The sequence below is a fragment of the Capnocytophaga canis genome (assembly GCF_000827555.1).
Classification (GTDB): Bacteria; Bacteroidota; Bacteroidia; order Flavobacteriales; family Flavobacteriaceae; genus Capnocytophaga; species Capnocytophaga canis.
The window spans coordinates 1-41,906 of record NZ_CDOI01000140.1 but is presented as its reverse complement, the minus strand read 5'-3'; the positions used below and the strand labels follow the sequence as shown (position 1 = coordinate 41,906).

General features: G+C 35.7%; 32 protein-coding genes. 20 read left to right on the top strand and 12 right to left on the bottom strand.

Annotated elements, in window-relative coordinates:
• Together CCAND38_RS05030 and CCAND38_RS05025 are read left to right on the top strand one after the other, a co-directional pair.
• On the top strand, positions 1–1,042 hold a 1,042-nt coding region (locus CCAND38_RS05030; protein WP_042348576.1), incomplete at its 5' end, for a DUF5689 domain-containing protein.
• Between the two features lie 85 nt (positions 1,043–1,127).
• Complete coding sequence (locus tag CCAND38_RS05025; RefSeq protein WP_042007285.1) at positions 1,128–1,718, top strand: DUF502 domain-containing protein; 591 nt, start codon at positions 1,128–1,130, stop codon at positions 1,716–1,718.
• 8 nt (positions 1,719–1,726) lie between these two features.
• Here the strand turns inward: CCAND38_RS05025 and CCAND38_RS05020 are convergent, their stop codons facing one another.
• Both CCAND38_RS05020 and CCAND38_RS05015 read right to left on the bottom strand, forming a co-directional pair.
• Positions 1,727–2,467, bottom strand: coding sequence for a hypothetical protein (locus CCAND38_RS05020; protein WP_156129767.1), 741 nt, complete (start codon positions 2,465–2,467; stop codon positions 1,727–1,729).
• 54 nt (positions 2,468–2,521) lie between these two features.
• The gene (locus CCAND38_RS05015; RefSeq protein WP_042344146.1) at positions 2,522–3,262 is read right to left on the bottom strand and encodes a hypothetical protein; all 741 of its coding nucleotides are present in this window, start codon (positions 3,260–3,262) and stop codon (positions 2,522–2,524) included.
• A 501-nt stretch (positions 3,263–3,763) separates the two neighbouring features.
• Here CCAND38_RS05015 and CCAND38_RS05010 point away from each other — a divergent pair.
• The 10 genes from CCAND38_RS05010 (at position 3,764) to gyrB (ending at position 15,264) form a co-directional block, all read left to right on the top strand.
• On the top strand, positions 3,764–4,942 hold the full coding sequence (locus tag CCAND38_RS05010; RefSeq protein WP_156129766.1) for a hypothetical protein: 1,179 nt from the start codon (positions 3,764–3,766) through the stop codon (positions 4,940–4,942).
• 15 nt (positions 4,943–4,957) lie between these two features.
• A complete protein-coding gene (locus CCAND38_RS05005; RefSeq protein WP_042007294.1) occupies positions 4,958–6,028 on the top strand; it encodes a trypsin-like peptidase domain-containing protein in 1,071 nt (356 codons plus the stop codon).
• Between the two features lie 64 nt (positions 6,029–6,092).
• Positions 6,093–7,964 (top strand): sodium:solute symporter family protein, encoded by a 1,872-nt coding sequence (locus tag CCAND38_RS05000; RefSeq protein WP_042344142.1) that lies wholly within the window; start codon positions 6,093–6,095, stop codon positions 7,962–7,964.
• Complete coding sequence (gene murG / locus CCAND38_RS04995) at positions 7,964–9,052, top strand: undecaprenyldiphospho-muramoylpentapeptide beta-N-acetylglucosaminyltransferase (protein WP_042344141.1); 1,089 nt, start codon at positions 7,964–7,966, stop codon at positions 9,050–9,052. The genes CCAND38_RS05000 and murG overlap by 1 nt, the downstream gene beginning before the upstream one ends.
• A gap of 35 nt (positions 9,053–9,087) precedes the next feature.
• A complete protein-coding gene (locus tag CCAND38_RS04990; protein ID WP_042007301.1) occupies positions 9,088–9,540 on the top strand; it encodes a GNAT family N-acetyltransferase in 453 nt (150 codons plus the stop codon).
• Between the two features lie 45 nt (positions 9,541–9,585).
• A complete protein-coding gene (locus CCAND38_RS04985) occupies positions 9,586–10,020 on the top strand; it encodes an HI0074 family nucleotidyltransferase substrate-binding subunit (protein ID WP_042007304.1) in 435 nt (144 codons plus the stop codon).
• Positions 10,017–10,334 (top strand): nucleotidyltransferase domain-containing protein, encoded by a 318-nt coding sequence (locus tag CCAND38_RS04980; protein WP_042007307.1) that lies wholly within the window; start codon positions 10,017–10,019, stop codon positions 10,332–10,334. The genes CCAND38_RS04985 and CCAND38_RS04980 overlap by 4 nt, the downstream gene beginning before the upstream one ends.
• A gap of 44 nt (positions 10,335–10,378) precedes the next feature.
• Complete coding sequence (gene murC / locus CCAND38_RS04975; protein ID WP_042344140.1) at positions 10,379–11,731, top strand: UDP-N-acetylmuramate--L-alanine ligase; 1,353 nt, start codon at positions 10,379–10,381, stop codon at positions 11,729–11,731.
• A gap of 295 nt (positions 11,732–12,026) precedes the next feature.
• Positions 12,027–13,124: an OmpA family protein gene (locus CCAND38_RS04970; protein WP_042007312.1), complete on the top strand. Its 1,098-nt coding sequence runs from the start codon at positions 12,027–12,029 to the stop codon at positions 13,122–13,124.
• 181 nt (positions 13,125–13,305) lie between these two features.
• Positions 13,306–15,264 carry a DNA topoisomerase (ATP-hydrolyzing) subunit B gene (gene gyrB / locus CCAND38_RS04965; protein ID WP_042007316.1) on the top strand — a complete coding sequence of 653 codons (1,959 nt, stop codon included), beginning with the start codon at positions 13,306–13,308 and terminating at the stop codon, positions 15,262–15,264.
• Between the two features lie 79 nt (positions 15,265–15,343).
• Here gyrB and CCAND38_RS04960 read toward each other — a convergent pair whose 3' ends face one another.
• The gene (locus CCAND38_RS04960; protein WP_042007332.1) at positions 15,344–15,892 is read right to left on the bottom strand and encodes a hypothetical protein; all 549 of its coding nucleotides are present in this window, start codon (positions 15,890–15,892) and stop codon (positions 15,344–15,346) included.
• A gap of 130 nt (positions 15,893–16,022) precedes the next feature.
• Between CCAND38_RS04960 and CCAND38_RS04955 the strand changes: the two genes are divergently transcribed.
• Together CCAND38_RS04955 and lipB are read left to right on the top strand one after the other, a co-directional pair.
• Positions 16,023–19,163 (top strand): cytochrome c biogenesis protein CcsA, encoded by a 3,141-nt coding sequence (locus tag CCAND38_RS04955; RefSeq protein WP_042344138.1) that lies wholly within the window; start codon positions 16,023–16,025, stop codon positions 19,161–19,163.
• 106 nt (positions 19,164–19,269) lie between these two features.
• Positions 19,270–19,968 carry a lipoyl(octanoyl) transferase LipB gene (gene lipB / locus CCAND38_RS04950; protein ID WP_042007320.1) on the top strand — a complete coding sequence of 233 codons (699 nt, stop codon included), beginning with the start codon at positions 19,270–19,272 and terminating at the stop codon, positions 19,966–19,968.
• Positions 19,969–20,013: 45 nt separating this feature from the next.
• On the opposite strand, the gene CCAND38_RS04945 is transcribed toward lipB, so the two are convergent.
• Positions 20,014–21,036, bottom strand: coding sequence for an endonuclease/exonuclease/phosphatase family protein (locus CCAND38_RS04945; RefSeq protein WP_042007323.1), 1,023 nt, complete (start codon positions 21,034–21,036; stop codon positions 20,014–20,016).
• Between the two features lie 217 nt (positions 21,037–21,253).
• Between CCAND38_RS04945 and CCAND38_RS04940 the strand changes: the two genes are divergently transcribed.
• The 3 genes from CCAND38_RS04940 to rsmA are packed head-to-tail and all read left to right on the top strand — an operon-like array spanning position 21,254 to position 24,253.
• Positions 21,254–22,735 carry a DUF5687 family protein gene (locus tag CCAND38_RS04940; RefSeq protein ID WP_042344136.1) on the top strand — a complete coding sequence of 494 codons (1,482 nt, stop codon included), beginning with the start codon at positions 21,254–21,256 and terminating at the stop codon, positions 22,733–22,735.
• A 6-nt stretch (positions 22,736–22,741) separates the two neighbouring features.
• Positions 22,742–23,440, top strand: a complete 699-nt coding sequence (locus CCAND38_RS04935; protein WP_042344135.1) for an ABC transporter ATP-binding protein — start codon at positions 22,742–22,744, stop codon at positions 23,438–23,440.
• 45 nt (positions 23,441–23,485) lie between these two features.
• On the top strand, positions 23,486–24,253 hold the full coding sequence (gene rsmA / locus CCAND38_RS04930) for a 16S rRNA (adenine(1518)-N(6)/adenine(1519)-N(6))-dimethyltransferase RsmA (protein WP_042344134.1): 768 nt from the start codon (positions 23,486–23,488) through the stop codon (positions 24,251–24,253).
• Between the two features lie 300 nt (positions 24,254–24,553).
• On the opposite strand, the gene infB is transcribed toward rsmA, so the two are convergent.
• From infB to CCAND38_RS04910, 4 genes are all read right to left on the bottom strand, one after another.
• The gene (infB, locus tag CCAND38_RS04925; protein WP_042344133.1) at positions 24,554–27,448 is read right to left on the bottom strand and encodes a translation initiation factor IF-2; all 2,895 of its coding nucleotides are present in this window, start codon (positions 27,446–27,448) and stop codon (positions 24,554–24,556) included.
• A 123-nt stretch (positions 27,449–27,571) separates the two neighbouring features.
• Complete coding sequence (gene nusA, locus CCAND38_RS04920) at positions 27,572–28,807, bottom strand: transcription termination factor NusA (protein WP_042344132.1); 1,236 nt, start codon at positions 28,805–28,807, stop codon at positions 27,572–27,574.
• 11 nt (positions 28,808–28,818) lie between these two features.
• Complete coding sequence (rimP, locus tag CCAND38_RS04915) at positions 28,819–29,286, bottom strand: ribosome assembly cofactor RimP (RefSeq protein WP_042344131.1); 468 nt, start codon at positions 29,284–29,286, stop codon at positions 28,819–28,821.
• 196 nt (positions 29,287–29,482) lie between these two features.
• Entirely contained in the window at positions 29,483–31,312 is a 1,830-nt protein-coding gene (locus CCAND38_RS04910) for an SLC13 family permease (RefSeq protein WP_042344130.1), read from the bottom strand.
• Positions 31,313–31,507: 195 nt separating this feature from the next.
• On the opposite strand from CCAND38_RS04910, the gene CCAND38_RS04905 reads away from it, so the two are divergent.
• Entirely contained in the window at positions 31,508–32,167 is a 660-nt protein-coding gene (locus CCAND38_RS04905; RefSeq protein ID WP_042005426.1) for a DUF4294 domain-containing protein, read from the top strand.
• 74 nt (positions 32,168–32,241) lie between these two features.
• On the opposite strand, the gene CCAND38_RS04900 is transcribed toward CCAND38_RS04905, so the two are convergent.
• Positions 32,242–33,858, bottom strand: coding sequence for a S8 family peptidase (locus CCAND38_RS04900; protein ID WP_042344129.1), 1,617 nt, complete (start codon positions 33,856–33,858; stop codon positions 32,242–32,244).
• A gap of 315 nt (positions 33,859–34,173) precedes the next feature.
• Here CCAND38_RS04900 and CCAND38_RS04895 point away from each other — a divergent pair, with 315 nt between their 5' ends.
• A complete protein-coding gene (locus CCAND38_RS04895) occupies positions 34,174–34,989 on the top strand; it encodes a helix-turn-helix domain-containing protein (RefSeq protein ID WP_042344151.1) in 816 nt (271 codons plus the stop codon).
• A 91-nt stretch (positions 34,990–35,080) separates the two neighbouring features.
• A complete protein-coding gene (locus tag CCAND38_RS04890; RefSeq protein ID WP_042005431.1) occupies positions 35,081–35,689 on the top strand; it encodes a DUF417 family protein in 609 nt (202 codons plus the stop codon).
• Between the two features lie 72 nt (positions 35,690–35,761).
• Here CCAND38_RS04890 and uvrA read toward each other — a convergent pair whose 3' ends face one another.
• The 3 genes from uvrA to CCAND38_RS04875 all read right to left on the bottom strand — a co-directional run bounded on the left by uvrA (position 35,762) and on the right by CCAND38_RS04875 (position 41,333).
• Positions 35,762–38,521 (bottom strand): excinuclease ABC subunit UvrA, encoded by a 2,760-nt coding sequence (uvrA, locus tag CCAND38_RS04885; protein WP_042344128.1) that lies wholly within the window; start codon positions 38,519–38,521, stop codon positions 35,762–35,764.
• 119 nt (positions 38,522–38,640) lie between these two features.
• On the bottom strand, positions 38,641–40,821 hold the full coding sequence (locus tag CCAND38_RS04880) for a S9 family peptidase (protein ID WP_052458131.1): 2,181 nt from the start codon (positions 40,819–40,821) through the stop codon (positions 38,641–38,643).
• A gap of 155 nt (positions 40,822–40,976) precedes the next feature.
• Positions 40,977–41,333, bottom strand: a complete 357-nt coding sequence (locus CCAND38_RS04875; protein ID WP_042344127.1) for a DUF6787 family protein — start codon at positions 41,331–41,333, stop codon at positions 40,977–40,979.
• Between the last annotated feature and the right edge of the window lie 573 nt (positions 41,334–41,906).

Genomic DNA, 41,906 nt, shown 5'->3' with positions numbered 1-41,906 from the left:
AAGCGAAATACGAGCGATGCACACTTCAGCAAATGTAGATATTACAGAAGACTTCAAAATCAAAGTGATTGTTACCTCTGACAAGGATGCAGGAAATGTAGGGGGGGCTAACGCTTTTGCTCAGGACAACACAGCGGGTATTGCTTTGCGGTTTACTTCAGATCATTCCTATGCATTGGGTACTGAGTTAGAATTAAACCTAAAAGGTACTAAACTGAAAAAATACAGTGGATTATTACAAATTGAAAGTCTCGAAGTTAGCAACGTTATCAATACAAATACCAGCGCGGTAGCTCCTACTCCGAAAACGATCACTATTGCAGATGCTTTGACGGGAAACTACGAAAGCCAATTGGTGCGTATTGAAAATGCTCAGTTTAAAGTTACTTCGACAACTTACAAAGGAACACAGGTTATCACTACGAATTGTGACAATGCGTTGAAAGTTTATACCAGAAATAAAGCAGTCTTTGCAAATGAAACTGTAAGTGATAAAAGAGGAACAATTACTGGAGTAATGACAGTATACTCTTCTGATATTCAGCTTATAATAAGAAATTTAGGGGATGTTAATTTTACGGAAGCTTACCAAGTATGTACCGTAACACCTCCCGCAAATAAGTTTGATTTTGAAAATGTTACAACCAATTCAACAAGTTATGGGTCAACGGCTACTCTCACTGTCAATAATGCCAAATTGGAATACAAAGCACGTACAAATTTAGGAGATTATGCCATTTCAGGAAAAGGATTGATGTTGCATAATTCATCGGCATCACCTTACATCAAAATTACATTCTCTAATGGAGTTAAGAAATTGAAATTCAGTTATAAAGGAGCTTTAACAGGAGGTACGAATAGAAGATTCGTGGTGTTGAATGGAGATGAAAACAGTACAACTGCATTCGGTCCAGAAGACGATTTTTCCAAAGATGCAGGTGGTACCAAAGAAATAGATGTTAATCTATCTGGAAATGTGGTCATTACCATAAAATCCACTTTGGGACAAATTGTTTTTGACGACATTGAATGGGAAGAATAACTCATATCCAATGAAAAAAATCTAAAAAATCACTACGGAAAACATATCCGTAGTGATTTTTATTTTATTTTTGCTACAAAAAAAGATGAAACACAATCATTTCGCTACGCTCATTCGCTATTTCCTACAAGGAATTTTAATTTTGGGGCCTTTGAGTGCTACCATATGGATCATATGGTCTATTTTTTCGAGCATAGACAATCTAATACCTGATATATCAAAAAAATACCCTGGACTGGTATTCTTTATGATTACTATTGGGACTACCTTGGTAGGATTTATAGGCAATAAGTTTTTGTTAGGACGGATACTTGTCAATAGTTTAGATTATCTATTGGAGCATACCCCAGGTATCAAGTTTATCTATTCCTCTATCAAAGATGTACTGACTTCATTTGTAGGTGATAAACGGAAATTCAATAATCCTGTGTGGGTTAAAGTACAAGAAAAACCCGAAACTTGGCGTATTGGCTTTTTAACACAAAAAAACATGGACTTGGCAAATATGCCTGATATGGTTAGCGTTTACCTACCCCATTCCTATGCGATTTCGGGTTGGGTGATTGTCACCAATGCTAACAATATAAAACCAGCTGAAGGCTTTTCCGCTCATAAGGCTATGGAATTTGCCCTCAGTGGAGGGATGAGTGGCATGACAAATACAAAAAACCACTAAAAGGATTTTTAGATTTTCCCTTCAATCATTTCAAAGTTTTCATCTATTAAAGTAGAGCGAATACCGTGATGCCAATGGGCTCTTCCAAAAATTAAAATCACCTTTTTGTCCTTTACGGTTTTTATAAAGTTTTCAAGATGTTCATCGCGGAATGTATGAGAGTATCTATAAAGCAAATTTGTTGGGTGTACCCCTTTTATTTGCTCACATTTGTAAGGAGTATTCAAAGGTGTGGTAAAATCACATTCATTCAGCGGAATTTCTCCATATTTAGCCTCATATGCCTCAATGACTTCTTCTGTAGTCATGTCAATATTCACGTCTGTTCCATAAATGATTCCCGTGTTTTCCATCGTTTGCCCAACATATTTTTTGTAACATTTTGGCAGCGAATGATTGTTTTTGTCGCTATAGGAAGGTGTGAGGTGAAATCCCATAAGTTTTCTTCTTTTCAATAGTAAAGTATCTTCCCGCTGTTGGCTTATGGTATCTCTACTTAGATACATTCCTTCGTAATAAATTGTATAGCCTTCTGAACGTTTTATTTCTAAATAGGCTTTGACTTCATCATAATACTGCTGGCGACCCAAATGATTCATCGGAATATAAATAAAACTTTGATCTCCTCGTACAAATACTTTTTTATGTTTGAGAGCTGACCTTTGTACGTTAAATAACTTAATCAAAGTACATTGACATGACGATAACAAAAATGACAATCCGAGAATTAGTAAAAAACGTGTTTTCATAAATAATATATACGTTGTGAGTATCCCATAATATACTTTTTGGGGGAATGTCGCTTAAATTTTCCCTTCAATAAGCTCAAAACCTTCATCTCTTAGAGTAGGGTAAACCCCCATAATCCAATGTTTTTTTCCAAAAACGATGACCACCTTTTTGTCTTTTGTTGTTTTAAGAAGCTCTGCCAAATGAGAATCACGTAGCAAGTGAGTGTATGTAAAATTTATATTTGAGAATTCTCTCCTACTCATTCCTTTATTACACTCGTACGGGGCTTTCAGTGGAGTAGTAAAATCACATTCGTTTAATAAAATTTTACCATATTTAGTCTCAAATCTTTCTATAAGTTCTTCGGTGCTTAAATCAGCATTCGTATCTATTTCGGGAATGATTCCTGTGTTTGTCAATGTTTGCCCCACGTATTTTTTCACACATCGAGGCAACGATTGGTTGTCTTTATCATTATATACCGTAAGGTGAAATCCTAATATTTTTCGTTGTTTTCGTTCTAAAGTATCTTTTTTTTCATCACTGATAGAATCACGACTTATCCCAACACCTTCATAATAGATTTTATATCCCTCCGAGCGTTTTTTTGTTATATATTCCTTAACTTCGTCATAGTACTGTTGCTTACCCAAATGAACCATGGGAATAAAAATAAATTCCTGATCACCCTTTATGAGTACTCTTTTATGTTTAACAGCAGATTTTTTAACAAATAATAATCGTACCAAAGCACATTGACACGACGATAACAAAAATGACAATCCGATGATTAGTAAAAAACGTTTTTTCATAAAATATATGTTGTTAAGAGTTTATTAAAATAAAAGCTGTTTTAAATTCAATAAAAATCTACTTGTAACATCCTAAATGCTTACCAAACTTGAAGGCAGTTATTGGATTTTTATGGTCTTCAATTAATAATACGTTACCTAATTAAATGTTATTGATTATGCATATTCAACGGTACGAAAGTATAATTAACATTTGAAATAACAAAATATTTTTATATTTTTTTTATAATTATTCAAACGATAAGAAAATAATCACACAAATAAAACAATGAAAACAAAACAATTTTATTAATATGATATTTTTTTAACATTGTAATTATGTGGTTCAAATTTTTATTGTTAAAATACAGATAAAAAGATTTTTTTTGATTTTTTTCTCATTTGATGTATTTTCCTCAATGCCCATACTCAGTAAACGAAATATTTTCTGAAAATCGTGGGTGCATAATTTTTGCAAAACCTAAAAAAATAGTACTTTTGTTGCTTCGAAAACATATATATATGAGAAATAGAATCCCGAAGTATCACAGGCCTATAAAAAACATCAATGACCCTATCGCTCAAGTGGATAGTTGGTATGCTGCGGTCGATACTTTTGAAGAAAAACGTTATTCAGAATCTTTACGAAAGTTATTGGACTACATCAATCCAGAGGTAGCAAAGCAAGTACCTGCCTCGGGCGATTTTTCTGTTGAGTATCCACAAGGGTCTTCTCGTGTTACCTTTGGTGTGCGAAACGATTATTTTTATATCGAATCACCTTTCGTTAAAATTACAGAAAAATCAAACAAAATCGCTTTACTTCGTGAAGTTAATGAACTGAATTTTACGCACTTGACCATCCCTCAGATTCATCTCGAAAACCAAATGCTGTGGTTTAAATTCGAAGCTCCACTCTATGTGTGTCAGCCCAATAAAATCTATGAAGCATTGCGTGAAATTTGTGAAACCGCTGATGATTTTGATGATGAATTTATCGAAAAATACAATGTAGAATATGTGCAATCTCCTGTTATTGAACATCTTAATGAAGAAGAAAAACAACAAGCGTGGGAGAAAATCCAAAGTATTTTAGATGAATACAAACTCTTCATGGACTATTTTCAAGAGAAACGCTGGTCGGAAAGTCAGTGGGATATTTTGATGATTAGTCTGCTACAATTAGGAAATATGCCGTGTATACAAGGAGTTCTGCGTGTTGATTTACAGGAATATATACAAAATATAAGCAATAATCGAATCGACTTTCATTACCGCATTGACCGAGGAAGAAATTTCTTTAAAAAATTGATGGAGAAATCGCAAGAAGATCTTATGAAGGACATCTATTACACAAAAGCCTTGATGGGACTCAAATGGCGATCTTCTTCAAAAATCATCCAAGAATATGTAACCGACTTCGAAGAGCAGATACGCAAGTATAAAAATTCGAACGATCACTTCAACGTAGCTTATTACCTGAATTACATCTACTTACGATTGATGTATTTCTATAATTTAGATCAAAATTACAAGGACTTTATTATCGGAACACTTGAACGTGCCTCGGGTGAAGCCTACGAAAAGGCAGCCTCTATTTACTTGGAAACTTTTGATCATTTGCTCAATGAAACCTTACCGAAAAACATCAAAAACGGAACAACAACCAAAAAAGGCTTTTTAGCTCGGTTGTTTGGATAAAATCAAGAATTGAACATGGAACAACATAAAAAATATATCTTTAAAATCATTACCTCAGGAGGAACAGGTAGTGGTTTTGCAGTTAAGGGTTATGATTTTTTAATTACAAACTATCACGTGGTGGAAGGAGCAAAAACGTTGGCTGTAGAAGACCAAGAGCGAAATCGTTACTTTGCACGTGTGGTAATGGCAAACCCTGAATTAGATCTAGCTTTTTTGCACGTTGAGGGAATTTCATTAGCAGATACTTCAATCACCATAAACCCTGATTTACAAATACATAATACGCAGAAAGTGTTTATCAATGGATTTCCTTTCGGAATGCCTTTTACCATCACGGAAGGAATTATTTCGTCCACAAATCAGCCGATGAACAATCGCCATTACGTGCAAACGGATGCTGCCGTAAATCCTGGTAATTCAGGAGGTCCAATGCTGAATCAAGACGGAACGTTGGTAGGGGTTACAACTTCAAAATTTACAGAGGCGGACAATGTAGGGTTTGCTATTCACTTCAATGAAGTAATCAAGGAATTACGTGATTTCACCTTTTCGGATAATGTTTTTAGGGTGAAGTGTAATTCATGTGATCATTTTATTGAAACAGAAACCAAATTTTGCCCACAGTGTGGAAATAAAGTGAATGCTTCTGTTTTTGAGGAATTTGAACTGTCCAATTTTGCCACATTCATTGAGTCGGCAATCGCTGACATGGGAGCAAATCCTATTTTGTGTCGTGCTGGACGTGATGTATGGGAGTTTCATCAGGGTAGTGCATTGATACGGATGTTTATTTTCAGAAGTAACTACTTGATTGTCACTTCGCCATTAGTGAAGCTACCAAAACAGAATTTAGCTCCGTTATACGAGTATATGCTTTCACATCCTTACAGCCCTTACCATTTTGGGATTTCCGAAAACATTATTTATTTATCTTATCGCGTACATCTTTCCGACTTATTCTCGGAAGATAGTGAAAAAATTAAAAATCATGTACGCGACATCCCAAAATTAGCGGATGATTTGGACAATATTTTAGTTGAACAATATCACTGTGAGTATTCAATCGATTCGAAACTAGCATAAAAGAGTACAGATAGGGAATTTGTGCTTGTAATGAGTTAAAATTTAAAATAAAAACATTGGTATTATGAGTATTATTGACGTTTTAATCGTTGTTTTGTACATTCTTTTAACCATTGGGGTGGGTGTTTGGATTTCAAAACGAGCATCAAAAGGATTGGATTCCTATTTTTTAGGCGGAAATTCCATAAAATGGTATTATTTAGGGCTGAGTAACGGTTCTGGGATGTTTGATGTGGCAGGAACAGCCTGGATGGTAGGGATTTTATTTCTCTATGGTGTGAAAAGTTTTATGTTTATGTGGATTTGGCCAATATGGAATCAAATTTTTGTAATGGTTTTCTTAGCAGCTTGGATTCGCAGATCAAATATTATGACAGGTTCCGAATGGATTTTAACTCGATTTGGTAATGATAAAGCAGGACGAGCCTCGCATTTGATTATCGCTATTTTTGCTATCATTACTTCGGTTGGGTTCATAGCCTATTTTTTTGAAGGGGTAGGAAAGTTTATGTCCATCATCCTTCCATGGGATATGACTCTCGCTTTTGGAAATTCGGTACTCCTGACTTCAGAACAGAGCTATTCTTTGTTAATCATCTTTCTTACAACTATTTACACCATTAAAGGAGGTATGTTTTCTGTGGTTGCTACTGAAGTTCTACAATACGGAATTATGGTATTAGCAGGAATCTTGGTCGCAGGATACGCTTTCTTTACTATTTCGGATGCGCAAATCACAGCCATTATTCCCGAAGAATGGAAAAATATTTTCTTCGGCACAGAGCTCACACCATTTTGGGATTCGAAGTATCAAGCATTCAATGATTTTATTGATACTCAAGGGTATAAAATGTTTGGAGCTTTTATAGGGATGTCCTTATTAAAAGGATTTTTTGCTAGTGTAGCAGGGCCTACGCCGAGCTACGATATGCAGCGAATCCTTTCAACACGCAATGTGAAAGAGGCTTCCTACATGAGTGGATTTACGAATATTATTTTATTCATACCGAGATATTTACTTATCGGAGGAATTGTAGTGATTGCATTGGTACATATTGCTCCTCAAATGTTAACAAGTATTACCAACAACGATTTAGAAACTATATTACCAAAAGTAGTGAATTTCCACGTACCTGTAGGAATCAAAGGGTTGTTGTTGGCTGGGTTGTTGGCGGCGTTTATGTCTACCTTTTCAGCGTTCGTAAATTCAGGTCCTGCATATATCGTAAATGATATTTACAAAAAATATTTCAAACCTGAAGCCTCGATGAAACATTACATTCATGCTTCTTATTGGGCGTCATTTGCGATTGTGATTCTTGGAGTAATTATGGGCTTTTTTGCCGATTCGATAAACGGTATAACCCTATGGATTACAAGTGCTTTGTATGGAGGGTATGTAGCTGCTAACTTTCTCAAATGGGTGTGGTGGCGTTTCAATGGTTGGGGCTATTTCTGGGGTATGTTAGCTGGTTTACTCATCGCTACTGCTCAATTCATTTTAGATATCAATAAGGCCAATTTCACAGAAGGAACTTGGTTATATAGCTTAGCACATATTCCTCCTATTTATTTATTTCCTATTTTCTTTGTATTTTCGTTATTAGGCTGTTTTTTAGGCACTTATCTATCAAAACCAACAGAGATGAGTGTATTGGTAAATTTTTACAAAAACATTCGTCCGTGGGGCTTGTGGCATCCCGTGTATGTGCAGTTAAAGCAAGAGGATAGCACAGCTGTCAAAAATACTGACTTTTGGAAAGATATGGGCAATTGTGTTATTGGAATAGTGTGGCAATCGAGCCAAATTTTGATTCCTATTTTCCTGTTAATCAGAGATTATCCCAAAATGTGGTGGTCAATTGCGGTTTTTGCCTTAACCACAGCTATATTGAAATTTACATGGTTAGATGTCGTAAAAAAATATAAAGATTAATGAAACCTAAATTCATCATATCAGGCGGCGGTACAGGCGGACATATTTATCCTGCCATTGCTATTGCAAATGAAATAAAACATCGTTTGCCTGATGCCGAAATTCTGTTTGTGGGAGCTGAAAACCGAATGGAAATGCAAAAAGTGCCTCAGTCGGGGTATCTCATCGAAGGATTGTGGATTTCGGGTTTACAACGCAAACTAACGCTTGACAACTTGATGTTTCCGCTGAAACTTGCCAGCAGTTTATGGAAGGCTCGGAAAATCATCAAGAAGTTTCGTCCTGATGTGGTTATTGGAACAGGCGGATATGCTTCTGCCCCAACCCTTAAAGCGGCTCAATGGCTCGGCATTCCTACGATAATTCAAGAGCAAAATTCCTATGCCGGAGTGACCAACAAATGGGTATGCCAAAAAGCGGAAAAAATATGCGTGGCTTATGATGATATGAAAAATTTCTTTCCGAAAGAAAAAATCGTGAAAACGGGAAATCCTGTTCGGGCAGATTTGCTCAACATTTCCGAAAAAAGAGAGGAAGCTCAAACTTTTTTTTCTCTGAATCCAAATAAAAAAACGCTTTTGGTTTTGGGCGGAAGTTTAGGAGCAAGACGTATCAATCAGCTTATTGAAAGCAATTTACCTCTTTTTGAAAAACTTGATATCCAAGTACTTTGGCAGTGTGGGAAACTCTATTTTGAAGAATATAAAAAGTACGACTCTGAAAACATTAAAGTATTGCAATTCATTGACCGAATGGATTTTGCGTACGCCTCAGCAGATGTGATTATTTCCCGAGCAGGAGCAAGTTCCGTAAGTGAACTTTGCATTGTGGGCAAACCTGTGATTTTCATTCCGTCACCCAACGTAGCGGAAGACCATCAGACTAAAAATGCACAAGCAATAGCAAAAAAGCAAGGTAGTATTTTAATCCGTGAAAGCGAGTTAGATAGCCAATTTAAAACAATATTTTCACAGCTAATTCTTAACGAAAATCAGCAAAAAAATCTCTCTGAAAACATCAAAAAATTAGCTCAACCCAACGCAACTAAAGACATCGTAGATATTATTTTTAAATTATTCAAAGATTAAATGATTAAAATATTGAAAAAATCAAAAAAAATGAAATGAAAGAGGTAATCATTAAGAAATTAAATTCGGAAAATTTGATAGCAAAAGGCTTGAGATTATCCTTAGAAGTCTTTACCAAATGCAACAAAATGGACTATAACGATGAGGGCTATCGCCATTTTAATAGTTATATTGAAAATAAGGAACAAGTCTCTTTATTATCAATGTACGGAGCATTTATCAATGAAAACCTTGTGGGGATTATCGGAGTTAAAGAAAATGGTCAGCACATTTCCTTATTTTTTGTAGATAAAAAATATCAAGGCTTGAAGATTGGACGTAAATTGTTTGCATTTGCCCAAAACGACACAAAAGCAAATCACATCATCGTTAATTCATCAACAAGTGCAGTTGAAGTGTACAAAAAATTAGGATTTAACATTATAAGAGAACAAGTTACAAAAAATGGATTAACCTCTGTTTTAATGGAATACAAAAACAATAACTAATCATTTAATTTTTTAGTCTTTTTAATTTTTCAAATTGTTAACGAAATGGAGCTTGACATCAGATATAAACAGCGATTTGCCAATTACACTAAGGCTTTGGAACAACTCAAAAAAGCCCTATACTATTTTGAGGAAAACGCAAAAAATGAGAAGAATGATTTTTTGGAAATAATCGGAATATCGGTAATCAAATCGTTCGAATTTTCTTTTGAGTTAGCGTGGAATTTAATGAAAGACTACGCGATATATCAAGGAATTACAAACGTGGCAGGTTCACGCGATGCCATTCGTGAAGCTTTTGCAATGGGGTTAATCAATGAAAAAAATCAGATGGTTTGGCGAGAGATGATTATCAGTCGTAATCAAAGTAGCCATACCTACAACCAAAGTACAGCAACAGATATTTTGAAAAAAATCAAAGAAGATTATCTATTTGCCTTTCAAGATTTTGAAGAAAAAATGAAACTACTTTCACAATGAAAACGAAACAATTTGGATTAGAAGCTGCCGTTTTAACATCGCTCCAAAATATTTTTGAAAAATTTGAAAATATTGAAAAAGTGATTGTATATGGGTCAAGAGCGAAAGGAAATTTTAGATACAATTCGGATATTGATTTAAGCATCATCGGAGAAATTTCGTACGATGATTTACTTAAAATAGAACTTTTGATTGACGAATTACTACTACCATACAAAGTAGATTTATCGGTTTTTAACAATATAAATAATAGTGAATTGAAAGCTCATATTGAGCGAGTTGGAATAGTTTTATACAAGAAAAACAACAAATAGTTTTTTTAATCTTTTAATCTTTTAAAACCTTAAACAAAAACGCAATGAAAGTCAATTTCAATAACATACAAAACGTATATTTCATCGGGATTGGTGGAATCGGGATGTCGGCATTGGCTCGTTATTTCAAAGCCATCGGGAAGAATGTCTGCGGATACGACCGAACACCAACAGAAATTACCGATACACTTGAAAACGAAGGAATTAAAGTCCACTTTACGGAAGATGAAGCAAATATCCCATCAGATTTCAAGAACATAGAAAATACTCTTGTAGTGTACACACCTGCCGTCCCGAAAATGCACGTTGAACTTGTTTTCTTTCAAAATAATGGTTATCAAGTTTTTAAGCGTTCCGAAATTTTGGGAATGATTACCGAAAATAGTTTTTGTTTGGCGGTAGCAGGAACGCACGGAAAAACCACAACATCAAGCATTTTAGCTCATATTTTAGTGGAAAGTGGAGCTTCGGTAAGTGTCTTTTTAGGTGGAATTGCAGAAAATTTCAACAGTAATTTGGTTCTTAATGGAAGTAAATTTACCGTTGTTGAAGCTGACGAATTCGACCGCTCTTTTTTAAGGTTATCTCCTGATATTGCGTGTATTACCTCAATGGATGCTGACCATTTGGACATCTACGGAAATAAGGAAGAATTTGAAAAAGGGTTTCGTGATTTTGCCGACAAAATTAAATCTGATGAAAATCGAATTATATGTAACGGACTGAAAATAAACGGAAAAACATACGGATTGGAAGATAATTCTGATTTCAGCTTTCAAAATATTCGTATTGAAAATGGTTTGTATCACTTTGATTTCCATTATGCAAACAACGTTCTTAAAAATTATGTGTTTCCAAAACCGGGCAGACACAATTTGTCGAACGCTTTGGCGGCGGTGGCGATGGGTATACAAGCGGGGTTTCCTGCTGAAAAATTATTGTCGGCATTGGCAACTTTTAAAGGAGTAAAACGTCGATTTTCATACATCATCAAAGAAAAGGATTTCGTTTTCATTGACGACTATGCACATCACCCATCGGAAATCAACGCACTTTTCCAAGCGGTGGACGAAATGTATCCAAAAATTGAAAAAACCATTGTTTTTCAGCCTCATTTGTTTACTCGAACTCGCGATTTTATGGACGAATTCGCAGAGAGTTTATCCAAATTTGACGATGTCGTGTTGTTGGATATTTATCCTGCAAGAGAATTGCCCATTGAAGGAATCACGTCAGAAGTGTTGTTAGAAAAAATTCAAAGCAAACAGAAAGTTTTGGTCTCAAAATCGGATTTAATTCCGTTACTGACCAAAAAACAGCCCAAGTTATTGCTTACTGTTGGAGCAGGTGACATCGGAGCTGAAGTTGAGAGAATTAAAAACAGTTTCAAGATGTAGAGCAAGATATCAATATCTACTCAAGACATATATTAAATCAAGTATTAAATAAAATTAAACGATTGAAAAACAACAAATAAGCTTTTTTTAACAATTGGTGTTATAAGATTAGTGTTGATTTTAGGTGTTTAAATACGAAACACAATATGTAAGTAATTTATTAGTATACTTTTAAATAGTAAGTAATAGTATAGTTTTCGTTGAAAAGCATAAAGTCCTGTTAATTTTTTTTTTAATACGATTTTAATCCCGAAATTTGCCACAGATTTTAAACAAAATAATTTATATTTAGAGTATGAAAAAAACAACTTTAAGTTTAGTTGCACTTTCATTTGTGGGCTATGTGTCTGCACAAGATTTACCAGCAAATCCAGCTCCAGGTAAGTGTTATGTAAAATGTATCACGAAAGATGAATTTCGTGAAGAGACAGAGAGAATCCAGATTGCACCCGCTTACAGCAAACTGGAGGTAATTCCTGGTACGTTCAAAACGATTGAAGAGCGTGTTTTAGTAAAAGAAGCAAGTAAAAAATTGGTGTACGTACCAGCTGTTTATGAGACGGTTCAAGTTCCTTATGAGAAAAAAGAAGCTGGTAATATATTAACTGTAGTTCCTGCTGCTTTTGGTAAAGATGTTAAAACTTTGGAAGTGTATCCTAAAACTTCAGGTTGGGAGTACAAACATCTAGACAACTGTCCTTCAATCAATAAAGATGCCTGTGTTACTGCATGTTTTGTTGAAAGACCTGCTCGTTTCGAGAGCGTAGATGTTGTTACTTTGGTGAAAGACGCTCATACTACAGAAAGAGAAATTCCAAGCATTGAGGCTACTTTCAAACGTCAGGTTGTTAAAACCCCTGCTCGTGTTGAGGAAATTGAAATCCCTGCTGAATATGCTACCATCAAGCGTGAAGTAGTTGATAGAGAGGCAACAACTCGTAAAGTGGAAGTTCCTGCTGAGTACAAAACTATTACCAGACAAGTATTGGTAAAAAAAGGAGGAGTTACCGTTTGGGAAGAAGTTGATTGTAAATTATTAGAGCCTACAATGTTGCCTATTTTATACGAATACAATAGTGCTAAATTAACAAAAGCCTCTGAAAAAATCATTGATGAGATGTTATTCCCTCTATTGAATGGCAAAAACACAAGTGTTGAAATCATGTCTCACACTGACTCAAGAGGAAACGACGATTACAACATGTCGTTATCTCAGCAAAGAGCTAATGCGGTTGTTAACTACTTGGCTTCTAAAGGTATACAACGTTCAAGAATGATTGCAAAAGGATACGGAGAGACTCGTTTGATCAACAGATGTGCTAACGGAGTTCAGTGTTCAGAGCAAGAACATCATAAAAACCGTCGTACAGAATTCAGAATTTTAGGAGAATAGTTCTCCATATGGTCGTAAATAATAAAAACTGCTTGAAACTTTTCAGGCAGTTTTTTTGTTATTATATTCTTTTTTTCGACTCACATCTCTTAGGGTTACATTTTTGAGAACGTATTGTCTAATTTCGAAAAAAGTTGTACCTTTGTAGACTATTATTACTTATAGAATACAAAAATAACTTATGAGCGAAGAACTAAACAAAAGTCAATATTCGGCGGATAATATTCAGTCTTTGGAAGGAATGGAACACGTGCGTATGCGTCCTTCGATGTATATTGGAGACGTGGGTACACGGGGTTTGCACCATTTGGTATATGAGGTTTTGGATAACTCTATCGACGAGGCATTAGCAGGACACTGCGATAGAATCACAGTATCTATTAATGAGGATAATTCCATTACTGTTGAAGATAATGGTCGCGGGATTCCTGTGGATATTCATAAAAAAGAGGGTGTTTCCGCTTTACAAGTGGTTATGACTAAAATTGGAGCCGGAGGTAAATTTGACAAAGGCTCATACAAAGTTTCAGGAGGTTTACACGGCGTGGGAGTTTCGTGTGTGAATGCACTTTCTACGCATCTGATAGCAACTGTTTTCCGTGATGGAAAAGTTTGGGAACAGGAATACTCAAGAGGGAAAGCGCTCTTTCCCGTCAAACAGATAGGCAATACGGACAAACGAGGGACACGTGTAACGTTTCATCCCGATGAGGAAATTTTCCAACAAACAACGGAATATAAATACGACACCTTAGCTACTCGTATTCGTGAATTGTCATATTTAAACAAAGGTATTACCATTACCTTAACGGATTTCCGCAATAAGGATGAAAAAGGAGAATATATCTCTGAGACCTTTCATTCCGAAAATGGATTATCTGAGTTTATTAAATATTTGGACGGAAACAGGGTTTCTATCATCAATCGCGTAATCTCTATGGAAGGAGAAAAAAATGAGATTCCTGTGGAAGTAGCGATGATTTATAACGATTCGTTCAACGAGAATTTACACTCTTATGTAAACAATATCAATACTACTGAAGGAGGAACTCACTTACAAGGATTCCGTATGGGATTAACACGTACGCTTAAAAACTATGCGGATAAATCAGGTTTGTTGGAAAAAGCAAGTAAAGATAAAAAGAATCCTATTGAAATTGTAGGAGATGATTTCCGTGAAGGCTTAACAGCGATCATTTCGGTGAAAGTAGCTGAACCTCAGTTTGAAGGGCAAACAAAAACTAAGTTAGGGAACCGCGAAGTTACATCGGCTGTTTCACAAGCGGTATCCGATATGCTGGAATCTTATTTAGAGGAAAATCCGAACGATGCTAAAACCATTGTTGAGAAAGTAATTTTAGCTGCACAAGCACGTCAGGCAGCAAAGAAGGCTCGTGAAATGGTGCAACGTAAAACCGCGATGAGTGGTGGTGGACTTCCAGGAAAGTTGTCCGATTGCTCAGAACAAGATCCTGAAAAGTGTGAGATATTCTTGGTGGAGGGAGACTCCGCAGGGGGAACAGCTAAGTTAGGACGTGACAGAAACTATCAAGCGATTCTTCCTCTAAAAGGTAAGATATTGAATGTAGAAAAAACAATGCAGCATAAAATTTTTGATAATGATGAAATCAAAAATATATACACAGCATTGGGTGTAACCATTGGCACAGAAGAAGATGCTAAAGCCTTGAATTTACAGAAGTTACGTTATCACAAAGTGGTTATCATGTGTGATGCCGATGTCGATGGGTCACATATTACAACTCTGATTTTGACATTTTTCTTCCGCTATATGCGTGAGTTAATTGAAAAAGGGTATGTTTATATTGCTACACCTCCACTTTATTCATTGAAAAAGGGCAAGAAAGAAGTTTACGCATGGAACGAGAAAGAGCGTGACCGTGTGAGTGAGGAACTTGGAGGAGGGGCTCACATTACTCGATACAAAGGTTTGGGAGAGATGGATGCTCCACAACTGTGGGAAACAACTATGAATCCTGCTCAGCGAACGCTCCGTCAAGTAACTATCGACAACGCTAGTGAGGCTGATCGAATTTTCTCTATGTTAATGGGAGATGAAGTACCTCCCCGCAGAGAGTTTATTGAGAAGAATGCAAAATATGCAAAAATCGATGCTTAGTCATAAAAGTGTACTTATAAAAAAGGCTGTTCAGTAATTTACTAAACAGCCTTTTTTACTTTTATTAAAGGGAATGATCCTAAAATTTATACCCTATCTTGATACCTGCGTTTGGTTCAATAGCCCAAAAATACTTGTTTTCAACAATTTTTTTACCGAAATTACGTCCTATGTTTACGTATGGAGCCACAACAAACGTATCATTATAATTCCAAATATACCCAATTCCGATTCCAAAAATAAAACTGTCCAGCTTAGTCGTTTCTACAACCTCCTTTTTGTCAGCATTCAATACAGTTTCTTTAAAACTACCAAAACGCTGCTTGATAAACGGATTGATATAGGGGCCTGATAAGTTATCTAAATCAAAATAGTAGTTATATCCTACTTTGATACTCGTTGCACTGTATTTTCTGTTATCTCCTTTTGGAAAGTAGGAAAAACGGTCGTTAAAAAACATTTCAACTTCAATTGACTGATTGAAGTCGACATAGCGTTCATAACCCAACTCAACCGAAGCGATAGCAATAGCGTTTAAGGCATTCAAGTTTATTTGATTCTTTGGGTAATCCTGTGAAAATGCTTTCCCTGAAAAAAGAGCCAAACATACAATAATAAGTCTTTTCATGTCTATGATAATTTTAATTGAAAGGCAAAAGTAATAATATTTTTTAGAACTGGAAATATTTTCTGTATTTTCCTGCTTTTTATGGTTTAAAATCGTATCTTTGCACGAAACACTACTTATCAATAAATTTATGTTAAAATCATTCGTAAACTTCGTTTTTTCAACTCGTTTGATGGCGATTCTTTTCATCGTATTTGGGATTGCTTTAGGGTTAGGGACATTTATTGAGAACGACTATGGTATCGACACGGCTCGTATCTGGATATACAACGCGTGGTGGTTCGAATTAATCATGCTTATTTTTGCAATTAACTTCATTGGTAATATCAAACGCTACAATCTTTTGAAAAGAGAAAACTGGGCGGTATTGGTATTGCACCTTTCATGGGTCTTTATTATTGTTGGCGCAGGTATTACCCGCTATATGAGTGACGAGGGATTGATGTCAATACGTGAAGGGGATACAGCCAATTTTTATGTATCTGATCGAACTTACATATCTGTATTTGTCGATGGACAACATGATGGACAACCCCTCCGTAAAAGCAACCAAACTGAAGTTCTTTTTTCACCCTATACTCGGAATTCATATCATTGGAATGATGATTTCAAAGGAAAAAGATTTGATGTTAAATACAAAAAATTTATCCGTGGAGCTAAGGAAGGATTCGTAGAATCACCTGAAGGGGCGCTATACCTAAAGTTAGTGGAATCTTCAGGAGGAACACGTCACGAACATTTTTTGAAAGATGGTGAAGTAACTAATGTTCACAACATACTTTTTGCATTAAATCGACCGACCGAAGGAGCTATAAATCTCACCATTAACGATAAACAACAATTGATTCGCACTCCTTTTGAAGGGAAATATATGACAATGTCTACTCAAGAGTTTACCCCTGTTGCTAAGGACAGTTTGCAACCTTTCATGATGCGCTCACTCTATTCACTGGAAGGTATTCAATTTGTAGTTCCAGAGTTTATGGTAAGAGGCTATGAAGGTGTGGTTGCCTTGGATGAAAAAGAAATTACTAAAGAAAGTTCGAATGCGGTAGTACTCGAAATCAATTCGGGGGACGAAAGCAAAGAAGTTACTGTCATGGGAAGCAAAGGAATTATACATCCACCAAAAAGCATCAGTGTAAATGGATTAGACTTCCATCTAAGCTATGGCTCACGTCGTGTAGAGGTTCCTTTTTCGGTAAAACTTGATGACTTTATTGCAGATAAGTATCCAGGAACAGAAAATAGCTATGCCGCTTTCAAAAGTAAAGTTACGGTAACCAATGGAAACGAAAGATTTAACTACGATATTTTCATGAATAACATTCTGAATTATAAAGGATACCGATTATTCCAAGCACAATTTCACCCCGATGAGAAAGGTACCGTATTGTCTGTTAACCACGATTATTGGGGTACACTGATTACTTACATAGGCTATTTTTTACTCTACGGAGGGTTAATTGCTTTTATGTTTGTAGGTAAATCACGATTCATAAAATTAGCAAAACAACTTAGAGATGTGCAATTGAAACGACAAAAATTAAGTGTTCTATTATTTCTTTTAGGAAGTTCTGTAATGTTTGGGCAACATTCCGTAAGGCCATCGGATGCTGAAATTGATTCGATTTTGAAAGCTACGACCGTAAGCAAAGAACACGCTGAAAAGTTCGGTGAGTTGGTAATCCAAGATTCAGGGCGTATGAAACCCGTACATACTTTCGCTTCGGAGTTAATGCGTAAGATGACCAAATTTGATGATTTTAGGGGGATGAATCCTAACCAAGCCCTGCTATCTATGATGTTGCACCCTGGAGTTTGGACACAGGTCGATTTTATTTTCGTAAAGAAACAAAATGACAGTTTACACTCATTTTTAGGTGTAGAAAAAGGTACAAAGTACGTTCGTTTTGCAGATTTCTTTGACGAAAATATGAGCTATAAATTAAGTCCCTATTTACATGAAATTTATTCAACGAACACTCCAAATCAGTTTCAAAAAGATTTTAAGAACGCTGATCAACGCATAGGTTTGATAAATAGAGCTTTATCGGGTGAAATGTTAAAAATATTTCCCTTGTTGAACGACCCTAATAACCGTTGGGTTTCAGGTGTTGAATTTCGTAGTGACAGAAGTTTGGAAAAAGATTCATTGTACGCCAATTTTATAAGCAATGCAGTGCCGATGTATTTGAGTATGCTTCGTGAATCCATTCAAACGGGAGATTATTCAAATCCTGATAAATTGTTAGAAGCTCTTAAGAAAAACCAACAAAATCACGGAGCGGAGGTACTTCCATCGGAAAGTAAGATAAAAGCCGAGATTCTCTATAATAAAATAGATGTTTTTAACCTATTGTTTCAGTGGTACTTATACGTAGGAGGAGTGATGTTCATTCTCTTAGTTGTGGATATATTTTCAAAAAAACCTTTCTTGAATATCGCGGTTCGTATATGTAAATACTTGATTTTAATTTTATTCTTACTTCATACGCTTGGTTTGATATGTCGTTGGTATATTTCAGGACATGCACCTTGGAGTGATGCTTATGAAAGTATGATCTACGTAGCTTGGGCAACTATGGGTATGGGATTACTATTTGCCAAACGTTCACTGTTGTCATTAGCTGCCACTGCTTTCGTTACATCGATGATTCTGATGATCGCACATTGGAATTGGATGGATCCTTCTATAGGCACGTTGCAACCTGTGTTGAACAGCTATTGGCTAATGATTCACGTGGCAATCATTGTCGGAAGTTACGGGCCTTTTGTATTGGGAGCTATTCTGGGAATTATTTCCATGTACCTGATGATATTTACGACCGATAAAAATAAAGAACGTATGTCATTAGCCACTCAGGAGTTAGTGATTGTAAATGAACTATCACTAACCGTAGGATTAGTCATGCTTACTATCGGAAACTTTTTAGGAGGCATGTGGGCAAATGAGAGCTGGGGACGTTACTGGGGCTGGGATCCAAAAGAAACATGGGCTTTGGTAAGCATCATGGTATATGCCTTTGTAATCCATATGCGTTTGGTTCCAGGACTTCGTGGGCGTTGGGCGTTCAGTTTTGCAAGCACGATAGCTCTTTTTAGTATTCTTATGACTTATTTCGGGGTTAATTTTTACCTTTCAGGACTGCATAGTTATGCAAGTGGAGACAAAATCATTACGCCTTCCTTTGTTTACTATTCGGTAGCATTTGTACTGATTTCAGGGGCGATTTCATTTTGGAAATACCGACAATATTATAAAAAATAACACTTTTTGTATTTCAAGCAACATATGTAAGTGTCTGAAATAATTAGGGTTGAAATGAAATCCTGCTGTATTTTAGATTATATGTTTGAATATAAACGCATTAAAAATGAATAAACAAATCATATTCGAAGACTTAGGAACGAAAGATTATAAGGAAACTTGGGATTATCAAGAGTCTCTTTTTGAATCTATCATTGAAAAGAAACGGAAAAACAGAGCAAATAATACCAATGAACCTACATCGAATTACTTCCTTTTTGTAGAGCATCCGCATGTGTACACTTTAGGAAAAAGTGGAGATATTTCAAACTTACTAATTGATGAGGCTACGCTCAAAAAAAAGGGAGCTACCTTTTATAAAATTAATCGTGGTGGAGACATTACCTATCATGGACCTGGGCAAATTGTAGGTTATCCTATTTTAGATTTAGATAATTTTTTTACAGATATTCACAAGTACCTACGTTTGTTAGAGGAAACCATCATCTTAGTTCTGAAAGACTATGGCATTAAAGGAACTCGGAGCGAAGGTGAAACGGGAGTTTGGATAGATGTAGGTACGCCTTTTGCTCGTAAGATATGTGCTATGGGAGTTCGCAGTTCACGCTGGGTAACTATGCATGGATTTGCATTTAATGTAAATGCAGATTTGGGCTATTTCGATAATATTATCCCTTGTGGAATACGTGGTAAGGCAGTGACCTCGCTCAACTTGGAATTAGGTCAAAAAGAAGTAGCTATAGAAGAGGTTAAAGAAAAGATTATCAAATATTTCCAAGAGCTTTTTGAAGCAGAAATGATTTAAAATATCATCGTAAAGACGCAAAATTTTGCGTCTTTACGCCTTTTATTACTCCATAGAAAATTTCACTAACATTGGACGGTGGTCTGATAACACTTCGCTAAATGTGTTAAAATCTTGAATATTCAATGATTTATCTAACAAAATATAGTCAATCCGAAAAGGGAAAAAGTTAAAATTAAACGATTTTCCAAATCCCACACCTTTCTCTTCAAAAGCGTCATTTAGGTTTTCGCCTCTGATATTTCGATAAATATAAGAATAAGCAGTGTTGTTAAAATCTCCACAAACGATGGTTTTGTAGGGAGATGTGTTCTGATGGGTTTTGAAAAGTTCCATTTGCTCCTGCTGCAGTACAAACCTACGACTAATATTTTTGATAAGACGTTCTTTATCTTGATTAATCAGCTCATTTTCAGGTTTTATATGTAGCGATTCTAAATGTAAGCTATAAATACGTAGAGTGTCTTTTTGTACCCTGATGTCCACAAAAACACCATTATTGCTCGTGTTCGGAAAGTTCAATGATCCTGCATTGATTATTGGAAACCGGCTAAAGATAGCGTGACCAATATTATCTTTTGGAGTTTTAGTAATGATTTTTTTATGTGGATATCCTGCGATGTCATATTTTTTATGGTTATAAAACTCTTGAAAAACAATTATATCAGCCGATTGTTTTTGAACAAATTCAATTATTTTATCTTTTAGATTTCGGTCGGGATGCCAACGATAGTGGTTGAATAATCGTACATTGAACGACATTAAAGAAAGACCATTTCCTGCCTCGGTTGAAGTGTTGAATATCTGAAATAATCGTATGAGAGACTCGTAACCAAACAACAAAATTACGGTTGAAAGAAGAAATATTTTCTTTCTTCTTACTAACCAATATATAGAAAATAAAACGTTTACAATCAACACAATAGGAGTTAACAAGGCTAATACTGAAATGATTGAAAATCGCTTTGGAGGCAGATACGGAATGAGGTATGACACCAAAAGCCATAGCACAAAAAATACGTTGGTTAAAAAAAGTATTTTCTCAAAAAAGTTTAGTTTTTTGTACATTTCCGTATTTTATAAGCATCCCACAAAGATACCAAAATATTTGTAAAAGAATTGATTTTGTTAGAGAAAAAAACTACTTTTGCCGAAAAGTAGTCTATTTTTCAGAATCCAACCGAATTTTTTAAAGTCCTAAAAGTTTAATTTATAAGCATAAAAATAGTGCTTTAATGAAATACCAATACACGAATAATAACCTTTACACCTTTACATTTAAAATATGTTTAAACGTTTTTTATTTCTCGAATGGAAATCATTTTTGCGTTCAGCTAGTTTCAGTAAAAACTTGGCAGTAAAGATTTTATTGGCTTTTTCAGCTATTTATTTTATTATCATATTTTTTTCCTTAGGAATAGGACTGTATCCACTCTTGAAAGAAGCATTTCCTGAACAAAAACCGATGCTAATTGTCAATATGTTCGTAGTTTATTGGTTCTTAGCAGAATTTTTCGTTAGGTTCATGTGGCAATCACTTCCTATTATAAACGTTAAACCATTATTGATCAATAATATAAATAAAAAAAGAATCATTCGATTTTTACTGACAAAAACTCTCTTTTCACCATTTAATTTTTTTACTCCTTTGTTAATATTCCCTTTTGGGGTGTGGAACATTTATGTAGGAGATTATTCTTTGGTCAGCATCTTGTGCTGGTGGATAGCCATTTTGTCATTGATGTTTAGTGCTAATTTTCTGAACTTTCTGTTGAATAGATATTTCTCTGACAATATCAAAAAATTGTTCCCATACGTTGCAATTGTCCTAATTCTAGTAGGATTAGAGCGTTTTGATATATTTAAAACATCTCATTTTATAGGAAATTTAATGGATATATTGCTAGAACAATTTTATTTTGTTGTTATTCCAATAGCCTTATGTTTTCTTACATACAAATTAATTTTCAATCACTTACGTAAAAGTTTTTACTTAGATAACGTATTAAAATCAAAGAACAAAACCGTAAGTACTGCCGATTTCGGTTGGGTGAGACTTTTTGGGGATATAGCTCCGTTTTTACAGCTTGATTTGAAGCTTATTTGGCGGAATAAGCGTAGTAAATCTGTTATTTGGACGATGCTGTTTTTCGTTTTTTACGGACTTCTTTTTTATCCAAATCCTGAGATAGGTAAGTCTTTTTTGTTTTCAATTTTTATTGGAATTTTCTTATCAGGAGTCTTCTTAATCAATTTCGGGCAGTTTATTCCTGCATGGGACAGTACTTATTATTCAATGCTGATGGCTCAGAATATTTCTATGAAACAGTATGTTAAGTCCAAAGCATACTTGATTTATGGCTCTATATTGTTGCTCACACTACTTACTATTCCCTACGTATATTTTGGAAAACATATTCTGCTGGTGAATTTAGCTACAGCCTTGTACAACCTTGGTGTAAACGTGCCCATACTACTTTACATGGGTGCATTTAACAAAAAACGAATTGATTTGGACAAATCTACCATGATGAACTACCAAGGAATGGGAATCGTTCAATGGTTGTTAGCGATTCCTTTTCTCGTCTTTCCTTTATTGATAGGTTGGCTATGTAAATCAATCTTCGATGAAACATGGGCAATCATGATTCTTGCAGGATTAGGATTCATAGGTTTCTTATGTAGAGAATACTTTTTTGAATTTATTGCAAACAAGTACAAATCAAGAAAATACATTACCATTAACGGATTTAAACAACAAGCATAAACCTTTATGATACAAGTACATAACCTCAGCAAAACGTATAACGGAATAACTGTTTTGAATATTCCCGAACTGACTATTAACAAAGGAGAAAGTTTCGGGCTTGTAGGTAACAACGGAGCAGGAAAAACTACTTTTTTTAATCTACTACTCGATCTTATTGAACCTTCGACGGGAAGTATCACTAATCGTGGTATTCAAGTAAATCTTAATGAAGAATGGAAACCGTTTACTACTGCTTTCATTGATGAGAGTTTTCTTATCGGATATTTGACCCCTGAGGAGTATTTCTATTTTGTTGGAGAACTTCGCGGACAAAACAAAGCTGACGTTAATGATTTTTTGACGCAATATAAAGAGTTTTTCAATGATGAGATTTTAGGTTCACGAAAATATTTACGCGACCTTTCCAAGGGAAATCAGAAAAAAGTAGGTATTATTGCTGCACTTATCGGCAATCCTGAAGTTGTGATCCTTGATGAACCATTTGCTAATCTTGACCCAACAACTCAAATACGCCTCAAACGTATTATTAAAGAACTATCTGAAAATAACAATATTACAATACTTATTTCAAGCCATGATTTGCTTCATACGGTTGAAGTAACTTCTCGTATTGTAGCTCTAAACAAAGGAATAGTAGTTAAAGATATACAAACCTCTGACCAAACCTTGAAAGAATTAGAAAACTTCTTTGGAGTAGAGTGATTTAAAAGTAATCTTCGTATTTTATTACCAGAAAGACAAAAATATATGGATACCGTTAAGGCAAAAAAACACTTTGGACAGCACTTTTTAAAGGATTTAAATATCGCTCAAAAAATAGCAGATACCTTATCCCTTTCGGGGTACGAAAAGGTACTGGAAATAGGAGCAGGTATGGGAGTTTTAACTCAATTTCTATTGCAAAAAAACATTGATACACACGTGGTAGAAATCGACCGTGAATCGGTAGCTTACCTTCAAAAACATTTCCCCGAATTGGAGAATAAAATTATCGCTGCTGACTTTTTAAGCTATGATATTGCTTCTTATTTCAATCATAAGCCTTTTGCCATTATAGGAAATTTTCCATATAATATTTCTTCACAAATTGTCTTTAAAACATTAGAATTAAGAGAGTTAATACCCGAATTTAGTGGAATGTTTCAAAAGGAAGTTGCTGAACGTATTTGCGAAAAGGCGGGAACAAAAACCTACGGTATTTTGTCAGTACTTGTACAAGCCTTTTACGAAGCCGAATATTTATTCACGGTGTCAGAGCAGGTTTTCAATCCTCCCCCAAAAGTAAAAAGTGGGGTACTGCGATTAGTTCGCAAACAAAAATTTCATTTGGATTGCGATGAGAAGTTATTTTTTACTATTGTTAAGACAGGATTTCAACAACGGCGTAAAACGCTTCGCAATAGCCTTAAATCCTTTCTCAGAGATGAATCAATAAAAAATAATCCTATTTTTGATAAACGTCCAGAACAGTTGTCATGGGAAGATTTCGTATATATAACCCAAATATTAACGTAAAAAAGGATATTTAATATGTTATCTTTAATGTTAAAAAACTTAAAGATAGAAGTGTATCCTGTATTAAAAATGACATTTTTTAGATAAGTTCTGTATTCATACGGAAGAATCAAAATTCCGTTAGAACCAATTTGTAACAGATTCTACATAAAGGAATTGAAGAGAAGTAATCTCTAATTATGAATATATCAATAATGTAAAGATTACTTCATCATAGTTTTATACTCCATACTTTTCTATTCGTGAGAATAAAGACATCTTTCAAATGTCTTGGAAAGTCTTTTTTTGGTTACAAAAATCTTACAATTTCTTTTTCACAGCGACTTCTTGGAATGCTTCTAATACATCGTTTTCTTTGATGTCATTATAGTTTTTCACTTGTAACCCGCAATCATATCCTTTAGAAACCTCTTTCACATCATCTTTGAAACGTTTTAACGAAGACAGTTCTCCCGTGTAAATAACCACACCTTCGCGGATAATACGTATTTTTGAATTGCGATAGATTTTTCCATCGGTAACCATACATCCTGCAATAGTTCCAACTTTTGAAATCTTGAATAACTCACGAATCTCGACCGTACCGGTAACTTCCTCTTTGAATACAGGCGAAAGCATTCCTTCCATAGCATCTTTGAGGTCATTAATTGCATCATATATAATTGAGTAAGTGCGGATATCTATTTCTTCTTTGTCAGCTAATGCACGAGCGTTCGCCATTGGTCGGACATTAAATCCGATAATAATCGCATCCGAAGCTGATGCTAATAATACATCTGATTCGGTAATTGCTCCTACTCCTTTATGAATAATTGACACTTGAATTTCTTCTGTTGAAAGTTTTTGGAACGAATCCGTCAAGGCTTCTACCGAACCGTCTACGTCTCCTTTTAAGATGATATTCAACTGCTTGAAATCTCCCAAAGCAATACGTCTGCCAATCTCGTCTAAAGTGATATGACGTTGTGTACGTACTGATTGTTCGCGCTGTAATTGAGCTCGTTTAGCTACGATTTGTTTTGCTTCACGCTCATCTTCAAACACATAGAATTTATCTCCTGCCTGTGGGGCACCATCTAAACCTAAAACCGAAATCGGAGTTGAAGGACCTGCAGTTTTTACTTTTTTACCGCGTTCGTCGTGCATCGCTCTGATTTTTCCAGAGTTTGTTCCTGCCAATACATAATCTCCAACCCGTAGAGTTCCTGTTTCAACTAATACTGTCGAAACATATCCACGACCTTTGTCCAATGATGCTTCTACAACAGTTCCTAAAGCTCGTTTGTTTGGATTGGCTTTTAACTCCAGTAATTCAGCTTCAAGTAGTACTTTTTCTAATAGTTCTTGAACGCCAATTCCTTGCTTAGCAGAAATGTCTTGCGATTGAATTTTTCCTCCCCAATCTTCCACCAAGAGATTCATTCCAGCCAAACGTTCTTTAATCTTCTCAGGATTTGCTGTAGGTTTATCTATCTTATTGATAGCGAATATAATAGGAACTCCCGCTGCTTGTGCGTGGCTGATAGCTTCTTTGGTTTGTGGCATTACATCATCGTCGGCAGCTACTACGATAATAGCAATGTCCGTAACTTTTGTTCCACGGGCACGCATCGCTGTAAAGGCTTCGTGTCCCGGGGTATCCAAGAACGTAATTCTTTCCCCACTTTCAAGTTTTACGCTGTAAGCACCAATGTGCTGCGTAATCCCCCCACTTTCTCCTGCAATCACGTTTTCCTTACGAATGTAGTCCAAAAGTGATGTTTTTCCGTGATCCACGTGTCCCATAACAGTTACGATTGGAGCTCTTGGAATCAAATCCGTTTCCTCATCTTCTTCCACAGGGATAGATTCCTCAATATCAGCGGTTACAAATTCAACCTCATAGCCAAATTCATCTGCTACAATGGTCAACGTTTCAGCATCCAAACGCTGGTTCATCGTTACCATAATTCCCAGTGACATACACGCTCCAATAACCTTATTGATAGGTACGTTCATCATCGTAGCTATCTCATTTACAGTAACAAATTCTGTTACTTTTAAGATTTTTTCTTCTTGTTCTAATTGAGCTAACTCACTTTCGGTTTTCTGACGGTGTAAGTCGCGTTTTTCTTTTCGGTATTTAGCTCCTTTCGACTTAGTAGCTTTTCCTTGTAATTTTTCTAAAGTTTCACGTACTTGTTTTTGTACTTCCTCTTCGGTAGGTTCTACTTTTGCAAAAGTTTTCTGCTTTTTATCCTTTCCTTTACCGTCTTTTTTGTCTTTGTGAGGTGATGATGAGGCTACATCATCTTTTTTGATACGCTTACGTTTGCGTTTTTTGTCGCCACTTTCATCCTCTTTAGGAGCATCTGTATTGACTTTTTCCTTGTCTTTACTACCTTTGTCTTTTTTCTTTTTCTTCTTTTTCTTATCGAATTGACTTAGGTCGATTTTTTCTCCTACAACCTTCGGCCCTGTCAATTTTTGATATTGTGTTTCGATTACACCTACTTCAGGCTCTTCCTTTTCCTGATTTTTGGCAGTATCGTTTTGGGGTTTTGAATCTTTTATAATATGTTGATTAAGTGATTGATACTTATCGTTTTGAGTGTTTTGGGATTTGTTTTTTTGAGGGAATTCTTTTTTGCTATCTTGTTTATTTTTGTTTTTTTCAAACGTAACTAACTCTTTTTCAGTAACTTCTACAACAGTTTCCTCTTGAGTAGCTACTATTTCTTGAGGCTTTTCTTCTTTTTTCTCAACAGGTTGAGGTGTATTTTCTGTCTGTGCAACAGTTTCTTTTTCAGTAGATTGTTTGATTTTATCAACAACTTTTTCGGATGATTTATTTTCTTTTTTAGGCTCTAAATCAATCTTTCCTACCGTTTTGATTCCCACAACTGTACCTCGGGCTTTGATAACCTCTTGTTCTTGTTGTTTGCGTTTTTCCTCATGTTCTTTTTCTTGCTCAATTCGGATAGCTTCCCTTTCTTTTCGTTGGTCTTGAACGATTTCTTTGGAAGCCTCGCGCTTATTTTTATCAGCGTTGAACTTGTCAGAAAGCATTTTGTATGCGTCTTCCGAAATCTTTGTATTCGGATTCGACTCCACTTCAATTCCCTTATCCTTTTTAAGATAATCCACAGCTGTCTCTAAAGAAATATTAAATTCCCTTAGAACCTTACTTAATCGTATATTTTTTCCCTCACTCATATATTATATTTATTTGCTTTACGCTATAAGCGATAGGCTTAGGATTTGAACCTATGGCTTACTTTTAATTTTATGTTTTAAGCACTCCTTATGTGCCATATAACTTCGCTTTCACAGCACGGTCTATTCAAACTCGTCTTGTAAGACGCTGATAACTTCACGGATGGTTTCTTCCTCTAAATCAGTACGTTTCATTAACTCAGTGATGTCTAATTCCAAAATACTTTTAGCGGTGTCTAATCCTGCTTTTTTGAATTCTTCGATCACCCATCCTTCGATTTCGTCATCAAATTCTTCTAACTCAATATCCTCTTCGTCATCTATGCCATCTCTGTATACGTCAATATCGTATCCTGTCAATTGACCAGCCAAACGGATATTGTAACCCGCTTTCCCAATCGCTTTTGACACCTCTTCGGGTGATAAAAACACTTGAGCTGTTTTATTTTCTTCATCCACCGTAACTGAATTTACTTTTGCAGGAGCCAGTGATCTAGCAATCAACAAATTTGGATTACTTGTATAGTTGATAACATCAATGTTTTCGTTTCCTAACTCACGAACTATTCCATGTATTCTAGCTCCACGAACACCAACACATGCACCCACCGCATCAATACGGTCGTCATATGAGTCTACAGCTACTTTAGCCTTGTCACCAGGAATCCGAACCACTTTGCTAATAGTAATGAGTCCATCGGCTACTTCAGGAATTTCTTGTTCAAACAAACGTTCCAAAAACACTGGTGATGTTCTCGACATAATGATTGACGGTTTGTTACCTTTTAGTTCCACTCCTTCAATCACTCCACGTACGTGTTCACCTTTTTTGAAAAAATCCGATGGGATTTGTTTCTCTTTTGGCAAAACGATTTCGTTGCCTTCGTCGTCCAAAAGGATAATAGCTTTATGTCTAATATGATGAACTTCAGCGATATAAATTTGACCAATTAAATCTTTAAATTTACGATAGATGGTAGTACTGTCATACTCGTGAATTTTTGAAATCAAATTCTGACGCAATGCTAAGATAGCACGGCGACCCAAGTCGTTGATTTTAATTTCCTCTGATACATCCTCTCCCACCTCAAAATCAGGCTCAATTTTTTGAGCTGCCGATAATTCGATTTCTTGATTAGGGTCTTTCACTTCTCCATCTTCCACAACCACACGATTTCTAAAAATCTGTAAGTCCCCCTTATCTGGGTTAATGATTATGTCAAAATTGTCATCTGAACCATATTTCTTTTTCAAAGTATTGCGAAATACCTCTTCCAAAATCGCCATTAAAGTCTCACGGTTGATAAGTTTATTATCCTTAAACTCTGAAAAAGACTCTATTAATTCAAGATTGTCCATAATAATTTCGATTAAAATTTAATGATTACTTTCGTTTCTTTTATATCACTTAGAGCTATCTGAAGCTCTCTTTTTACAGTTATTTTCCCTTTCCCCACAGGTTTAGGCTCACGTGTTTCGGTTTCTAAAATTACATTCCCATCAACAATACCTTTAAGCAGAGCTTCATGTTTTTTACCATCATTTTTCAACACTTCCACAGTGCGACCAATGTTTTTTTGATATTGCCTCTCCAAATGGAAAGGTTCCGTAGCTCCGAATGAAGTCACTTCGATTGAAAAATCAATCTCTTCACGATCTAAATTATGTTCCACAGAACGACTTAAGGTTATGCAATCGTCAATTCCTACGCCGTTATCACCGTCAATTACAATTCGAACGGCATTGTCCTTCGACACTGATAAATCTATCAAAAACAACGCTGGATTTTCACTTAAAGCATTGTCTACTAACTCTTTAACCTTTTCTATTAATTTCATTTTGTATAAAAAGAGGGGACTTTATGTCCCCTCCCATCCTCGTTTATAGGTGCAAAGATACGTTTTTTTCTAAAAAACAAAAAATAAAGTTGAAATATTTTTAAAAATTGAGAACTGTATGTGCTAAAATTAGCTAAGTGTACAGTTTTCGGAAACTAAAATAAAACCAACTAAATAAATTGTTGTTGAAACCTGATTAAAAAGGGAACAACAAAGGCAACAGGAACACAAAAACGATTCCCATAATAATTTGTAATGGAGTTCCTATGCGAACGTAGTCCATAAAGCTATATCGTCCTGCCTGCATTACCAACGCATTTGGAGGAGTTGAGAAGGGGGAGGCAAAGCATAAGCTAGCTGCTATGGCAACTGCAAACAGAAACGGATAGGGACTGACTCCCATACCTTGCGCGGCGTTTAAAGCAATTGGAGCAAATAAAACAGCTGTGGCTGTGTTGCTGATAAAAAGAGTAAGCAAAGATGTGCTGAAGTATACACCTGCCAACAAAGCATAAGGCCCAAAAGATCCCAGTTGATGAATCAATCCATTTGAAATTAGGGAAGCAGCTCCAGTGTTTTTAAAAGCAGTTGCCATCGGTAACATTGCTGCTATCAGTACAACGGTCTCCCAATTGATACTGTTGTAAGCCTCTTCCATATTTCGTAAACAGCCCGTGACGACCATCAATACTGATGCTACTAAAACTGCAGTGACAGTAGGGATAACGTTAGTTACCATTGCTACGACCATTGCCAACATTATCAGTGCAGCAATTGGAGCTTTTTGGTCAAGGGTTACTTTAGCAGCCTCTTTTAATGGTTGCCCTAACAAAACCAAATCATCCTGTAAATTGCCTATTTCCGCAATGTCTTTCCAAGTACCTTGAATCAGTAAAGCATCACCTGAATGAAGTTTTATGTTTTGAAAATCATCGCGCTGATATGTTGTTTGCCTTTTTATGCCTAACACACTAACGTTATATTCCTCACGAAAACGAGCTTCACGAATGGTATGATTTATCAGTTTTGAGTTCGGCATTACAAACACTTCAGCGATACCGGATTCTTGGAAATCAGAAAAAGTTCCCTCTTTATCTTCTTCGATCGTAAGTCCATTTTCTGTTGCAAAACGATGAATATTCTCCTCACTCCCATTGCAATAGACAACATCTCCATGTAAAATCAAGGAGTTGGGAGTTGCCATTATTTCTAAATATTTCTTACCGAAGCCCGAAGCACTGGTTTTGCGAGTGATTTTTGTAACAGTGATTCCGTAATTCGTGGCAATTTTCAACTCTGCCAATGATTGGTTTAGTAATGGCGTATCCTTTGGAATTTTAAATCGGAAAGCCTGATGATTCAATCGGTATTCATCGACCAATTCTTGTAATGTTTTTCCTTTTTTCGTAGAGTTTGTAGCTCCATCTGTTTTAGTATCTACTAAATATTTACTCAAGAAAAACATTCCTATTCCACCCACTACCAGACAAATAAGTCCCACAGGGGCAAAAGAAAAGAAAGAAAGTGGCTTGTAACCTCCATGGGTGAGTACATCTTGGATAACTAAGTTTGGTGGGGTACTGATTAGTGTGAATAATCCCATACTACTAGCGAATGCCAGTGGCATTAAATAGCGAGAGGGATTCAAGTTAGCACTCGCAGCCATACTCACAACAATAGGCATCATCACCGCTACTGTACCTGTATTACTCACGAAAGCTCCAATAGAAGCTGTTACTAACATTACCAAAAAGAACAACAAATTCTCGTTATTACCTGCCAAACGAAGAATACGGCTACTTATCATTTTTGCTAATCCTGTGCGAAAAATACCTGCTCCAACCACAAAAAGCCCCACCATCATGATGACTACTGAATTTGAAAATCCTGCCAGAGCCTCCTCTGGAGAAAGTATCTTAAAAAACATCAAACACAGCAAAGCACAAACTGCTACTAAATCAGAACGTACTTTTCCTTGCATAAAAAAGAAAGAGGCTAAAGCCAAAATGAATAACGTGAGATACATCGGTGAAAATAAACTATCCATAAGCAAAATACATTTTCGTAAACATTTTTTTCTAAGATCCCGACAACAAATATACAATTTTATTTCGAAAAAACATTTGAAAAAAAATGAATTTTGTAACAGAAAAATGGATATGGTGTGATTTTTGGTACTTCGCATTATAGTTTGTATTTTTGTTGGCTGAAATAATTTTATATGAGAGAAAAAATACTTTTGACGATATATGGATTGGGGTTTGTCTTCTTTAGTCATGCTTACGCACAGCATGATACGATTGGAAAACCACATTATCAACTTATTGATACAATCCGTTTGAGTGATGTGTATGTTTTTGAGCGAGCAGAACGCACATTTCCCAATGAAGAAGCTCGAAAGCAATATTTAATTTTACGAAATCGAGTTAGAAAGGTGTATCCGTATGCGAAAATGGCTGCCGATCGGTTGTATGTTATGGAGCAAACGATGGATACGATGAAAAATAATCGCACAAAAAAAACGTATGTTAAGCGTACCCAAAAATATATTGAAGACCGATTTACAGACGAATTGAAGCAACTTTCTCGTTCACAGGGGCGTATTTTAGTAAAACTGATTCATCGGCAAACGGGAAGAACCGCCTTTAATTTAGTAAAAGAACTTCGAAACGGTTGGAATGCCTTTTGGTATAACAACACTGCATGGCTGTATGATATTTCACTAAAAAGTGAATATAATCCTGCCGAAGTTGAAGAGGATTATTGGATCGAGGAAATTTTGCTTAGAGCTTTTGCTCGAGAGGAATTGGAGGAGCAAGATCCCGCTTTCCTTATTGATTTTGAAAAAATATCACAGGAGCGAAGGAATCGACGTAAGTGATTCTTATCACAAAAACAAAGAAAGAGGCTGATTTTTTAGATTTCAGCCTCTTTCTTTGTATATTTTTTTTATACCTATTTTCGTAAACTCATTTTCGCTGCTAAGATGATAGCATTACGAGCGTTAACAATAGTACCGGAGGTTGAAAGTTCAGAGAAAGGAACTTTCTTTTTATTCTCTCCCTCACCTACTTTTACTTCTAAATTTGGTTTAACTCCCGATTGCATAATTACTTGTTTTACCTGAGCTGCTGTTAAGTTTGGAAAATAAACTCTAATCAAAGCTGCAATTCCAGCCACCTCAGGCGAAGCCATAGAAGTTCCTTGTAAAAATTTGTAATTATTGTCAGGTGTAGGTGCGTAAATTTTCACTCCAGGAGCAAAAACATCCACATTTCTTTTTCCGAAATTTGAGAATGAAGCTACTAGATTTTCGTTGAACATATAGTTCAAAGCTCCTACTGTCAAGAAGTTATCTGAAATTTCTTTACCATTTATTTCATCATTCGGATAAGTATCTTCTACATCAATATCTTTGCTATCATTTCCTGCTGCATTTACAATCAACACATCTTTTGAAGCGGCATATTTTATAGCTTCATACACTTTATCCTTGTGAGGAGAAAGCCCTTTTCCAAAACTTGTATTGATTACTTTAGCTCCATTATCAGCTGCATAACGAATGGCAAAAGCAATATCTTTATCGTATTCGTCTCCATCAGGAACGGCACGCAAAGCCATAATCTGTACATTATTTGCTACTCCATCAATTCCAATACCATTGCCACGTTCAGCTGCAATGATTCCTGCTACGTGTGTTCCATGTAATGACTCCTCCAAATCAGGCCCTATTACGTTGTTATTTCCGTAGCCTTTTTTGGAAAAATCATTTTCATCGTCTTTTAAAATCGTTTTACGAGGATGAAAATTCAAATTCAAATGATGCTTTAACTTTGAGTCGTAGTATTTAGCAGCATTATTAAAATCTGATTTTAAAACATTTACATCTTCTACACGATTAAACATTTGTTGCATAAATTCAACATATTGAGCAATAGTATCGTCCGATGTTTTTAGTTGAGCAAGATCAGATTTGGTATAGTTCGTTTTTTTCAACTCCTTAGCTAACACTTCATCAGCTGATAAAATCATCTGATACAATTGTTCCATGTAAGCTTTTTCTTCTAAAGTCTCGTTATGTTCTTTTTCGTACATTTTCTTTGCCTTTTCGAACAAAGGATTGTTTTTGTCCTTGGTTTTATAGATACGAACATACTCTAAATTTTCATGGTTAACATCTCCCAAGAAGTTCCATCCATGGATATCGTCTACGTAGCCATTCTTGTCGTCGTCAATGCCATTGTTTGCAATTTCATTTGGATTTGTCCATACCACATTTCTCAAATCTTCGTGATTAATGTCAATTCCAGAATCAATCACCCCAACAATCACTTTTTGCTTTGGCTTCATTTTTTTCAACAAATCATAAGCCCCGCCCAAGTTCATCCCCGGTAAGTTGGCCGAATAACTTTCATGAGGCCATGTTTTTAAATTGTCTTCTGCTAGTTTCCCTACAGATGTATAGGAACTTGGAGCCACATCAAGGGAAGATTTGCTCACCTTAGACACAGAACTGCAACTCGCTAAAACGAAAGCTGTTGCAATCATTAATAAAGATTTTTGAGTATTCATTGTATTTTTTATTGATATAATTAAAATATTTTTGCAAAGGTATATATTTTTTTAGTTCTATGACTATTTTTAGTAATATAATTCAATCGTTTTCAGGAAAATCTGTATCAATTTCTTTTTGTTGAAATTTGTTTTTTAAAGTTCAAAAGTGATTTAATATTTATGCGTTGAATATTGATTTTCAGTATTATATTCCTAATATATAGAAAAAAAAATCAAAAATAAGTTTACTTTCAAAATCGAGACATTTCCCACTCAAAAATTTTGCCAAAATCCTAAAAAAAACTATTTTTGTTCAACGAAATTTTATTGCGTATGAATATATCAATAAAAAATAATATCACACAACAACTCAGAGAAGGGTTTAGCGTAGAAAATTATTGTATTTTTTTGTTTGTAGGTAGCGGTGCTTTTTCTGTAAATTCAGTCGATTTTGAATATGATGGACATACGATTTTGTTCTTATCACCCTATCAAAAAATACAATTTTTGAAAGAAATACCCGGAGAAGTTGAAGTGTTGCAGTTCCATGGCGATTTTTATTGTATTGAATACCATAAGGAAGAGGTGGCGTGTAACGGACTGTTATTCAATAATATTTATATGCAACCTCACATTCAACTATCGGAAGAACATTTCAGCGAAATAAAGTCAATTTTTAAACGGATAAAAACCGAATTAGGAGAGAAAACGACGTATTCTCAGGCGGTGTTACGATCATATTTACAGCTGATTTTGGCACTTTCAAGTAAAGATAAAAGTTTAATTTTGAAAGATTTAATGCTGAAAGTAAATAACAGTATAGGGTTGGATTTTCAAAAAAACTTAGAAACTTATTTTCTGACCGAACGTAGTGTAGCTTTCTATGCCGATAAAGCTCATCTTTCGGTGGATACTTTCAGTAAAAAAATTAAACAATTATTTGAAAAATCTCCTGCCAAACTCATTCAAGAACGCATTGTTTTAGAGGCTAAAAAACAATTGCACTTGACCTGTAAGTCAATCAAAGAAATTGCTTTTGAAATGAATTTTGAAGATGAATTTTATTTCAGTCGGTTTTTCAAGAAAGCCGTTGGATTGTCTCCAAAGCATTTTCGGGAAACGGTAGGAATTTCTGTTGTAGCAAAATAATCTATGTAAAACCCTTTTTTGTCCATTAGGTATGTTTAGCGATATAACTACTTTTGCAAACCAAATTAGTAACATATAAATTTATAATACAATGAAGCAATTACTTACGTTTTTAGCTGGTAGTCAGCGTAATTTTGTAAATTACATCCGAGTAGCAATCTTTATCGTGATGGCTTGGATTGGAGGATTGAAAGTCTATCAATATGAGGCTGATGGCATTGTTCCGTTTGTAACAAATAGCCCTTTTATGAGTTTCTTTTATAACAATACAGGCAAAACAGCCGTAAATGACAAAGGAGAAACTGTTCCTGAATATGTTTTACACAAAAATCCAGAAGGAAAAATGGTAGCTAAAAATATTGAATGGCACAAACAAAACGGGACATATACTTTTTCCTATGGGCTGGGAGCTATGATTTGCCTCATCGGGTTATTGACCTTATTAGGAATATGGTCTCCAAAAATCGGACTTTGGGGAGGATTGTTAACTTTTGGAATGTCAATTGTCACACTCTCATTTTTAATCACAACTCCTGAAGTATATGTGCCAAATTTAGGAGGTGATATGCCAACACCACAACATGGATTTCCTTATCTTTCAGGTGCTGGTCGCTTAGTATTGAAAGACATAATCATGTCAGCGGGAGGTTTGATAGCTGCTTCCGATGCGGCTCAACGTCTGTTGAAAAAAGAAAAATAAAATTCTTAGTTTTATTTATGAAAATAAAAAAGAGGTTACTGGAAAGAATCAGTACCCTCTTTTTTCATTCTCTTACATCACCTGTTTCAAATACGTTGCTGTGTAGCTTATTTTGTTTTTAATCAATTCTTCAGGAGTTCCTTCGGCAATAACCGTCCCCCCTTTATCACCTCCATCTAACCCTAAATCAATCACATAATCAGCTGACTTTATCATTTCTAAATTGTGTTCGATAACTACTATCGAATGTCCTTTTTCGATAAGAGCTTGAAAAGAGGAAAGCAATTTATGTATATCGTGGAAATGTAAACCAGTGGTAGGTTCATCAAAAATAAACAACACCTTCTCTTTACTTTCCGATTTTACCAAAAATGAGGCCAATTTAATACGTTGAGCTTCTCCACCCGAAAGCGTTGAGGATGATTGTCCCAAAGTTACGTATCCTAGTCCAACATCTTGCAGAGGTTTTATTTTTGCACTGATTTTATGTTGTTTATGTTGGTCAAAGAAAATGATAGCATCGTCAATGGTAGTATTGAGCAAATCATCAATAGTTTTGCCTTCGAACGAAACTTCCAACACCTCTTTTTTGAAACGTTTTCCACCACATGCTTCACACGGTAAATGTACATCTGCCATGAATTGCATTTCGATAGTAACTTCGCCTTCGCCTTTACACACTTCACAACGTCCACCATCTACATTAAATGAGAAGTGTTTTGCTTGGAAATTTCGCAATTTTGATAGTTTTTGAGAAGCATACAGATTCCGTATGTCGTCATACACTTTCAAGTAGGTAATCGGATTGGAACGCGACGATTTGCCAATCGGATTTTGATCAACGAACTCCACCGACTGAATGTGTTTGTATTTTCCTTCGAGTTTAGTGAATTGCCCTACTTTATCTCCGTTTATATTCAATTCTCGCAACATAGCCGGATATAAAATCTTCTTTATCAAAGTCGATTTTCCACTTCCTGAAACTCCTGTAACTACTGTGAGCATATCCAAAGGAAGAGTTACATCAATATTTTTTAGATTATTTTCACGGCAACCAATCAATTTTATATAGTGCGGAGAGGTACGCCTTCGCTTTGGCAATTCAATACTCATCTTCTTACTGAGATATTTCCCTGTAAGTGAATCGGCTGTAAGTATCTGTTCATATGAACCTTGAGCCACTACCTCACCACCGTGTGTACCTGCTTTTGGGCCGATATCGATGATATGGTCGGCGGCTTTCATAATCTCTTCATCGTGTTCCACTACGATTACCGTATTTCCTAAGTCACGCAATGATTTTAGTACGCCGATTAATTTTTCCGTGTCTTTGGGATGTAAACCGATGCTGGGTTCATCCAAGATGTACATGGAGCCTACTAAACTACTCCCCAGTGAAGTAGCTAAGTTAATCCGCTGACTTTCACCACCCGAAAGGCTGTTCGATTTTCGGTTTAAAGTCAAATAGTTCAGACCAACATCCGATAAAAATTGCAATCGATTTTCAATTTCAATAAGTAAACGCTTAGCTACATTTTTCTCATATTCAGTAAGTTGTAAATTTTTGAAAAAAATCTGTAATTCCTCAATCGAAATATCAACCAAGTCAGAGATACTCTTACCTTGGATTTTTACATATTCAGCTTCTTTGCGTAGACGTTTTCCTTCGCACTCTGAACATTTCGTTTTTCCCCGATAACGAGCCAACAACACCCGATTTTGGATTTTGTAACTTTTTTCTTCAAGTTCTTTAAAAAAGTCGTCCAACCCCGTAAAATACTTATTGCCTTTCCAGACTATTTTTTTTTCTTCCTTCGTAAGTTCAAACCACGGTTTATGTATTGGAAAATCAAATTTATAGGAATTGTTAACCAGTTGATCTCTAAACCAACTCATTGTTTCGCCTCGCCATGGAAAAATACAATTATCGTAGACCGAAAGACCCGTGTTAGGGATAATCAAATCTTCATCCAGACCAATCACATCTCCATAACCATCACATTTGGGACATGCTCCATACGGATTGTTAAAACTGAATAAATGAACGTTTGATTCTAAAAAATCAATCCCATCCAATTCAAATTTATTACTAAAACTAATTCGTTTACCACTTTCAACTTCTTGTATAAAACATTCTCCTTTACCTTCAAAAAAAGCTACTTCAACGGCATCGGCCAGTCGATGTTGAAAATCCTCATTGTGTTGTACGATTACCCTATCCACAACTAACGAAAAATCAGAAGTCACTTGACCTTCTTGAATTTCGTCAATCCGAAGGATTTCATTTTGGTACAAAATCCGCAGAAATCCTTGTTGCAGTAGCATTTGCAATACCTGATAAATCGTTCGTTCGCTCGGAATATGGATAGGAGCCAGCAGTAATAATTTTTCTCTTTCGCGATATGCCAAAACAGCATTAACAACATCCGTAACGGTGTGTTTTTTAACTTCTTGTCCTGAAATGGGCGAAAAAGTTTTTCCAATACGAGCAAAAAGCAGTTTCAGATAGTCATATATTTCAGTAGAAGTCCCTACGGTGGAACGTGGATTAGAGGTATTCACCTTCTGTTCAATGGCAATTGCAGGAGCGATGCCTACAATGTTGTCGACCTTAGGTTTGTCCAATCGTCCTAAAAATTGCCTTGCATAGGAAGACAGACTCTCTACGTAACGTCTTTGTCCCTCTGCATAGAGCGTATCGAACGCCAAACTTGACTTTCCTGATCCCGAAAGCCCTGTGACAACCACTAATTTATTGCGAGGGATGCCAACCGTTACATTTTTTAAATTATGGAGCTTTGCCCCTTTTATGATGATTTCTTGGGTTTTCATTCGGATTAGTTTTGTTATTTAGCTACAAAAGACTATGGCAATACCCGTAAAAAACAGTGATGTATGCCATAGTCTGAGTTTAATGAATAAAAAATTCTCAATACTTTTTGTTATGCGAACTACTTGTTGTGCTGTTTGATATACTCCAACATTCGGATAACCAAATTTGCATTATCAACTCCTCTAACCCCGTGTCCATGCATTGGATAAATCGATAAATCAACCATTTTTCTTTTGCTGATTGATTCTTGTATGATAGACATTACATGTTGAGGTACAACAACATCATCCACACTCCCGTGAACGAAGAGTAATTTTCCATTTAGGTTATCCAAATATTTCCCCACACGACTTTTTTCGTATCCCTCGCGGTTCGAAATGGGTGTGTCCATGTAGCGTTCGCCATACATTACTTCGTAAAACTTCCAATCGGTAACAGCTCCTCCTGCTATGGAAGTCGTAAAAACATTGGGGTGACGAAGCATTAAACTTGAAGCCATAAATCCCCCAAAACTCCATCCGTGAACAGCAATCCGCGAATCGTCAACGTAGGGCAATGATTTCAAATATTCCACTCCTGTAAGCTGATCCTGAATTTCAATATCGCCCAATCGGCGATGAATTACACTTTCAAAAGCAAAACCTCTATTGGCACTTCCTCTGTTGTCTATGGTAAATATGATATATTGTTCATTTTCAGCGAAAAAAGGCATCCAAAGATAAGAACCAACTCCCCATGAATTAGTAACTAACTGAGCGTGAGGGCCTCCATAAACATACAACAAAACAGGATATTTCTTTGTTACGTCAATATCCCTTGGTTTGTGCATCTTTCCATACAGTATTGTACCGTCGTTGGCTTTTATTTCTACAAATTCGGTACTGCTCACAGCTACGCCTTCTAGCGGATTTTTAGCCTCTAAAATAGTGATGCTTTTAGTTGATTCTGTGTTAATTATGTCAATTTTATTTGGAATGGAAATACTGCTGTACACGTCTATCAAATATTTTCCATCCGAACTGAGTTGGGTTTTATGCGTCCCATTTACCTTTGTTAATTGTTGAATTTTCTTCGGATTAGTCAAATCTATTCTAAACGTATGTTTCTCTCGAGGGTCAGTTCCTGTTCCAGAGATGTATACGTATTTCCCTTTGCTGTCGAACCCTAAAATATCTTGCACTACCCATCTGAAGCTTGTTAATTTTTTGATCAGTTTTCCTTCCGTGTTGTAGTGGTAGAGATTCATAAATCCGTCACGTTCACTCATCCACAAGAATTCATTATTCTTATTTGGCAGGAATACAGCGGGATTTTCTGGTTCCACCCATTTATCGTTTTTCTCCTCAAAAAGCGTGTTTACCTTTTTTCCAGTAGCAACATCGTATCTATTTAACCAATAGTAGTTCTGATCTCTATTGATTTCAGCGATGAGTACATATTTTTCATCAGGAGACCACGATAGGTTAGTCAGGTAATGCTCATCGGTGGTGTCAATATCCAAATATATCGTTTTATGTGTATCAACGTTAAAAATTCCGATTGATGCCTGTTCGCTTTTTTGTCCTACCATCGGATATTTTATAATTTTAGGAACTGCTGGATGCGTATTGATATCTACGAGCGGATAATCGGTTACGTTGCTCTCATTTTTCTGATAGAAAGCCAAAAAATTACCTTTTGGTGACCAAAATGTACCTTTTTTGATACCAAACTCTTGTCTATGGATAGACTGCCCTGAAACGATATTTTTATCAGAGTGATTGGTAATCACAATTTTTTCATTATTAGCTATCGCGAGGTATAAATTATTTCCGATGGTATAGGCTACCGCATTCCTTTCTCTATTAAAATCTTTGTTATCAGCTTCTTGTGGGATGCGAATGCTCCCAGTTTTCTTATCGCTTTGATAGTCATAGATATGGTACGTGTTGTCAGCTTCAAAGATGAACTCTTTTTCGTCAATATACCCGATTGAAGGTAAACGCTTTAACTGTGGATAGTTTTTCATCAGTTCATCTCCCAAGGTTCTAATTGTTTTACCATTAGCATCGATGATGTTAAACTTTCCGTTAGAACTATGAATCCATTGGTTCGTATTTTTTATCCATTGCAAATCATAATAATTTTCTGGATATAGCAAACTGTATCCTTGTGGTGCATCTGGATTTTTGTAGTATCCGAAAATTGCGTCTTCAATCGTGATTTTTTTTAAACCAACATTCGATTGATTTGTGATTCCTTGCTGAGCAAAAGTCGTTAAAGAACTCACGAAGAGCCATAAAAGTAAGTGCTTTTTCATTTGTAAACATTTTTATTTTTCTCATTTCAAACGCAAAACCTAAAAAATTAAATCTTGTTATAATTCAACCGATTCATAAATTCGAAAAGAGTAGGCTATCGCAAGACAAATCTTAGAACTTCCGTAATAAAATGAAATTTGTAAAATTTAATAGATTAATTATGTATTTGTGTTGTTTTTTTCGAATCTTTTTCCTCAATTTGCTCCTGAGGGTTTTCTATTTTTTTTGGTCTGATGCCGAGCATTTTCTTCTCGAAAGCCCAAAAAAAACGGAATTGCCCCAAAAGAGTTCCTACTATTAACAATGTAATTTGGTATATTGGCAGAATCACGATTAACCGAAGTGTCCATGCTAGAATAGGATGTAAATTATTGAAATCCAAGCCTATGTAATCACAAAAAGGACGAGATATTTTCGCAGACAACGAACCTGTGATTGTAAAAGTTATTAAAATAAGCCAAAATTGCGTATTGGAAGTTACATTCCAACGTTGTTTTAGTTTTCGGAGCATTTATGTATGTTTTTATTATTGCTGTAGCGACGTACCAAGACGCAAAGGTATGTAATTGTTAGCAATATATCAAATACGTTTTTTTATTAATTTACACAACTATCCAAAACTTTTAAAATAAAAGTTGCCTGAGAATGTCGTATATTTGAAAAATTCCCATTTTTCAATTATGGCACTCTTCAGGCGAAGCAAAAATACAAATAAACCCGTAATCAGACAGATTTTGGATCTCATTCCTGCGATTCCGCACAACAAACAAGTCTGCCCTTGTAAATAAAGGGTTGACAAGGGTTTTTATGACGTTTTCAAAAAACTTTCGGACGGCTGTGGTGGAACTCAATAATATTTTTTTAGTTGTTTAATCCTGTATCATTTTTTCAGGACGAGACAAGGCTACGCCCCGAGCTTGCGAACAGCACCGCTCCTTTGAAAAACAAAAAACTCCAATCATTGCTGATTGGAGTTTTAACTTAAAGAAGGCGACGGTTCGACCAAAGGGACACGCCGCACCTTAGCATAAAAAAAATCCGTTTCATATTGAAACGGATTTTCAATTAAAGAAGGCGGCGACAT

What these genes read in the sequence shown, in the direction of transcription:
- CCAND38_RS04955 (WP_042344138.1), top strand. Translation starts at nt 16,023, where the DNA reads ATGTTAAAATCATTCGTAAACTTCGTTTTTTCAACTCGTTTGATGGCG.
- CCAND38_RS05005 (WP_042007294.1), top strand. Translation starts at nt 4,958, where the DNA reads ATGGAACAACATAAAAAATATATCTTTAAAATCATTACCTCAGGAGGA.
- nusA (WP_042344132.1), bottom strand. Translation starts at nt 28,807, where the DNA reads ATGGACAATCTTGAATTAATAGAGTCTTTTTCAGAGTTTAAGGATAAT.
- CCAND38_RS05025 (WP_042007285.1), top strand. Translation starts at nt 1,128, where the DNA reads ATGAAACACAATCATTTCGCTACGCTCATTCGCTATTTCCTACAAGGA.
- CCAND38_RS05015 (WP_042344146.1), bottom strand. Translation starts at nt 3,262, where the DNA reads ATGAAAAAACGTTTTTTACTAATCATCGGATTGTCATTTTTGTTATCG.
- CCAND38_RS04910 (WP_042344130.1), bottom strand. Translation starts at nt 31,312, where the DNA reads ATGTATCTCACGTTATTCATTTTGGCTTTAGCCTCTTTCTTTTTTATG.
- gyrB (WP_042007316.1), top strand. Translation starts at nt 13,306, where the DNA reads ATGAGCGAAGAACTAAACAAAAGTCAATATTCGGCGGATAATATTCAG.
- CCAND38_RS04970 (WP_042007312.1), top strand. Translation starts at nt 12,027, where the DNA reads ATGAAAAAAACAACTTTAAGTTTAGTTGCACTTTCATTTGTGGGCTAT.
- CCAND38_RS04875 (WP_042344127.1), bottom strand. Translation starts at nt 41,333, where the DNA reads ATGCTCCGAAAACTAAAACAACGTTGGAATGTAACTTCCAATACGCAA.
- CCAND38_RS05000 (WP_042344142.1), top strand. Translation starts at nt 6,093, where the DNA reads ATGAGTATTATTGACGTTTTAATCGTTGTTTTGTACATTCTTTTAACC.
- CCAND38_RS04905 (WP_042005426.1), top strand. Translation starts at nt 31,508, where the DNA reads ATGAGAGAAAAAATACTTTTGACGATATATGGATTGGGGTTTGTCTTC.
- CCAND38_RS04940 (WP_042344136.1), top strand. Translation starts at nt 21,254, where the DNA reads ATGTTTAAACGTTTTTTATTTCTCGAATGGAAATCATTTTTGCGTTCA.
- CCAND38_RS04960 (WP_042007332.1), bottom strand. Translation starts at nt 15,892, where the DNA reads ATGAAAAGACTTATTATTGTATGTTTGGCTCTTTTTTCAGGGAAAGCA.
- murC (WP_042344140.1), top strand. Translation starts at nt 10,379, where the DNA reads ATGAAAGTCAATTTCAATAACATACAAAACGTATATTTCATCGGGATT.
- uvrA (WP_042344128.1), bottom strand. Translation starts at nt 38,521, where the DNA reads ATGAAAACCCAAGAAATCATCATAAAAGGGGCAAAGCTCCATAATTTA.
- rsmA (WP_042344134.1), top strand. Translation starts at nt 23,486, where the DNA reads ATGGATACCGTTAAGGCAAAAAAACACTTTGGACAGCACTTTTTAAAG.
- CCAND38_RS04935 (WP_042344135.1), top strand. Translation starts at nt 22,742, where the DNA reads ATGATACAAGTACATAACCTCAGCAAAACGTATAACGGAATAACTGTT.
- murG (WP_042344141.1), top strand. Translation starts at nt 7,964, where the DNA reads ATGAAACCTAAATTCATCATATCAGGCGGCGGTACAGGCGGACATATT.
- CCAND38_RS04880 (WP_052458131.1), bottom strand. Translation starts at nt 40,821, where the DNA reads ATGAAAAAGCACTTACTTTTATGGCTCTTCGTGAGTTCTTTAACGACT.
- CCAND38_RS04900 (WP_042344129.1), bottom strand. Translation starts at nt 33,858, where the DNA reads ATGAATACTCAAAAATCTTTATTAATGATTGCAACAGCTTTCGTTTTA.
- CCAND38_RS04985 (WP_042007304.1), top strand. Translation starts at nt 9,586, where the DNA reads ATGGAGCTTGACATCAGATATAAACAGCGATTTGCCAATTACACTAAG.
- CCAND38_RS04990 (WP_042007301.1), top strand. Translation starts at nt 9,088, where the DNA reads ATGAAAGAGGTAATCATTAAGAAATTAAATTCGGAAAATTTGATAGCA.
- CCAND38_RS05010 (WP_156129766.1), top strand. Translation starts at nt 3,764, where the DNA reads ATGAGAAATAGAATCCCGAAGTATCACAGGCCTATAAAAAACATCAAT.
- CCAND38_RS05020 (WP_156129767.1), bottom strand. Translation starts at nt 2,467, where the DNA reads ATGAAAACACGTTTTTTACTAATTCTCGGATTGTCATTTTTGTTATCG.
- CCAND38_RS04890 (WP_042005431.1), top strand. Translation starts at nt 35,081, where the DNA reads ATGAAGCAATTACTTACGTTTTTAGCTGGTAGTCAGCGTAATTTTGTA.
- infB (WP_042344133.1), bottom strand. Translation starts at nt 27,448, where the DNA reads ATGAGTGAGGGAAAAAATATACGATTAAGTAAGGTTCTAAGGGAATTT.
- CCAND38_RS04980 (WP_042007307.1), top strand. Translation starts at nt 10,017, where the DNA reads ATGAAAACGAAACAATTTGGATTAGAAGCTGCCGTTTTAACATCGCTC.
- CCAND38_RS04895 (WP_042344151.1), top strand. Translation starts at nt 34,174, where the DNA reads ATGAATATATCAATAAAAAATAATATCACACAACAACTCAGAGAAGGG.
- rimP (WP_042344131.1), bottom strand. Translation starts at nt 29,286, where the DNA reads ATGAAATTAATAGAAAAGGTTAAAGAGTTAGTAGACAATGCTTTAAGT.
- CCAND38_RS04945 (WP_042007323.1), bottom strand. Translation starts at nt 21,036, where the DNA reads ATGTACAAAAAACTAAACTTTTTTGAGAAAATACTTTTTTTAACCAAC.
- lipB (WP_042007320.1), top strand. Translation starts at nt 19,270, where the DNA reads ATGAATAAACAAATCATATTCGAAGACTTAGGAACGAAAGATTATAAG.